This is a genomic window from Novosphingobium huizhouense, from assembly GCF_020179475.1.
In the GTDB taxonomy this organism is placed as follows: Bacteria; Pseudomonadota; Alphaproteobacteria; order Sphingomonadales; family Sphingomonadaceae; genus Novosphingobium; species Novosphingobium huizhouense.
In genome coordinates, this window is record NZ_JAILXZ010000004.1 from 1 (window position 1) to 55684 (window position 55684).

Annotated in this window: 55 protein-coding genes (1 of these 55 cut by a window edge); 35 read left to right on the forward strand and 20 right to left on the reverse strand. The window is 70.0% G+C overall.

Translation table 11 applies throughout. The features are described from left to right. Positions 1–173: 173 nt before the first annotated feature. From purH to rpe, 3 genes are read right to left on the reverse strand one after another with little or no spacing between them, the layout of a single operon-like run. Entirely contained in the window at positions 174–1763 is a 1590-nt protein-coding gene (purH, locus tag K3A85_RS15175; RefSeq protein ID WP_225207378.1) for a bifunctional phosphoribosylaminoimidazolecarboxamide formyltransferase/IMP cyclohydrolase, read from the reverse strand. A gap of 10 nt (positions 1764–1773) precedes the next feature. Next, entirely contained in the window at positions 1774–3663 is a 1890-nt protein-coding gene (locus tag K3A85_RS15180) for a heparinase II/III family protein (protein ID WP_225207379.1), read from the reverse strand. Positions 3664–3667: 4 nt separating this feature from the next. Further along, the gene (rpe, locus tag K3A85_RS15185; protein ID WP_225207380.1) at positions 3668–4330 is read right to left on the reverse strand and encodes a ribulose-phosphate 3-epimerase; all 663 of its coding nucleotides are present in this window, start codon (positions 4328–4330) and stop codon (positions 3668–3670) included. A gap of 205 nt (positions 4331–4535) precedes the next feature. Between rpe and K3A85_RS15190 the strand changes: the two genes are divergently transcribed. Further along, positions 4536–5009, forward strand: a complete 474-nt coding sequence (locus K3A85_RS15190) for a DUF2141 domain-containing protein (RefSeq protein WP_225207381.1) — start codon at positions 4536–4538, stop codon at positions 5007–5009. A gap of 21 nt (positions 5010–5030) precedes the next feature. On the opposite strand, the gene hemE is transcribed toward K3A85_RS15190, so the two are convergent. After that, positions 5031–6059, reverse strand: a complete 1029-nt coding sequence (hemE, locus tag K3A85_RS15195) for a uroporphyrinogen decarboxylase (protein ID WP_225207382.1) — start codon at positions 6057–6059, stop codon at positions 5031–5033. Between the two features lie 335 nt (positions 6060–6394). On the opposite strand from hemE, the gene K3A85_RS15200 reads away from it, so the two are divergent. From K3A85_RS15200 to K3A85_RS15245, 10 genes are all read left to right on the forward strand, one after another. Continuing rightward, positions 6395–7240: a pyruvate, water dikinase regulatory protein gene (locus tag K3A85_RS15200; RefSeq protein ID WP_225207383.1), complete on the forward strand. Its 846-nt coding sequence runs from the start codon at positions 6395–6397 to the stop codon at positions 7238–7240. Then, on the forward strand, positions 7237–7824 hold the full coding sequence (locus K3A85_RS15205) for a nucleoside triphosphate pyrophosphatase (RefSeq protein ID WP_225207384.1): 588 nt from the start codon (positions 7237–7239) through the stop codon (positions 7822–7824). The genes K3A85_RS15200 and K3A85_RS15205 overlap by 4 nt, the downstream gene beginning before the upstream one ends. After that, positions 7821–8678, forward strand: coding sequence for a shikimate dehydrogenase (gene aroE / locus K3A85_RS15210; RefSeq protein WP_225207385.1), 858 nt, complete (start codon positions 7821–7823; stop codon positions 8676–8678). Before K3A85_RS15205 ends, aroE begins: the two co-directional genes overlap by 4 nt. Then, positions 8675–9286, forward strand: coding sequence for a dephospho-CoA kinase (gene coaE / locus K3A85_RS15215; RefSeq protein ID WP_225207386.1), 612 nt, complete (start codon positions 8675–8677; stop codon positions 9284–9286). The genes aroE and coaE overlap by 4 nt, the downstream gene beginning before the upstream one ends. Before the next feature lie 42 nt (positions 9287–9328). Then, a complete protein-coding gene (dnaQ, locus tag K3A85_RS15220) occupies positions 9329–10033 on the forward strand; it encodes a DNA polymerase III subunit epsilon (protein ID WP_225207387.1) in 705 nt (234 codons plus the stop codon). 37 nt (positions 10034–10070) lie between these two features. Next, positions 10071–10655: a ribosome hibernation-promoting factor, HPF/YfiA family gene (gene hpf / locus K3A85_RS15225; protein ID WP_225207388.1), complete on the forward strand. Its 585-nt coding sequence runs from the start codon at positions 10071–10073 to the stop codon at positions 10653–10655. 155 nt (positions 10656–10810) lie between these two features. Then, complete coding sequence (locus K3A85_RS15230) at positions 10811–11272, forward strand: PTS sugar transporter subunit IIA (RefSeq protein ID WP_225207389.1); 462 nt, start codon at positions 10811–10813, stop codon at positions 11270–11272. Continuing rightward, the gene (locus K3A85_RS15235; RefSeq protein WP_225207390.1) at positions 11262–11804 is read left to right on the forward strand and encodes a PaaI family thioesterase; all 543 of its coding nucleotides are present in this window, start codon (positions 11262–11264) and stop codon (positions 11802–11804) included. The genes K3A85_RS15230 and K3A85_RS15235 overlap by 11 nt, the downstream gene beginning before the upstream one ends. Positions 11805–11809: 5 nt before the next feature. Continuing rightward, entirely contained in the window at positions 11810–12145 is a 336-nt protein-coding gene (locus K3A85_RS15240) for a DUF1491 family protein (RefSeq protein WP_225207391.1), read from the forward strand. Between the two features lie 227 nt (positions 12146–12372). Beyond that, positions 12373–13071 (forward strand): cell wall hydrolase, encoded by a 699-nt coding sequence (locus K3A85_RS15245; RefSeq protein WP_225207392.1) that lies wholly within the window; start codon positions 12373–12375, stop codon positions 13069–13071. A gap of 46 nt (positions 13072–13117) precedes the next feature. Here K3A85_RS15245 and K3A85_RS15250 read toward each other — a convergent pair whose 3' ends face one another. Next, complete coding sequence (locus tag K3A85_RS15250) at positions 13118–13315, reverse strand: YdcH family protein (protein ID WP_225207393.1); 198 nt, start codon at positions 13313–13315, stop codon at positions 13118–13120. A gap of 227 nt (positions 13316–13542) precedes the next feature. Here K3A85_RS15250 and K3A85_RS15255 point away from each other — a divergent pair, with 227 nt between their 5' ends. The 7 genes from K3A85_RS15255 (at position 13543) to K3A85_RS15285 (ending at position 22562) form a co-directional block, all read left to right on the forward strand. Next, entirely contained in the window at positions 13543–13701 is a 159-nt protein-coding gene (locus K3A85_RS15255; RefSeq protein WP_225207394.1) for a YdcH family protein, read from the forward strand. A gap of 298 nt (positions 13702–13999) precedes the next feature. Next, entirely contained in the window at positions 14000–16279 is a 2280-nt protein-coding gene (gene ptsP / locus K3A85_RS15260; RefSeq protein WP_225207395.1) for a phosphoenolpyruvate--protein phosphotransferase, read from the forward strand. Positions 16280–16411: 132 nt separating this feature from the next. Then, positions 16412–17296, forward strand: a complete 885-nt coding sequence (locus tag K3A85_RS15265; RefSeq protein ID WP_225207396.1) for a helix-turn-helix domain-containing protein — start codon at positions 16412–16414, stop codon at positions 17294–17296. Positions 17297–17403: 107 nt separating this feature from the next. Further along, positions 17404–18483: a tetratricopeptide repeat protein gene (locus tag K3A85_RS15270; RefSeq protein WP_225207397.1), complete on the forward strand. Its 1080-nt coding sequence runs from the start codon at positions 17404–17406 to the stop codon at positions 18481–18483. A gap of 70 nt (positions 18484–18553) precedes the next feature. Further along, positions 18554–19462 (forward strand): tRNA lysidine(34) synthetase TilS, encoded by a 909-nt coding sequence (tilS, locus tag K3A85_RS15275; protein WP_225207398.1) that lies wholly within the window; start codon positions 18554–18556, stop codon positions 19460–19462. A gap of 130 nt (positions 19463–19592) precedes the next feature. Further along, a complete protein-coding gene (gene ftsH, locus K3A85_RS15280; RefSeq protein WP_225207399.1) occupies positions 19593–21536 on the forward strand; it encodes an ATP-dependent zinc metalloprotease FtsH in 1944 nt (647 codons plus the stop codon). 45 nt (positions 21537–21581) lie between these two features. Further along, complete coding sequence (locus K3A85_RS15285; RefSeq protein ID WP_225207400.1) at positions 21582–22562, forward strand: quinone oxidoreductase family protein; 981 nt, start codon at positions 21582–21584, stop codon at positions 22560–22562. A gap of 4 nt (positions 22563–22566) precedes the next feature. Here the strand turns inward: K3A85_RS15285 and K3A85_RS15290 are convergent, their stop codons facing one another. Further along, positions 22567–23622: a DUF3667 domain-containing protein gene (locus K3A85_RS15290; RefSeq protein ID WP_225207401.1), complete on the reverse strand. Its 1056-nt coding sequence runs from the start codon at positions 23620–23622 to the stop codon at positions 22567–22569. 122 nt (positions 23623–23744) lie between these two features. Between K3A85_RS15290 and K3A85_RS15295 the strand changes: the two genes are divergently transcribed. The 5 genes from K3A85_RS15295 (at position 23745) to K3A85_RS15315 (ending at position 27729) form a co-directional block, all read left to right on the forward strand. Then, positions 23745–24101, forward strand: a complete 357-nt coding sequence (locus K3A85_RS15295; RefSeq protein WP_225207402.1) for a hypothetical protein — start codon at positions 23745–23747, stop codon at positions 24099–24101. Positions 24102–24206: 105 nt separating this feature from the next. Beyond that, positions 24207–25823: a M23 family metallopeptidase gene (locus tag K3A85_RS15300; RefSeq protein WP_225207403.1), complete on the forward strand. Its 1617-nt coding sequence runs from the start codon at positions 24207–24209 to the stop codon at positions 25821–25823. 103 nt (positions 25824–25926) lie between these two features. Continuing rightward, complete coding sequence (hemB, locus tag K3A85_RS15305) at positions 25927–26919, forward strand: porphobilinogen synthase (RefSeq protein ID WP_225207404.1); 993 nt, start codon at positions 25927–25929, stop codon at positions 26917–26919. Next, complete coding sequence (locus K3A85_RS15310; protein WP_225207405.1) at positions 26916–27470, forward strand: GNAT family N-acetyltransferase; 555 nt, start codon at positions 26916–26918, stop codon at positions 27468–27470. The genes hemB and K3A85_RS15310 overlap by 4 nt, the downstream gene beginning before the upstream one ends. Next, positions 27451–27729, forward strand: coding sequence for a DUF167 domain-containing protein (locus K3A85_RS15315; RefSeq protein WP_225207406.1), 279 nt, complete (start codon positions 27451–27453; stop codon positions 27727–27729). Before K3A85_RS15310 ends, K3A85_RS15315 begins: the two co-directional genes overlap by 20 nt. 9 nt (positions 27730–27738) lie before the next feature. On the opposite strand, the gene K3A85_RS15320 is transcribed toward K3A85_RS15315, so the two are convergent. From K3A85_RS15320 to K3A85_RS15335, 4 genes are all read right to left on the reverse strand, one after another. Beyond that, a complete protein-coding gene (locus K3A85_RS15320; RefSeq protein ID WP_225207407.1) occupies positions 27739–28380 on the reverse strand; it encodes a YoaK family protein in 642 nt (213 codons plus the stop codon). A 115-nt stretch (positions 28381–28495) separates the two neighbouring features. Beyond that, on the reverse strand, positions 28496–28915 hold the full coding sequence (locus tag K3A85_RS15325) for a group II truncated hemoglobin (protein ID WP_225207408.1): 420 nt from the start codon (positions 28913–28915) through the stop codon (positions 28496–28498). A gap of 87 nt (positions 28916–29002) precedes the next feature. Beyond that, complete coding sequence (locus tag K3A85_RS15330) at positions 29003–30619, reverse strand: cisplatin damage response ATP-dependent DNA ligase (protein WP_225207409.1); 1617 nt, start codon at positions 30617–30619, stop codon at positions 29003–29005. Continuing rightward, positions 30619–31635, reverse strand: coding sequence for a ligase-associated DNA damage response exonuclease (locus K3A85_RS15335; RefSeq protein WP_225207410.1), 1017 nt, complete (start codon positions 31633–31635; stop codon positions 30619–30621). The genes K3A85_RS15330 and K3A85_RS15335 overlap by 1 nt, the downstream gene beginning before the upstream one ends. A gap of 162 nt (positions 31636–31797) precedes the next feature. Between K3A85_RS15335 and K3A85_RS15340 the strand changes: the two genes are divergently transcribed. Then, on the forward strand, positions 31798–32313 hold the full coding sequence (locus K3A85_RS15340) for an EF-hand domain-containing protein (RefSeq protein WP_225207411.1): 516 nt from the start codon (positions 31798–31800) through the stop codon (positions 32311–32313). Between the two features lie 61 nt (positions 32314–32374). On the opposite strand, the gene clpA is transcribed toward K3A85_RS15340, so the two are convergent. Continuing rightward, positions 32375–34738: an ATP-dependent Clp protease ATP-binding subunit ClpA gene (gene clpA, locus K3A85_RS15345; protein ID WP_225207412.1), complete on the reverse strand. Its 2364-nt coding sequence runs from the start codon at positions 34736–34738 to the stop codon at positions 32375–32377. Positions 34739–34921: 183 nt separating this feature from the next. Continuing rightward, positions 34922–35137, reverse strand: a complete 216-nt coding sequence (locus K3A85_RS15350; protein WP_225207413.1) for a DUF1192 family protein — start codon at positions 35135–35137, stop codon at positions 34922–34924. Positions 35138–35240: 103 nt separating this feature from the next. Here K3A85_RS15350 and K3A85_RS15355 point away from each other — a divergent pair, with 103 nt between their 5' ends. After that, on the forward strand, positions 35241–36251 hold the full coding sequence (locus tag K3A85_RS15355; protein ID WP_225207414.1) for an NAD(P)H-quinone oxidoreductase: 1011 nt from the start codon (positions 35241–35243) through the stop codon (positions 36249–36251). A 163-nt stretch (positions 36252–36414) separates the two neighbouring features. Further along, on the forward strand, positions 36415–37122 hold the full coding sequence (locus tag K3A85_RS15360) for a DUF1013 domain-containing protein (protein WP_225207415.1): 708 nt from the start codon (positions 36415–36417) through the stop codon (positions 37120–37122). Between the two features lie 73 nt (positions 37123–37195). Here the strand turns inward: K3A85_RS15360 and fabI are convergent, their stop codons facing one another. From fabI to K3A85_RS15375, 3 genes are read right to left on the reverse strand one after another with little or no spacing between them, the layout of a single operon-like run. Continuing rightward, positions 37196–37999 carry an enoyl-ACP reductase FabI gene (gene fabI, locus K3A85_RS15365; RefSeq protein ID WP_225207416.1) on the reverse strand — a complete coding sequence of 268 codons (804 nt, stop codon included), beginning with the start codon at positions 37997–37999 and terminating at the stop codon, positions 37196–37198. Continuing rightward, complete coding sequence (locus tag K3A85_RS15370; protein WP_404822965.1) at positions 37996–39054, reverse strand: YihY/virulence factor BrkB family protein; 1059 nt, start codon at positions 39052–39054, stop codon at positions 37996–37998. The genes fabI and K3A85_RS15370 overlap by 4 nt, the downstream gene beginning before the upstream one ends. Before the next feature lie 54 nt (positions 39055–39108). Next, positions 39109–40074 carry a DnaJ C-terminal domain-containing protein gene (locus tag K3A85_RS15375; protein ID WP_225207417.1) on the reverse strand — a complete coding sequence of 322 codons (966 nt, stop codon included), beginning with the start codon at positions 40072–40074 and terminating at the stop codon, positions 39109–39111. Between the two features lie 190 nt (positions 40075–40264). Between K3A85_RS15375 and pdxH the strand changes: the two genes are divergently transcribed. Together pdxH and K3A85_RS15385 are read left to right on the forward strand one after the other, a co-directional pair. Further along, entirely contained in the window at positions 40265–40873 is a 609-nt protein-coding gene (pdxH, locus tag K3A85_RS15380; protein WP_225207418.1) for a pyridoxamine 5'-phosphate oxidase, read from the forward strand. A 13-nt stretch (positions 40874–40886) separates the two neighbouring features. After that, positions 40887–41876 (forward strand): cation diffusion facilitator family transporter, encoded by a 990-nt coding sequence (locus tag K3A85_RS15385; RefSeq protein WP_225207419.1) that lies wholly within the window; start codon positions 40887–40889, stop codon positions 41874–41876. Here K3A85_RS15385 and K3A85_RS15390 read toward each other — a convergent pair. Beyond that, positions 41861–42985 (reverse strand): serine hydrolase domain-containing protein, encoded by a 1125-nt coding sequence (locus tag K3A85_RS15390; RefSeq protein ID WP_225207420.1) that lies wholly within the window; start codon positions 42983–42985, stop codon positions 41861–41863. The genes K3A85_RS15385 and K3A85_RS15390 overlap by 16 nt on opposite strands. On the opposite strand from K3A85_RS15390, the gene K3A85_RS15395 reads away from it, so the two are divergent. Then, positions 42984–43424: a hypothetical protein gene (locus K3A85_RS15395; protein WP_225207421.1), complete on the forward strand. Its 441-nt coding sequence runs from the start codon at positions 42984–42986 to the stop codon at positions 43422–43424. The genes K3A85_RS15390 and K3A85_RS15395 overlap by 2 nt on opposite strands. Before the next feature lies 1 nt (position 43425). Here K3A85_RS15395 and mnmA read toward each other — a convergent pair whose 3' ends face one another. Then, a complete protein-coding gene (gene mnmA / locus K3A85_RS15400; RefSeq protein ID WP_225207422.1) occupies positions 43426–44589 on the reverse strand; it encodes a tRNA 2-thiouridine(34) synthase MnmA in 1164 nt (387 codons plus the stop codon). A 143-nt stretch (positions 44590–44732) separates the two neighbouring features. On the opposite strand from mnmA, the gene K3A85_RS15405 reads away from it, so the two are divergent. From K3A85_RS15405 to K3A85_RS15430, 6 genes are all read left to right on the forward strand, one after another. Next, positions 44733–45092 (forward strand): hypothetical protein, encoded by a 360-nt coding sequence (locus tag K3A85_RS15405; RefSeq protein ID WP_225207423.1) that lies wholly within the window; start codon positions 44733–44735, stop codon positions 45090–45092. Further along, the gene (gene sciP, locus K3A85_RS15410) at positions 45089–45388 is read left to right on the forward strand and encodes a CtrA inhibitor SciP (RefSeq protein WP_169493941.1); all 300 of its coding nucleotides are present in this window, start codon (positions 45089–45091) and stop codon (positions 45386–45388) included. The genes K3A85_RS15405 and sciP overlap by 4 nt, the downstream gene beginning before the upstream one ends. 333 nt (positions 45389–45721) lie before the next feature. Continuing rightward, positions 45722–46906: an efflux RND transporter periplasmic adaptor subunit gene (locus tag K3A85_RS15415; protein WP_225207568.1), complete on the forward strand. Its 1185-nt coding sequence runs from the start codon at positions 45722–45724 to the stop codon at positions 46904–46906. A 19-nt stretch (positions 46907–46925) separates the two neighbouring features. Continuing rightward, a complete protein-coding gene (locus K3A85_RS15420; RefSeq protein ID WP_225207424.1) occupies positions 46926–50123 on the forward strand; it encodes an efflux RND transporter permease subunit in 3198 nt (1065 codons plus the stop codon). A gap of 77 nt (positions 50124–50200) precedes the next feature. Beyond that, positions 50201–51406: a DUF445 domain-containing protein gene (locus K3A85_RS15425; RefSeq protein ID WP_225207425.1), complete on the forward strand. Its 1206-nt coding sequence runs from the start codon at positions 50201–50203 to the stop codon at positions 51404–51406. Then, entirely contained in the window at positions 51403–51933 is a 531-nt protein-coding gene (locus K3A85_RS15430) for a GNAT family N-acetyltransferase (protein ID WP_225207426.1), read from the forward strand. The genes K3A85_RS15425 and K3A85_RS15430 overlap by 4 nt, the downstream gene beginning before the upstream one ends. A 3-nt stretch (positions 51934–51936) precedes the next feature. Here the strand turns inward: K3A85_RS15430 and K3A85_RS15435 are convergent, their stop codons facing one another. The 3 genes from K3A85_RS15435 to groL all read right to left on the reverse strand — a co-directional run. After that, positions 51937–53124 carry a serine hydrolase domain-containing protein gene (locus K3A85_RS15435; protein ID WP_225207427.1) on the reverse strand — a complete coding sequence of 396 codons (1188 nt, stop codon included), beginning with the start codon at positions 53122–53124 and terminating at the stop codon, positions 51937–51939. A gap of 89 nt (positions 53125–53213) precedes the next feature. Then, positions 53214–54872, reverse strand: a complete 1659-nt coding sequence (locus K3A85_RS15440; protein ID WP_225207428.1) for an ATP-binding protein — start codon at positions 54870–54872, stop codon at positions 53214–53216. A 107-nt stretch (positions 54873–54979) separates the two neighbouring features. Beyond that, positions 54980–55684 carry the 3' end of a chaperonin GroEL gene (gene groL / locus K3A85_RS15445; RefSeq protein WP_225207429.1) on the reverse strand. 939 nt of this gene lie beyond the right edge of the window, so the window shows 705 of its 1644 coding nt (coding positions 940–1644); its start codon lies off the right edge, out of view; its stop codon occupies positions 54980–54982.

Consider the following 55684-nt stretch of genomic DNA (forward strand, 5'->3'; position numbering starts at 1 on the left):
ACTCGCCAGAGCGTTCACCGCCCTCCTTCGCGCAGCGCCAGGCAATGGCGCCCGCGCCGGTCGCGCAGGTCCGTATGGTTTCCCCAAGGCGCAAAGGTCCGGGTTCGCCGCCGGATGCTTTCGTGTGCAGCGCAGCCGCGCCCCCTCCCGGGTGGGAAAGGGCGCTGCGCGCGTCAGTGGCGGAAGTGGCGCATCCCGGTGAAGACCATGGCAAGGCCGGCCTCGTCGGCCGCCTTGATCACCTCATCGTCGCGGATCGAGCCGCCGGGCTGGATCACGCAGGTCGCGCCCGCCTCGACGGCGGCGAGGAGGCCGTCGGCGAAGGGGAAGAACGCGTCCGAAGCGACTGCCGACCCGTTGGTGCGGGGCTCGGCCCAGCCGTGCGTCTCGGCGGCTTCGCGCGCCTTGGCGGCGGCGATGCGCGAGGAATCGCGGCGGTTCATCTGGCCTGCGCCGATGCCGGCGGTGACCCCGTCCTTGGCATAGACGATGGCGTTCGACTTGACGTGCTTGGCCACGGTCCAGGCGAACAGCGCGTCGGCCAGTTCCTGTTCCGTCGGTTCGCGCCTCGTCACCACTTTCAGGTCGTCGCGGCCGATCCTGCCGGTATCGCGATCCTGCACCAGCAGCCCGCCCGCGATCGGCACGGTGTTGAGGCCCGCCCGGTTCGCATCGGGCAGCGCATCGACCAGCAGCAGGCGCAGGTTCTTCTTGCGCGCGAAAGCCTGCTTGGCAGCATCGTCCGCGCCGGGCGCGACAACCACTTCGGTGAAGATCTCGCAGATCGCGTTGGCGGTCGGGCCATCGAGGGCCACGTTGGTGGCGACGATGCCGCCGAAGGCCGAAACCGAATCGCAGGCGAGCGCCGCGGTCCATGCCTCGAGCAGCGTGTCCGCGCTCGCGACGCCGCAGGGATTGGCGTGCTTGACGATCACCACCGTGGGCTTGTCCGCGCCGAATTCGGCGACGAGTTCGAGCGCCGCGTTGGCATCGTTGTAGTTGTTGTAGGACAGCTCCTTGCCCTGCACCTGCGCCGCCTGCGGCAGGCCCGGCGTATCGGGATTGCGCGGCACGTAGAGCGCGGCCGACTGATGCGGGTTCTCGCCATAGCGCAGCGTCGTTACCAGCTTGTGCGCCGAGGCGAGCACCGGCGGGAAGTGGTGCTGCTGGTCGACGCGGGCGAACCACTGCGAGATCGCGGCGTCATAAGCGGCCGTCGCGGCATAGGCCTTGGCCGCCATGGCGCGGCGGAAGGCGAGCGTGCTCTTGCCGCCGGTCTGCTCCAGCTCGGCAAGGAAGGCGTCGTAATCGGCCGCATCGGTCAGGATGGTCACGTACTGGTGATTCTTGGCCGCCGAACGCACCATCGACGGGCCGCCGATGTCGATGTTCTCGATCACCTCGTCACGCTCGGCGCCCTTGGCGACGGTCGCCTCGAACGGATAGAGATTGACGACGACGAGGTCGATCGCGCCGATTTCGTGGGTCTCCATCGCCGCCGCGTGCTCGGCATTGTCGCGCACCGCGAGCAGCCCGCCGTGGACCTTGGGGTGCAGCGTCTTCACCCGGCCGTCCATCATCTCGGGAAAGCCGGTGAGGTCGGACACGTCCTTCACCTCAAGCCCCGCCTCGCGCAGCGCCCCGGCGGTGCCGCCGGTCGAGACCAGCTCCACGCCGCGGGCGGCAAGCGCCTTGCCCAGGTCGACCAAGCCGGTCTTGTCGGACACCGAAAGCAGCGCCCGCTTGATGGTCACGTCAGTCACGTCGAAAATCCTATCGCATCTTCTTGAGCAGCCAGGAGAACGTCTCTCCGCTGCGGGGAATCTTGGCCTGGACGACCAGCTGGCGGGTGCCGACCGGGCGCCCCTGCCCGTCGGCCCAGAGGCTGTCCTCGATCGTCACCGGATCGCGGCCCGAACGGAACTGCCACAGGCTGCCGTCGGGCAGCGCCAGCGTCACGCCGAGGCCGTCCGCACCTTCGGCGAGCTCGATATGCGGGCCGAGGTGAAAGCGCAAGGCAACCCCCACGGTGCCGCGCTTGCCCTTGCGCCCGGTGGCGACGAGCAGGTCCTCGCCGCGCAGCTCGGTGCCGTCGTCGCGCAGGATCAGGATGCGGCGGTGGGTCAGGCCATAGCGCGCGACATAGCCGTCGTGGCTCGCCTCGAGCCGGGTGGCGCCGGCGCCGTTGTCGGCGGTCAGCGTGCGCCGGTCGACCTCGACCGTTCCCACGCCCGCGCCCAGCGTGCCGTTGATCAGCACCGCGGTCGAGTTGCAGTCGTCGAGCACCAGCGTCGAATGCGCGGCGGTCGCGCGCAGGCCCTGCGCCAGCCGCAGCGGGATCTGCCCGCCCGCCATCGCGCCGCCGCCGCAATTGACGATCAGCCGCTCCCCGGCGTGGCTGAATTCGAACGCGAGAGTCGAGGCGCAACCGTCGCGGGCATGGCGCGCGAGCGGCGGCGGCGCGGCGTCGAACTGGAGCAGCGACTTCATCGCCGCGATGCGCTGGTAGCCCCATTGCCGGGCGTCGCGCAGCGGCCGGGTGCGCACGCCGCTCGCGCGCACCAGGGCTTCGATCCGCGCTGCGGGAATCGCGCCCGCGCCCTGCCAGGAGCCGAGCGCGCCGTCGGTGTGGACCATCGCCAGCAACGGCGGCACCAGCAGCGTGAGGATGGTGTCGAGCTGCGCGGGCGGATCGGCCCGCACCGCAGCGTAGCAGGCGCGCAGCAGCACGATCCGCTCGATCGCCTCGATCTGCCCGAGCGGGCTGCGCGAGAGCACCCCGCCATCGTCGCCGACGAGATCGCCGAGCGCGCGGATCAGCCCGGCCTCGCCGAACAGGCGGCGGGCGTGACCGTCCTCGAGCAGCAAGCCGGCGGCGGTGATCGCCGCCCAGCCGCAGACCTCGTCGCGCTTGTCGGCCGCCTTGTGGACGTTGCGGTCAAGCCAGCGCGCGGTCTCGGCGATCGCCAGCAGCACGCGGGCGCGGAACTTGCGGTCATTGCCCGAAAGGATCAGCGGCGCATGGACCAGCCAGGCGAGCAGGCGCTGGCCGACGTGGCCGACGTTCCAGGCAGGGCCGGGCGACGGCGCGGGATTGGCCGCGAGCCAGCCGGCGAGCACGCGCTCGGCGACCGCGGTCGATTGCGCGCGCGGGCCTGCGGCATCGAGATCGGCGAGCCAGGTGAAACCGTGGACCAGCCGCTCCATCGGCGGCGAGAGGTGCGCGCCGGTGAACTCGATGTCGGCGATCGGCGAGCGCACCCCCAGCAGCAGGACGTGCCCGGCGCGCAGCGCCTTGCCCGCCGCGGGATCGCCCGGCAGCGGGTTGGCGACGGTTGCGGTCAGCCGGGTGCGGCCGCGCTTGCGAAACGGATTGAGTGCGCCGGGCGGCAATCCCAGGCGATAGGCGAAGCGCGCGATGCGGTCGGCCGCGCCGAGCGTGGGCGCGGTGAAGTCGGCCAGCGCCAGCGCCCTGCCCGGTTCGATGACGCCGACCTCGAATTCGCCTTCCCGCTCGTCGTCGCGGCCTTCACCACGGGCCGCATCACGCCCTCTGTCAGCCCGCGGCGCAGGCTCGCCGCCCACAGCAGCGGCCGCAACCCCGACCCCGTCATCGAAGGCAGCGGGCGAACCGCCATCCCCGGGGAGGTCGGTCCGGTCCATCGCGTCAGCCCAGGCCCTTCAGCGCGGCGATGTTGGCGGCGTATTGTCCCGCTCCGCCCCTGAAGCTCGCGGTGCCGGCAACGAGCACGTCGGCGCCCGCGTCGGTGCACAGCTTCGCGGTGGTCACGTCGACCCCGCCGTCGACCTCGAGGTGGATCGCGCGGCCGGTCTTGTCGATCATCTTGCGCACCGCCTCGATCTTGCGCAGCTGGCTTGCAATGAAGCTCTGCCCGCCGAAGCCGGGGTTGACGCTCATCACCAGCACGAGGTCGATCTCGTCGATCAGGTAGTCGAGCATCTTGGCGGGCGTCGCCGGATTGAGCGAGATGCCGGCCTTCTTGCCGAGCGCCTTGATCGCCTGGACGGTGCGGTGGACGTGCGGGCCCGCTTCGGGATGGACGGTGATGATGTCGGCGCCCGCGTTCGCGAAGGCCTCGAGATAGCCGTCGACCGGGGAGATCATCAGGTGCACGTCGAAGGGCTTTGCCGTGTGCGGGCGCAGCGCCTTGACCACGCCCGGGCCGATGGTGATGTTGGGCACGAAATGGCCGTCCATCACGTCGACGTGGATCCAGTCCGCGCCGGCGGCGTCGATCGCGCGCACTTCCTCGCCCAGCCGGGCGAAGTCGGCGGAAAGGATCGAGGGCGAGATCAGCGGCACGGTCATGGGGCGCGGGTCCAGTGGCACGGGAGGCCTTCGGCGTTACCGGCGCGGCCGGGCGGGGACAAGCGCGAACTGGCGGTTTTTCCACACGGGTTCACCCAAGGTTCAACGCCTGCGCCCCATGGCGGCCGGTACGGAGACCGATGACGGTCCAAGGCCCGACAGCTTCGGGTCGACACAGCACTGCGGGACTGCAATATTGCCGGCCATGTCGAAGTTTCTCCTCTCGCTGACCGCCGGGCTTGCCGCCGCCGCGGCGCTGGCCGTGCCGGCGCGCGCGGCGCCCAATTGCGCGGGGCCGGCAAGCGACACCTGGATCAACGTGACCGTCAGCGGCGTGCGCAATGCCCACGGCCTGATCGCGGTCACGCTCTACGCCGACGATTCCCGGCGCTTCCTCGTCAAGAACGGCTCGCTCTACGTAGGGCGCGTGCCCGCCGCGGCGCCCGAGACGCGGATGTGCCTGTTCGTGCCCGGGCCCGGGGTCTATGCGCTCGCGGTCTATCACGACGAAGACGCCTCGCAGACGATCAACCGCGGCGGCGTGCTCGGCATCCCGACCGAAGGCTTCGGCTTTTCGAACGATCCGCCGACGATCGCGAGCCTGCCCGCGTTCCGTTCGGTGCGGCTGCACATCGGCAAGACCAACCTCGCCACGCGCATCACGCTCAAGTATCCCTGATCCCCCGCGCGGGGACTGGCGTCAGCCGCGCGACCAGCCCCTGACCAGCGCGAGCAGCGCCTCGACATGTTCGATCGGGGTGTGCTGGCCGATGCCGTGGCCGAGGTTGAACACGTGCGGCCGGTCGGCGAAGGCTTCCAGCACGCGGATCGTCTGCCTTTCCAGCTCCGCCCCGCCCGCCAGCAGCAGCAGCGGATCGAGATTGCCCTGCACCGGCAGCCCTGCGGGAAGTTTGCGCGCGGCCCACAGCGGATCGATCGTTTCATCGACGCCCACCGCGTTGACTCCGGTCTCGCGGGCATAGGCGGCCAGCTTCTCGCCCGCGCCCTTGGGGAAGCCGATCACCGGCACGTGCGGGTAACGGCGCTGCATCTCGGCGGCGATCTTCGCGTTGGGGGCGATGACCCAGCGTTCGAATTCGGCAGGGGCCAGGCTGCCCGACCAGGAATCGAACAGCTGCAACCCTTCGGCGCCGGCTTCGACCTGCCCGGAGAGATATTCGATGGTCACATCGGTGATCGCATCGATAATCGCCTGGAACGCCGACGGATCGCGATAGGCGAGCGCGCGGGTATCGTGATGGTCGCGGCTGCCCTCGCCCGCCACCATGTAGGTCGCGACCGTCCACGGGCTGCCGGCAAAGCCCAGCAGCGTCGTTGCAGGGTCGATCAGGGCCTTCACCCGGGCGACGGTCGCATAGATCGGCGACAGGCGCTCAGGGACCGCGACAAGGCTCTCCAGCGCCGCATCGAGCAGGCGCGGGGACAGGTGCGGCCCTTCGCCGACGAGGAACTGCAGGTCCTGGCCCATCGCATAGGGCACGATCAGGATGTCGGAGAACAGGATCGCGCCGTCGAACCCGAACCGGCGCAGCGGCTGGACGGTGATCTCCGCCGCAGCTTCGGAATCATAGACGAGCGCCAGGAATCCGCCCTTTTCCGCCCGCAACGCGCGATATTCGGGAAGGTAGCGCCCGGCCTGCCGCATCAGCCAGATCGGGCGCCGGGCAAGGTTTGCACCCTTCAGCGTGTCGAGCAGGGGACCGGGCATGCGTTCGTCCAATCTTCAAAAATAGATTCTTTTGAATCTGGTTGATGGAGTCTGTTGGGCTGTGGATAGCGGGGACGGCGCGCCTCTGCCCGAATTGTGCCCGGCTCTCCACAAAAACTTCGGTGCGGCGACTCTGCACGGGATCACGGGGCAAGCAGAAGTTCTCCGGGATTCCCACAGGCTGTGGGTAACGCTTTCGACATGTCCACAAACCGTCATGAAAGGGACTCGTCGCGGGGGCGGATCGGCGCTGGAATCTTGTCCCCGTCCTTGTCCCGTGGTTTATCGGCTCCCTGTCCACAGCCCTGTCCCGGGGCCGGCCGAACGGGGGACGCGTGAAGCGGCTGCACCTGCATCTTCTGTCGGATTCCACCGGCGAAACGCTCGAAATGATCGCCAAGGCGGCGCTGGCGCAGTTCGACGACGCCGACGTGGTGCGGCACTTCTGGCCGATGGTCCGCTCGATGCAGCACCTCGACCGGATCATGGGCGAAATCGCCAACAATCCCGGCCTGGTGCTGTTCACGCTCGTCAACACCGAGACGCGCGACCGGCTCGAACAGCGCTGCGCCGCGCTCGGCCTGCCCAGCGTCGCCGCGCTCGATGCGGTGACCGACGCGCTCGAACAGCAGCTCGGACAGGAAGCCAAGGGTCGGCCCGGGCGCCAGCACATCATGGACGAGGCCTACTTCCGCCGGGTCGACGCGATCCAGTTCACCATTGCCCACGACGACGGGGTGGGCTGGGAAAACTGGGAGGAGGCCGACATCGTGCTCGCCGGCGTCTCGCGCAGTTCCAAGACGCCGACCTCGATCTACCTCGCCAATCGCGGGTACAAGGTGGCGAACATCCCGATCGTGGTCGAAAGCCCGCCGCCCTCGATGCTGTTCTCGCTGCGCCGGCCGATGGTCGTCGGCCTCACCACCAGCCCGGAACGGCTGATCCAGGTGCGCCGCAACCGCCTGCTGTCCTTGAACCAGGCCCCCGAGACCGCCTATGTCGACAGCGAGCACGTGGCGCGCGAGGTCCAGTTCGCGCGGCGCATGTTCGCCGACAACGGCTGGCCGGTGATCGACGTGTCGCGCCGCTCGATCGAGGAGACCGCCGCCGCCGTGATCAATCTCTACAACGAACGCCGCGCCGCGGGCGGCGACGCCGCGCCCGGAGCAAGGCCGATATGACCGTGATCCTCGCCAGCCAGAGCGCCTCGCGCAAGGCCATGCTCGAAGCCGCCGGCGTGCCGTTCGAGGCGATCGCCGCCGATGTCGACGAAAGCGCGATCAAGCGCGAGTTGATCGGGGTGGGCGGCTGCGAGATCGCCGGCATCCTGGCCGAGGCCAAGGCGCTCGGCGTTTCGCTCGGCGCGCCCGGCCGTCTGGTGCTCGGCGGGGATTCACTGGTCGAATGCTGCGGAAGGCAGTTCGACAAGCCAAAAAGCCGCGACCAGGCGGTCGAACATCTCGAATTCTTCTCGGGCAAGGAGATGCACCTCCATTCCGCCGCCGTGCTGATGCGCGACGGCGCCACCGTGTGGAAAACCTGCGAGCTCGCGAAACTGCGGGTCCGCACGCTTTCTCCCCAGTTTATCGACAGCTATCTCGACAGGGAGTGGCCTGCCGTTTCCGGCTGCGTCGGGGTGTTCCGGATGGAGGCGCTTGGGGTGCAGCTGTTCGAGAGCGTCGAGGGCAACCACTTCACCATCCTCGGCATGCCGCTGCTCGCGGTGCTGGGCGCTTTGCGCGAACAAGGCGAGCTCGCCGCGTGACGAAGCCCTATGCCGAAGTGATCGGCGATCCGATCGCGCACTCGAAGTCGCCCGCAATCCACGGTTTCTGGCTCGAACGGCTGGGGATCGATGCCGAGTATCGCGCCACCCACGTGACCGCCGACGGCCTCGCGGATTTCATCGCCAGCCGCCGCAGCGATCCCTACTGGCGCGGCTGCAACGTGACGATGCCGCACAAGCAGGCGGTGATCCCCTTGCTCGACCGGCTCGACCCGCTCGCCGCGAAAGTGGGCGCGGTCAACACGATCGTGCCCGAAGAGGGCCAGCTCGTCGGCTACAACACCGACGTGCCGGGATTCCTCGAACCCTTGCAGCCGCTGCTGGACCAGACGCACTATTTCCGCATGGCGCGCGTGCTCGGCACCGGCGGCGCGGCGCGAGCCATCATTGTCGGCCTTGCCGCCGAAAAGCTGGTGCTGGTGCTCGCCGGGCGCAACCCGGACAAGGCGCGCGCGCTGCTCGACGAGCTCGATCCCGGGGGCGAACATCACGTCGCCCCGCTCGATCATTTCGCCGATCCGACCGACTTCGCCTTCGACGATCGCGAAGGCTGCCTCGACCTGGTGGTCAATGCCTCGGCGCTGGGCATGACCGGGCAGCCGCCGTTGAACTTCGACCTGAGCCATGCGCCGCCGGGGTCGATTTTCTACGACATCGTGACCAGCCCGCTCGACACCGATTTCCTGAAAGCCGCGCGTGCGGCAGGGTTTCGCACCGTCGATGGCCTGTCGATGCTGATCGGGCAGGCGGACCACGCCTTCCGCCGCTTCTTCGGCGCGCAGCCGCCGCGCGGGGAGGCGGATATCGAACTGCGGGAGAGACTGACCCAATGAGCCGTCCTTACATCCTGGGTCTGACCGGCTCGATCGGCATGGGCAAGTCGGCGGTGGCGCTGATGCTGCGCGAACAGGGCGTGCCGGTGTTCGATGCCGATGCCGCCGTGCATCAGCTGCAGGGACCGGGCGGCCCGCTGTTGCCGGCGATCGAGGCGGCCTTTCCCGGCACCACCGGGCCGGAAGGGGTCAAGCGCGCGGAACTGGGCGCGCAGGTCTTCGGCAACCCGGAAGCGCTCAAGCGGCTCGAGGCCATCGTCCATCCGGCGGTGGCGCGGATGCGCGAGGCGTTCATGATCGAGCACGCCGGGCAGCCGCTGGTCGTGTTCGACATCCCGCTGCTCTACGAAAAGGGCCACGGCGAAGGGCTGGATGCGGTGGCGGTGGTCTCCGCCCCGGCCGAAATGCAGCGCGAGCGCGTGCTCGCCCGACCCGGCATGACGCCCGAGAAGTTCGCCCAGATCCTCGCCCTCCAGGTGCCCGATGCGGACAAGCGCGCGCGCGCCGACTTCGTCATCGACACCGGCGTGTCGCTCGCCGAGACCGCCAACGAAGTTAAGAAACTTGTGACCGAGATACGGCAAAAAAACCCGCAGAACCGGGGCTGACTCCCCTTGCCAGCCCTTCGGCGCGGGTCCAGATTGACTCCAATGCGTGAGATCGTTTTCGATACCGAAACGACCGGGCTCGACCCGCAGGGCGGCGACCGGCTCGTCGAAATTGGCTGCATCGAGATGGTCAACCGCGTGCCCACCGGCGCGGTCTATCATTGCTACTTCAACCCCGAGCGCGACATGCCGGCCGAGGCCGAGGCGGTCCACGGCCTTTCGGCAACGTTCCTGTCGGACAAGCCGCTGTTTGCGGCCAAGGCGGCCGAGCTGATCGCGTTCCTCGGGGATGCGCCGCTGGTCGCCCACAATGCGGGGTTCGACTTCGGCTTCCTCAATGCCGAGCTGGCGAAGATCGGGATGGCCCCGGTCGACCGCGAGCGGATGGTCGACACCGTCGCGATCGCGCGGCGCAAGCATCCCGGCGCCAAGCTCAGCCTCGATGCGCTGTGCACCCGCTACGGCATCGACCGCAGCCATCGCACCAAGCACGGCGCGCTGCTCGATGCCGAACTGCTGGCGCAGCTCTACGTCGAGCTGATGGGCGGCCGCCAGATCGGGCTCGAGCTTGCCGCGCACGCGCAGGCCGTGGCCGTCGGCAGCGATGCCGGCGTGCTCGTCGCCTCCACCCTGACCGTTTCCGCCAAGCCGTTCCGCGCGCCCCGGCCCCACGCCGCGAGCGCCGCCGAACTCGCCCGCCATGCCGAGTTCATGGCGGGCTTCAGCGAGGCGATCTGGTCGCGCTGAGCGCGGCCGGCTCCGCCCAGTCGAAGGAGAAGACACGATGGACATTCGCGTTTCGGGCCACCAGGTCGACACCGGCGCCGCGTTCGAGGCACACGCCACCGAACGCCTCTCGGCCATCGTCGACAAGTATTTCTCCCGCGCCCTGTCCAGCCAGGTCACGCTCGGCAAGGCGCCCCACGGCGGCTTCCGCTGCGACATCGTCACCCACGTCACCCACGGCATGATCCTCAAGGGCAGCGCCGTCGCGCAGGAGGCGCACGTCGCGCTCGACCAGTCGGCGGAGAAGATCGACAAGCAGCTGCGCCGCTACAAGCGCCGGATCAAGGCGCGCGCCGACGGCGCCGACCACGCCCGCAAGACCGAGGACGCCGCTTTCGCGCAGGACGCCTCCTACACCGTGTTCGTCGTGGAGGAGCACGAGGACGAGCCCGCCGATGCGCCGCTGGTGATCGCCGAGACCCGCGTCGACGTGCCCGAGGCGACCGTGTCCGACGCGGTGATGATGCTCGACTTGCGCAACACCAACGCGCTGCTGTTCAAGAACGCCGGGACCGGCGTGCACAACATGGTCTATCGCCGCGGCGACGGCTCGATCGGCTGGGTCGAACCGGCGCGGACCTGACCCCAAGCTGAAACAACCTATTTGCCGCCCGCCCCGCCGAATCGCCGGGGCGGGGGTGATTAGGAGCTTGCACCAAGGGTCAATCGGGCGCATGGCGCGCCCAACCTGAGCGGCAGCGCGCTTGCGCTTGCGCCCCATTCGGCATTTCGTTTCCCATGACGGCACTCTTCTCGATCGATCCCCTGGCAGTGCGCATCGTCCGCGCCGAAACCAAGCCGCAGATTCTCGGCGCGCTCGCGGCGTGCTTCGGCTCGGTCTATGCGCTCGACACCGACCACGTGCTCGAACGGATCGAGGAGCGCGAAAAGCTCGGCAGCACCGGCTTCGGTCGTGGCGTCGCCATCCCGCACGCGCGGATCGACCGGCTGGTGCGCCCGGTCGCGGCGTTCTTCCGGCTCGAGCAGCCGGTGGCGTTCGACGCCGCCGACGGCATGCCGGTCGACGTGGTGTTCGGCCTGCTCTCGCCCGAACAGGCCGGGGCGACGCATCTCCAGGCGCTCGCCGCGATCTCGCGGATGATGCGCGATGAACGGATGCACGAGCGCCTCGTCGCCGCGCCCGACGCCGATGCGCTCTATGCGCTGCTGGTCAACGTCATCGATCGCGATGCCGCCTGAAGCACCCGCTGCGCCGGCGGCGAGCAGCGACGGCGCCGCCTTCCACTGGCGCGCGCTCGAAGGGCTCTACGCCACCGCCCCGGTCAACCAGCTGTTCGACAGCCGGCTCGAAGTGCTCGGCGAAGGCCAGGCGCGAATCCTGTTCGACGTCGGTCCGCAGGTGTTCCACGCCGCCGGCGCGGCGCACGGCACGATCTACTTCAAGATGCTCGACGACGCGGCGTTCTACGCCGCCAACACGCTGGTCACCGACCGCTTCCTGCTGACCACCTCGTTCAACCTCCACTTCAGCCGGCCGATCCGCGGCGGGCGCGTGATCGCCGAAGGACGCTGGCTCTCGGGCCGCCGCCGCGTGCTCGTCGCCGAAGCGCGGCTGCTCGACGAGGACGGCGAGGAAGTGGGGCGCGGCACCGGCACCTTCCAGCGCTCGCGCATCGCGCTGTCCTCGCTGCCCGGCTACGCCGTGCGTGACGAGGCGGGGGGCGAGGCCGGGGGTGGGGCCGGGGCCAGCCTGGCCGCGACGGGGCGCTAGGCGCGGTGGACGGCGCGCGCCTGCCTGCGCAGGTCGAAGTCTCGGCGATGCTGCGCGCCACCGAATCGCTCGGCGGGTTCGCCACGGTGCTGCACAAGGGCGACGTCGACTCCGGCACGATCCTTGTCGTCATCGAACAAAAACAGGGACTTGGCGTAGTCTACGAACGCATGCCGCAGCCCGACGGCGCGCGCAAATGGATCGCTGCCAAGGTGCAAGATCCTGATAATAAAACAGAATTTCAGGACTATCTGGATCGTCGAAAACGCCAGGACAGCGACACCTGGATCATCGAACTGATCGTCGACGATGGCGCACGTCTCATCCTGAACGCGGTATGACTGACGGCGCTGCAGGTTGACTCTGCCGCATTGCAAAATAAAGGCAACCGACCACGGACGCGCAGGCGGCGGGGCCCGGCACGAAGCCGGACCGGCTGGCACGCAGACGGGGGGCAGTCGCCACGGCCTTTGGGATGCCCGGTCGATGCGCGAGCGCAAGCTCGCGTGACGCGGACCGGATCGTGCCACGTCGTGGACCGATGTCCACCGCACAGTCATGACGTTGGATGAGCAAGCAATTTCGTATCGCCTCGGCAATCAGCATCGCGGCGACCCTGTTTACAACCCTGTTCGGCGCCGCAGGTTCCGGCGCCGCGGCGCAGAATCCGGCGCCCTCGGCAGCAGCCACCATCGCCAGCGGCGAGGTCCTGCTCCCCGCACGCGAAGCCCCCGGCGCTTCGCCCATCACCCAGAATTCGCAGGATGCGCGCATGCCCGCGGTCGAGCGCGCGCTGCCCCAGCCCGAGGCCAGCGATGCCGCCGACGCACCGGTCGGCGCCGCCGTCCTCCCGGCCGCCTCGCTCGCCGCGCTGGTCGAACAGACCGCGGTTCCCGCCAAGCTTTCCGACGAGCTGCGCTGCCTTGCGGGCGCCATCTACTTCGAAGCCAAGAGCGAGACGCTCGCCGGCCAGCTCGCGGTCGGCCGGGTGATCGTCGCCCGCGCCCATTCCGGCCGCTTCCCCGCTTCGTACTGCGGCGTGGTCTACCAGCCCTCGCAGTTCTCGTTCGTACGCGGCCACGCCATGCCGAGCGTCGACACCGACAGCCGCGACTGGATCGAAGCGACCAAGATCGCGCTGATCGCGCACACCGGCGCCTGGAAGAGCCCGGTCGAGGGCGCGATGTTCTTCCACGCCGCGCGCGTCGCGCCGAGCTGGGGCAAGACCCGCATGGCGCGGGTCGACAACCATATCTTCTACCGCTGACGCACCGATCGGGCCGCGCGCCGCCGAGGCGGCGCCGGCCCGCCGGTCAGGCAATGATGTCGGGGATCAGGTAGTCCTCGAGCATCGTGATCTGGTCCTTGAGGCGCAGCTTGCGCTTCTTCAGTCGGGCGATCTGCAACTGGTCGGTCGCGCCCGCCCCGCTCAGCGCGTCGATCGCTGCGTCGAGGTCGCGGTGCTCGAGGCGGAGCGCCTCGAGCCGCTTGCGCATTTCGTCTTCGGTCACACGGTTACTCCCAGGCGGCACAACCGATTGCTGCACCACCTACGGTACATCCCTCAGCCGCCGCGCCCCGACGCGGTTCGGCTTGCAAGATACGGCGAATGTGGGAGCATGACAACGCGCCCGCACCGGACCGATCCGAGTCGGGGCGGACGCGACGGTACCCTTGCGCAAAGGGCGTCGCATCTTGCGCAAGGCACGACCGGAACACCCCAGCAGGAGGTATCCGTATGGACACATCACACGTCACTGCACTGCAGACGAAGCACGCCGGCCTCGAACGCCGCATTGCCGAGGAAATGGCCCGGCCCTTTCCCGACGGCGTGCTCGTGATGGAGCTCAAGAAGCGCAAGCTTCGCATCAAGGAAGAACTCTCGCTGCGACATTGACGCGCAGGCCTTGCGGATTCGACCGGTCTTGCCTGGGACCGGTCCATCCCGCCCCTCCCCCCGCCCGCACGGCGCCCGCCGCCGTTCTCCTTCGAACCACCGATCCGCCGGGCGACGGCAGCCCCAAGCCGCAGTCCACCTCGGACCGCCGCAGGGGCGCCGGATCGTCCGCCGCCGCGATCGGCGCCGCCGCGCCAGCCCGCCACATACGAATTAACGCGCCGCTCGGGCGCGGCCGACGATTGCCACGCAAACGGCGGCGCTTGCCGTTTGCACCGTGCGCTCGCTAGGCTAGGCCATGGCCATGTTCTCTGCCGTCGCATCCGCCCGCGCGATCCTCACTTCGCTGCACGAGGTCATGGCCTCGCGCGCCGGCGCCCAGGCCAAGCTCAACCAGATCGTCGAGGTCATCGGCGGCAAGCTCGACAGCGAAGTCTGCTCGATCTACCTGCTGCGCGAGGGCATGCTCGAACTGTTCGCCACCCGCGGGCTCAACCAGGCGGCGGTCCACGTCACCCGGCTGGCGGTGGGCGAAGGTCTCGTCGGCACGATCGCCGACAAGATCGAGACGTTGAACCTCGCCGAGGCGGCGGCCCATCCCGACTTCGCCTTCCGCCCCGAAACGGGCGAGGAGCGCTTCCATTCCTTCGCCGGGGTGCCGATCGTGCGGCGCGAGCGCGCGGTGGGCGTGGTCGCGGTCCAGCATGTCGAGCCGCGGCGCTACGAGGAAGTCGAGATCGAGGCGCTGCAGACCGTGGCGATGGTCCTGTCCGAGCTGATCGCCAATGCCGAGCTGATCGACGACGAGGACGTGCTCGGCGTGCCCGCGCACCTCACCGGGCCGGAACGGCTCAAGGGCCTGACCCTGGTCAAGGGCCTCGCCAGCGGGGTTGCCGTGTTCCACCAGCCGCGGGTGATGATCGAACACGTCGTCGCCGAGGATACCGAGGCCGAGCGCCAGCGCGTCTACCTCGCCTTCGACAAGATGCGCGAGCAGATCGACCGCATGGCCGGCCAGGCCGAGTTCGGCGTCGGCGGCGAGCACGAGGAAGTGCTCGAGACCTACCGCATGTTCGCCTACGACGAAGGCTGGTCGCGGCGGATCAACGAGGCGATCGATTCCGGGCTTACCGCGGAGGCGGCGATCGAGCGGGTCCAGCAGCGCACCCGCATGCGCATGCGCCAGATCGACGATCCGTTGCTCGCCGACCGGATGCACGATCTCGAGGACCTGTCGAACCGCCTGCTGCGGATCGTCTCGGGCCAGCTCGGCACCGCGGCCTCGATGGGGCTGAAGGGCGACGCCATCCTCGTCGCGCGCAACCTCGGCCCGGCCGAACTGCTGGAATACGACCGTCGCCGGCTCAAGGGCGTGATCCTCGAGGAAGGCTCGCTCACCGCGCACGTGGTGATCGTGGCGCGGGCGATGGGGATTCCGGTGGTCGGCCGGGTCAAGAGCCTGCGCGGCAAGGTGCGCGACGGCGACCTGCTGATGATCGACGGCGACCAGGGCGTGGTCGACGTGCGTCCCGCGCCTTCGCTGGTCGAGGCGTTCGAGGCGCGCTTCGCCAAGAACCGCGAGCGCCAGGCGCATTACGCCACGCTGCGCGAGGTCGAGCCGGTGACGCGCGACGGCACCCGCATCGCGGTGCTGATGAACGCGGGGCTACGCGACGACATGCCCGCGCTGGCGATGACCGGCGCCGACGGCATCGGCCTGTTCCGCACCGAGTTCCAGTTCCTCGTCTCGGCCACGCTGCCCGCGCGCGAGCGGCAGACGCGGCTCTACCGCGACGTGCTCGAGGCCGCGGGCGACAAGCCGGTGGTGTTCCGCACCGTCGACATCGGCGGCGACAAGGTCCTGCCCTACCTGCGCCACAACGATGGCGAGACCGAGGAGAACCCGGCAATGGGCTGGCGCGCGCTGCGCGTCGCGCTCGAGCGCGACGGGCTGCTCAAGGTCCAGGCGCGCGCGCTGCTCGAGGCGGCGGGCGGGCGCACGCTCAACGTGATGTTTCCGATGGTCACCGAGCCGTGGGAGTTCGACGCGGCCAAGGCGGTGTTCGACAGCCAGCTCGCCTTCCTCAAGCAGCAGAAGAAGCTGCTGCCCGAAGCGATCCGGTTCGGTGCGATGCTCGAGGTGCCCGCGCTCGCCGAATGCCTCGACGTGCTCGCCCCGCGGCTGTCGTTCCTCTCGGTCGGGACCAACGACCTCACCCAGTTCCTGTTCGCCGCCGATCGCGCCAACCCCAAGCTCGCCGAACGCTACGACTGGCTCAGCCCGGCGATCCTGCGCTTCCTGCGGCGGGTGGTGCAGACGGTCGCGCCGCACGGCACCGACGTCACCGTCTGCGGCGAGATGGGCGGCCGCCGGCTCGAGGCGCTGGCGCTGCTCGGGCTCGGCATCACGCGCCTGTCGATCACCCCGGCCGCGGTCGGCCCGGTCAAGGAGCTGGTGCGCAAGATCGACCTTGCCGAGATTCGCGCGGCGATGGACGGCTGGCTGGCCGATCCGCCGCGCGACTTGCGCTCGGCGATCGCGGAGTGGGCCTTCTTCCGCGGAATCGAGTGCGATTGACACCGCTCGGCGTCATTCCGGACCCGTTTTGTCGCCTTTGATGGGGAAGTGATGGCATAAGGCGTTGACATAAGCCTGCTTGACGCGATCGTTCGGGCAGGGGCGTCAGCTTCAAGGGTTGCCAAGAAGATCATGACAAACGGGAGTCGCGCCGTGGCGGAAGGCGGCGAAAACGAAAGCCATGCCGAAGGTGGCGAACTGGTCCCCGGCCCGTTCGCCTCGACCGGAACCCGGCTGCGCGCCGCGCGCGAGGCGCGGGGCCTGTCGATCGCCGACCTGGCGACGCGGACGCGGATCACCGCGCGGCACATCGCCGCGATCGAGGCGGGCGATTTCGCCTCGCTTCCGGGCCGGCCCTACGTGCTCGGCTTCGCGCGGAGCTATGCGCGCGAGGTGGGGATCGACGATCGCGCCATCGCCGATGCCGTCCGGCGCGAGCTCGATGCCGCCGCGCCCCAGCCCGAACCGCGCAAGATCAACCAGTTCGAAGTGGGCGATCCGGTCAAGACGCCCTCGTTCGTGCTGACCTGGCTCGCCGTCGCGCTCGGCCTCGGCATCGTCGTCACCGGCTTCGTGCTGTGGCGCAGCTATTACTGGCCGGCCGCCGAGCTGCCCTCGCTGGTGGCGCCTGCAGGCGCGCCGGCGCGCCCGGGGCCGCGGCCCGCTCCGGCCGCGCCCCCTGCACCGGCCCAGCCCGCCGGCGGCCCGGTGGTGTTCACCGCGCGCGAGCCGGGCATCTGGGTCAAGTTCAGCGACGCCGACGGCCGCCAGCTGATGCAGAAGCAGATGGCGATGGGCGAAAGCTACACCGTGCCCGGCGAGGCGAAGGGACCGGTGGTGTGGACCGGTCGGCCCGACGCGCTGGCGATCACCATCGGCGGCCGCCCGGTCGCGCCGCTGGCCGAGCGCGAAGGCGTGGTCAAGAACGTGCCGGTCGACGCGGCCGCGCTGCTTGCGCGCGCCAGCGCCGCGCCCACGGTCCCGCCGCTCGCCGCGCCATCCACCGCGCAGCGCTAGGCGCAATCTCGACAAGCCGTGCGGGCTGCGGCAAGGAAGCGCCTAGGCAGGCGCGATGGGATGGCGCACGTCGGATCGCGTGCGCGCAAGCCCCTGCGGGAGTGACGATGAAATTTACCTTCCACGGTCGCGCCACGGGTGCGACGCTGGCCCTCGCGCTGCTCGCCGCGACCGGTCCCCTTCTGGCGCCGCTGCCGGCGGTGGCGCAGGCCCAGGTTCCCGACACCACCGAAGCGCGCCTGCGCAAGCTCGAGAGCGAGCTGCGCGCGGTACAGCGCAAGGTCTTCCCCGAAGGCGCCGGCCGGACCTTCGCGCCCGAGATCGCCGCGCCGCAGGCCGCTGCGGTCCCCGTCGGCGCGCCGGCGAGCACGCCGGTCGCCGACTTGCTCGCGCGGATGGACGCGGTCGAAGCGCAACTCCAGCGGCTGACCGCCGCGAGCGAGGAAAGCCAGGATCGCATGGGCAAGCTCGAGGCGCGGCTGGCGGCGCTCGAACCCGCGCCGGCTCCGGCCGAGGGCGCGCCTGCCGCCGCGTCCGCAGCGCCCGCGCCCGCGCCGGCCGCCGCGGCGCAGGCCGCCGGCCCGGTCCGCACCACCCCGGCGGCGACGACGGCGGCGGCATCGCCGTCGGCCCCCGGCGCCGCACCCGCCAGGGCGCCGGCCGCTCCGGCTGCGAAGGCGCCTGCCCCGGCGGGCGGCACGGCCAAGGCGACGGCGACGGCAGGCAACGCATCGGGAGCCAAGGCGTCGGCCGAACGCATCGCTGCGGTCGAGGCGATCGAGAAGCCCGCCACCGGCGATGCCGCCGAAGACGATTATGCCTATGGCTACCGGCTGTGGGAGGCGAAGTTCTTCCCCGAGGCGCAGCAGCAGCTGACCCGCTTCGTCCAGCAGTATCCGAAGTCGAAGCGCATCAGCTTCGCGCGCAACCTGCTCGGCCGCGCCTATCTCGACGACGACAAGCCGGGCACCGCCGCGCAGTGGTTCCTGCAGAATTACCAGGCCGACAAGAAGGGCGAGCGCGCCGCCGACAGCCTGCTCTACCTCGGCGTGGCGATGGCGCGGCTCAAGGAAACCAAGCGCGCCTGCGTCGCCTACGCCGAATTCGGCAACGTCTATCCGACCGAGGCGGCGGGCCGCCTGAAGGCGCAGTACGAGGCGGCGACCAGGGCGGTGACCTGCAATTGATCCGCTGACCGCCCGCTTCGCGCGCGATTTCGCGGCGCTCGGCGCGGGCAAGGGCCCGGTCGGGCTCGCCGTGTCGGGAGGCCCGGACAGCCTTGCCCTGCTGCTGCTGATGCAGGCGGCGGCGCCCGCGCCGTTCAGGGTGGCGACGGTCGACCACGGCTTGCGCGCGCAAAGCGCCGATGAGGCGGCCTTCGTCGCGCAGGTCTGCGCCGGCAGGGCGATCGCCCACGATACGCTCCGCCTCGCGCTCGCGCGCGGGAGCGCCGTGCAGGAGCGCGCCCGCGCCGCGCGCTATGCCGCGCTGGCGCAGTGGGCGCGCGGGCACGGGCTCGCCGCGCTGGTCGTCGCGCACCATGCCGACGACCAGGCCGAGACGCTGCTGATGCGGCTCAACCGCGGCGCAGGGGTGCGCGGACTCGCCGCGATGCGGGCGCGCGCGCCGACTCCCGGCGCCGCCGACCTGCCGCTGCTGCGGCCGCTGCTCGGCTGGCGCAGGGCCGAGCTCGCCGCGGTGGTGGCGCAGGCCGGCCTCGTCGCGCTGGCCGACCCTTCGAACGCCGATCCGCGTCACGAGCGTGCGCGGCTGCGCGCCGCGCTCGCCGCCGCGCCCTGGCTCGACCCCGCCGCGCTGGCGACGAGCGCGGCGCATCTCGCGCAAGCCGACGACGCGCTCGCCTGGGTCGCGGCGCAGAGCATCGCCCGGCTGCGGCGCGACGGAGACAGGCTGGTGTGGCAGCCCGACGTGCCGCGGGTCATCGCGCTTCGCGTGCTCGAGGAGGTCGTCGCCCGGCTCGGCCGTTCAACCCCGCGCGGCAGCGCGCTGGGCGACTGGTACGACCGGCTCGCGGCGGGCCGGACGGCGACGCTGGCGGGCGTGCGCGGGCGGCCGCAGGGCGAGGTCTGGAGCTTCGCCGCGGCGCCGCCCCACCGCCCCCCGGCCGCCGCCCCCGCCGCCACCCCCGCCGCGCCCGCGCCGTGATCGCAGGTCCCGCGCTATTCGCCGGAGAAACGCGGGAAAATCGCACCTTCGGTTATATTGCGATTCATCGGGCGGTCCCTACATTGCGGAAAACGGGCGACGAGTCCGGCCTCCAGCAAAGAGCACAGCGATGAATGACGACCAGCCGCAGGGCAATCCGTGGATCAAGAGCCTCCTCGTCTGGGGCGGCATCTTCCTCGCCCTGCTGCTGGTGGTCTCGATGTTCGGCGCGCGGACCGACAGCACCGGCACGATGATCCGCTACTCCGACTTCCGCAGCCGCGTCGCCGAAGGCGCGGTCAAGGAAGTGCAGATCGGCCCCGATCGCATCACCGGCACGCTGAAGAACGAGCAGACCTTCTCGACCGTCCCGGTCCAGGGCGACGCCGACCTCGCCAAGCTGCTGCAGGACAATGGCGTCCAGTATTCGGGCAAGGCGCAGGAGGAACCCAACCTGCTGCTCTACATCCTCGCGCAGTCGCTGCCGTTCCTGCTGATCCTGGGCGTCGCCTTCTTCGCGCTGCGCCAGGTGCAGAAGGGCGGCGGTTCGGGCGCGATGGGCTTCGGCAAGTCCAAGGCCAAGCTGCTGACCGAACGGTCCGGCCGGGTCACCTTCGACGACGTCGCCGGCATCGACGAAGCGCGCGAGGAACTGCAGGAAATCGTGGAATTCCTGCGCGATCCCAGCCGCTTCTCCAAGCTCGGCGGGCAAATCCCCAAGGGCGCGCTGCTGGTCGGCTCGCCCGGCACCGGCAAGACCCTGCTGGCGCGCGCGATCGCGGGCGAGGCGGGCGTGCCGTTCTTCACCATTTCCGGCTCGGACTTCGTAGAGATGTTCGTCGGCGTCGGCGCGAGCCGCGTGCGCGACATGTTCGAGCAGGCCAAGAAGAACGCGCCGTGCATCGTCTTCATCGACGAAATCGACGCGGTCGGCCGCCACCGCGGCCATGGCCTCGGCAATTCGAACGACGAGCGCGAACAGACGCTCAACCAGCTGCTGGTCGAGATGGACGGCTTCGAGGCCAACGAAGGCATCATCATCATCGCCGCGACCAACCGTCCCGATGTGCTCGATCCCGCGCTGCTGCGCCCGGGCCGCTTCGACCGCCAGGTGGTCGTGCCGATCCCCGACATCGAGGGCCGCGAGAAGATCCTTTCGGTGCACATGAAGAAGGTGCCGCTGGCCCCCGACGTCAACCCGCGCACCATTGCGCGCGGCACCCCCGGCTTCTCGGGCGCCGACCTCGCCAACCTCGTCAACGAAGCCGCGCTGCTCGCCGCGCGCCGCAACAAGCGCCTCGTCGCGATGCAGGAGTTCGAGGACGCCAAGGACAAGGTGATGATGGGCGCCGAGCGCCGCAGCATGGTGATGACCGAAGACGAGAAGAAGATGACCGCCTACCACGAAGCGGGCCATGCGATCGTCTCGATCAACGAGCCGGCATCCGACCCCATCCACAAGGCGACGATCATCCCGCGCGGCCGCGCGCTCGGCATGGTCATGCGCCTGCCCGAACGCGACAGCTATTCCTATCACCGCGACAAGATGCACGCGAACCTGTCGGTCTCGATGGGCGGCCGCGTGGCGGAAGAAATCATCTTCGGCCACGACAAGGTCTCGTCGGGCGCTTCCTCGGACATCCAGTACGCCACCAGCCTGGCGCGCAGCATGGTCACCAAGTGGGGCATGTCGGACAAGCTCGGGCCGCTGATGTACGAGGAGAGCCAGGAAGGCTACCTCGGCATGGGCAGCACCAACCGCACGATGATGTCGGACGAGACCAACAAGCTGATCGACAGCGAGATTCGCGGGCTGGTCGATGGCGCGCATGCGCGTGCGACCGACATCCTGCGCACGCAGGAGGACAAGCTCCACCTGCTCGCCCAGGCGCTGCTCGAATACGAGACGCTGACCGGCGAGGAGATCAAGACTTTGGTCGAGGAGGGCCGGATCGACCGGCCCGATGCGCCGCGCGGCACCCCGCGCCCGGTGGCCTCGCAAGGGTCGGCGGTGCCGCGCGCCGGGCGTCGTTTCGCCGGCTCGACCGGCGGCACGCAGCCGCTCGGCGCCTGAGCCGCAGACCGACCGAGGCCCGAATCAACAGCGCCGGGGGGACGCGTGGCCAAGACCAGTGAAGCGATCGTGATCCGGGCCCACGGCGGCCCGGAGGTTCTGCGGCTCGAGACCGTGTCGGTCGGCGATCCGGGGCCGGGCCAGGTCCTGCTCCGCCAGGAAGCGGTCTCGGTCAACTTCCACGACGTCTATGTCCGCTCCGGCGCCTACCGCACGCTGGCGCTGCCCGGCACGCCAGGGCTCGAGGCGGTCGGCGTTATCGAGGCGCTGGGCGAGGGCGTGAGCGACCTCGCGGTGGGCCAGCGGGTCGCCTATATCGACAAGGGCTATGGCGCCTATGCCGCCGCCCGGGTGCTCGACGCCGCGCTCGCCGCGCCGGTGCCCGATGGCGTCGAACCCGGCGTGGCGACGGCGTGGTTCCTCAAGGGCCTGACCGCGCAGGCGCTGGTCGACGAAGTCGAGCCGGTGCGCGCAGGGATGACCGTGCTGGCCCAGGCCGCGGCGGGCGGGGTCGGCCAACTCGTCGCGCGCATGGCGAAGTTGCGCGGCGCAACTGTCATCGGCACCGTCGGCTCGCCCGAAAAGGTCGCGGTGGCGAAGGCCGCGGGTTGCGACCACGTGATCCTCTACCGCGAGGAAGACGTCGCGGCGCGGGTCGCCGAGCTCACCGGCGGCGGCGGAGTCGACGTGGCGTTCGACGCGGTGGGCAAGGACAGCTTCGAAGGCTCGCTGGCGAGCCTCGCCACCCTCGGCCATCTGGTCCACTACGGGCAGGCCTCGGGGCCGATCCCGCCGTTCGACCTGTCGCGGCTCGGCGCAAGGTCGGCCAAGGTCTCGCGCCCGTTCCTGTGGCCCTATATCCAGCCGCGCTCGAAGCTGCTGTCGGCGTCGGAGCGCCTGTTTTCGGCAATGGCGCGCGGCGACCTGCCGCTCTCGCTCGGCGGGCGCTTTGCGCTGGCGCAGGCGGCCGACGCCCATGCCGCGCTCGAAGCGCGCGCGGCCGGGCCCTTCGTGCTCGACTGCTGAGCGCTCAGGCGCCGGATTCGGCGGCGATCAGGATCACGAACAGCATCAGCGCGATGCACGCGAAGACCGACAGCGCGAAGGTCCGCACGATCCCGCCGAAGCGCGAGGTGCCGTAGGCGCCGCGCAGCTGGCGGTACATGTGGAACGGCGGCACGAACACGAGCACCGCGATCGCCCCTTCGAGCGGAGTCACGCTCAGCAGCATGATCGTCACCCCGAGCAGCGTCATGAAGCCCAGCGAATACGTGACGAACACGGTGTGGTCGTAGAGGTGGAAGCGGCGGCTGAACGGGAATAGCAGCCACAGGAACGGCACCGAGATCGGGATCAGCGCCCAGCTGTACTTGTAGGCATAGTTCTGCGCCTTGTAGGCGACCAGCGCGGGGTTCGCCTTGAACTTCTTGATCGCCGCGTTGACCGCGCCGATGTCGCTCTGCAGGTTGCTATCGATTTCCGGGCCCGAGGAGTTGGAGCGCACCTCGCGCACGATTTCGAGCCCGGTCTGCTGCGCGTCGATCTGCTGGTCGATGGCGTCGGTGTCGGCGCCCTTGCTCTGCAGGCGGTCGCGCTCGGCCTCGAGCGCGGCGATCTTCTGCTCGATCTTGCGTTCGGCCTTCGCCGCATCGGCGGCGTTCGTCGGCACGCCGGCGAAGTTCGTTTCGCCAGCGGTCTGGTGATAGACGGCAAAGGCGAGGAACACGCTGAACAGGAACAGCGCCAGCGGCGAGACGAAGCGCGCGCGCTGCCCGTCGATGTAGCGGCGGGTCAGCTCGCCCGGACGCCACACCAGCATCGGCAGGGTGCGCCAGATCTTGCCCTCGAAGTGGAAAACTCCGTGGAGAAGGTCGTGGAAAAACGCGCCGAGCGTGCGATGCACGTGCGCCGCCTGGCCGCAGGCGTGGCAGTAGCTGCCCACCAGCGGCGTCGCGCAATTGAGGCAGGCGGTCTCGTGCGTGTGGCCCGGGTCCTGCGCCGAAGCGTGTTCCCCGGCGTGCGGCTCGACCGTGCGGGCCTTGAGCGCGCCTTCCACCACGTCGCCGATTGCCTGTGCGTCGCTCATGCCCATTCCCCAACGGTCCTGCTTGCGGCATAGCCAAGCTTGCTGCGCGGGACTACCGCCTGCGCGACGATGGGGAGATAAAAAGGATGCGGTCGAAACGAGCTGCCCTGGTTGCCGCAGCGGTGCTTGCAGGATTTGGGCCCGGCGTTGCCGCCGCGCAGACCGGCGCGATGTCGGTGGCGACGTTCCTCGCCAAGGCCGATGCGCTGCGCGCGCGCGGGCCGTTCGCGCTGATGAGCGCGGACTACAAGCTGCTCAAGGCCGAGGTGACCGGCGCGGCGCAGGCCTATCGCGCCCGGCTCAAGGGCGAGCAGGCCGCGGGCCGGCCCAGCTCCTGCCCGCCGCCCAAGGCGCCGTTCAACAGCGATGACGTCATGGCGCAGATGCGCAGCTATCCGCCGGCGAGCCGCGGGCAGACCAGCGTCGCCACCGCGGTCGCCGACCTGTTCCTCGCGCGCTATCCCTGCAAAGGGCGCTGAGGGGGCGCTGACGGGACGCCCAGGGGCGCCGTGTGGGGGCGCGCTTTACGGTGAATTAACCTTGTCCGGGCAGGGATGGGGCCGGGCCATGAGGAGGGCGCGCGGGTGTTCGGGCGAGTTGACCAGTCGGGCGCTGCCGCCGCCGTGGCGACGTTCGGCCGCGCGCGCCCGGGCCCGGGCGGCGCGCCTTCGCACCCGGTGCGCCAGCGCCTGCCGCTCGCCGTGGTCGAGCCGGAATCGGAAACGCCTCCTGCCGCGCCCCAGCCCCGTCTTGCGTCGCGCCTTGCCGGCCATCCGCTCGTCCTTCGCTGGGACGCGCTGCGGCGTTCGATGGAGGCGCGCGCGAGCCGGCTCGATCTCGCCCCCGATCTTGCCGAGGACGTCGGCAGCGCGCGGTGGTTTCGCGGGCTTGCGACGTTCCTGTCGCTGACCCTGCTCGCCGCGGCGTTCTGGCCCGATTTCGCTCCGCTCGAAGCCGCGCCGTTGGTCCGCCTCGACGACGGCGCGCGCGCCGAATTCGCGGCGCAGGCGCTGACGCCAGCGCGGCGCGGCGCAACCGGCGGCCGTCACTTCGCCGCCGCGCCCGAGCTGGTGCTGCGGCTCGATGCGGCGGTGGAGCGCCCGGAAATCCGCCTTGCCGCGATGCTGGGCGAAAACGACACCGTGCTGCGCATGCTGCAGCGCGCCGGGATCGGGCAGGGCGATGCGGCGCAGGCCGCCGCGCTGATCGGCGGCGCGGTGCCGCTCGATTCGATCGCGCCCGGCACCCGCTTCGACCTCGTCCTCGGCGCACGGTCGAGCCCGGTGCAGCCGCGCCCGCTCGAGGCGATCAAGGTGCGCCCGCGCTTCGATCTCGCGCTGGCGGTGGAGCGGGCAGGGGGCGTGCTCGGCCTGAAGCGCGCGCCGATCGCGGTCGATACGCGGCCGCTGCGGGTCCAGGGCCTGGTCGGGGCGAGCCTCTACCGCTCCGCCCGCGCCGCGGGCGCGCCGCCCGAAACGGTGCAGGACTACCTCCGCGCGGTGGACGAAGTGCTGCCGTTCGAGGAGATTCTGCCCAGCGACGAGTTCGATTTCGTGGTCAGCTACAAGCGCGCGGCCGATGGCGAGGGCCAGGCCGGCGACCTCCAGTATGCGGCGATCCTGCGCGATGGACGCCCGCGGCTGCAACTGCTGCGCTGGGGCAACGACGGCGCGTTCCAGTCGCTCGACGCGCTGACCGGCGCGCAGGGCGCGAACGACGACGGTGCGCTGCTGACGCCAGTCGCGGGGCACGTCACCTCGGGCTTCGGGCTGCGCCGCCACCCCATCCTCGGCTTCGTGCGGATGCACGCCGGGATCGACTTCGCCGCCGCGTGGGGCTCGCCGATCTACGCCGCGACCGACGGGCGGGTGAGCTTCGCCGGCTGGCACGGCGGGCACGGCAACTACGTCCGGCTCGACCACGGCGGCGGCATCGGCACCGGCTATGGCCACATGAGCCGCATCGCGGTGGTGCCGGGCATGACTGTGCGGCGCGGACAGGTGATCGGCTATGTCGGCTCGACCGGCCTGTCGACCGGCCCGCACCTCCACTACGAGCTCTATCGCGGCGGGCAGGTGGTCGATCCCGCCTCGGTGCGCTTCCTCGCGCGGCGGCAGGCGGCCGACCCCGGCCAGATCGCAGCGTTCAAGGCGCGGCTGGCGCAGATGACCGCGCTGCGCGCCAACGTCGCGCTGCGCTGATCGCGGTGCGGTTGCAGCAGGTGCAACCGGCGATCGCAAATCGCAAGGCGACCGGGTAGCGGCCCGGTTGCGGGGTGGGGCCGAGCCGCCTAGACAGGCGCGCATGAGCTCCTATCCGATGATCCGCCTTCGCCGTACCCGCGCCAGCGCCTGGAGCCGGGCGCTCCATCGCGAAGTGCAGGTGACGCCAGCCGACCTGATTTGGCCGCTGTTCGTGACCGAAGGCACCGGCGTCGAGGACCCGATCGCCTCGCTGCCCGGCGTCTCGCGCTGGTCGGTCGACGGCATCGTCGCGCGGGCGAAGGATGCGGTCGCGGCAGGCATTCCCTGCCTCGCGCTGTTCCCGAACACCCAGCCCGAGCGGCGCAGCGAGGACGGGCGCGAGGCACTCAATCCCGACAACCTGATGTGCCGCGCGATCCGCGCGATCAAGGACGCCTGCGGCGACGAGATCGGCGTGCTGACCGACGTCGCGCTCGATCCCTATACCAGCCACGGCCAGGACGGGCTGATCGACGCGGCGGGCTATGTGCTCAACGACGCCACGGTCGAGGTGCTGGTCGGGCAGAGCCTCAACCAGGCGGCCGCCGGGGCTGACGTCATCGCGCCGTCGGACATGATGGACGGCCGCATCGCGGCGATCCGCGCGGCCCTCGAAGGCGAGGGCCACCACAACGTCCAGATCATGTCCTATGCCGCCAAGTACGCCTCTGCCTTCTATGGCCCGTTCCGCGATGCGGTGGGCTCGCGCGGGCTGCTCAAGGGCGACAAGAAGACCTACCAGATGGACCCGGGCAATGCCGAGGAAGCGCTGCGCGAGGTCGAGCTCGACCTTGCCGAAGGCGCCGACAGCGTGATGGTCAAGCCGGGGCTGCCCTATCTCGACATCGTGGCCCGCGTGAAGCAGGCCTTCGGCGTGCCGGTCTTCGCCTACCAGGTGAGCGGCGAATACGCGATGATCGAGGCGGCGGTGGCGGCGGGCGCGGCGGATCGCGACGCGATGGTGCTGGAAACGCTGCTCGCCTTCAAGCGCGCCGGCTGCTCGGGCGTGCTCACCTACCACGCGCTCCATGCGGCGCGGCTGCTGGGCGCGTGATCGAAACGCCGCGCCTGCGCCTGCGGCCCTGGCGCGAGGCTGACGTCACGCCCTTTGCCGCGATCTGCGCCGACCCGGTGGTCATGGCGACGCTCGGTCCGGTGATGTCGCTGGCCGAAACGCAGGCGCTGGTCGAGCGCTGCATGGCGATGCAGGCGCGCGACGGGCACTGCTTCTGGGCGCTGGAGCGGCGCGAGGACGACCGGCTGATCGGGTGGTGCGGCGTCATCCGCGGCACGGTCGGGCCGATCGAGGGCCGGGCCGAGATCGGCTGGCGGCTCGCCTCGGACTGCTGGGGTCACGGCTATGCGAGCGAGGCCGCGCGCGCCACCGTCGACTGGGTCTTCGCCCATCTGCCGGACCCCGACGTCTGGGCGATCACCCATGCCGGCAACCGGCGCAGCCGCGCGGTGATGGAGCGGCTCGGCATGGCCTACCGGGCGGGGCTCGATTTCGACCACCCCCGGCTCGCCGCAGACGACCCGCTGCTGCGCCACGTGACCTATGCCCTTGGGCGCGAGGACTGGCCTGTTGGCGCGGCCGAAGGTTGAGCTGCCCCGGGCCGAGGTCCTGCGCGCGCTGATCGACGCAGAGGGACGGCTGGCGGTGCGGGTCACGCCGAGGGCCAGAAGCGAAGGCATCGCCATCGAGGGCGCGCGCGTCGCGGTGAAAGTGCGCGCCAAGCCCGAGGACGGCAAGGCGACCGCGGCGGTCTGCGCACTGGTCGCGCAAGCGCTGGAAGTTGCGCCGTCGAATGTCGAGTTGTTGCGCGGCGCAACTTCGCGCGAAAAGTTGTTGCGGATACGCTGAGGGGCGGCGCTAGCCCTCGTCGGCGGGCAGGACGAGGGCGACCGGCACCAGCGCCAGCGCCCAGGCGGTCGCGATCCACAGGCAGGCGGCGGGCACCCGGTCCTGCGCGAAGGCTCCGGAGACGGCGCCGGCCATCAGTCCCGCCCACAGCAGCGCCCAGTTCCACCACCCCGGGCGCGCCTGCCTGGCGATGCGTTGCGCCAGGCCCTGGCCCAGCTTGACCAGCGCGCCGGTCATGTAGGTGAGACCGATCGAGACTTCGCCGTCGCGCTGGAACATGTTGTTGATCGCCCCCATGGCAAGGACCGTCGCCAGCAGCATCGGCCCCGGCGTGGCTGCCATGCGGGCAAGCGCGGCGAGGGCGAGGAGCAGCGTTACCGCCAGCAGCAGCACGGCGCGGCGGCGGCGCCCGGCGCGCAGCGAGAGCAGCGCGCCGCCGGCGACGCCGAGCACGAAGCCGGCGATCAGCAGCGCGGGCAGCAGCGCGTGCGCCGGATCGACCGCCAGCGACACCGCCAATCGCGTGGTGTTGCCCGACATGAACGAGAGGAAGTAGCCGCCCGCCGACAGGAACCCGACCGCATCGACGAACCCTGCCAGCGCGGCAAGCGCGATGGCGAAGCGGCGGCGGGCGCGGTCACGGGGCAGCATGACGCCAGCCTTATCGCGCGCACCCCCTGGCGTCATCCCCGGACCGATCCGGTTCCGCAGGTGTTCGCCCGCAGTGGCGCCGCGTCGCGCCGAGGTTCCCGCCCGCCCCGGGCGCCTAGCCCCGTTCGGTGCCCCGGCCCATGCCGTGCGCCATCCGGGCGAGGACATCGGCCATCGCCTCGGCGACGTCGCGGTCGGCGACCGGAGCCTGCGCGATCGCGCGGCGCATCGCGTCGGCCCACTGGCCGGCGGTGCGGTGGTCGATCGGGAAGGGCGCATGCATCGAGACCATGCACTTGCCCGGATTGGCCTCGAACCAGTCGCGCGGGCCGCCCGCCCATCCGGCGAGGAACGAGGGCAGCGCCGCGCGCATCGGCGCGAGGTCCGCGGCATGTATCGCGCGCAATTCGGCATAGGCCGGGTCGGCCTCCATCAGGTCGTAGAACCGGTCGGCGATCGCCTGCATCGCGGGCCTGCCGCCGATCCGCTCGAACGGGCTGGGCAAGGGGGCGGGCGTCGCTTCGGTCTCGCTCAAGGTCGTGGCTTTCGAGTGGGGAAGGTCGCGACGATCTAGGCGCTCGCGGCGGCGGCCGACTTGATCGCGATCAACGACGACGGGCGCTCACGCCGGGTCGGCGATCATCGCCTTCAACGTCTCGAGGCGATCCGCCTCGCGCGCGGGCTTGTCGATGCGGATGCGGTTGATCCGGGGAAAGCGCATGGCGACGCCCGACTTGTGCCGCTTGCTCGCGTGGACCGAATCGAACGCGACTTCGAAGACCAGCGACTTGTCGGTCTCGCGCACCGGGCCGAAGCGCGCGACGGTGTGGTTGCGGACGTAGGAATCGAGCCATTTCAGCTCGGCGTCGGTGAAGCCGAAATAGGCCTTGCCCACCGGCAGCAGCTCGGCGCCGCCCGATCCGTCGGCGTCGGCCTCGCCGGCCCAGCAGCCGAAGGTGAAGTCCGAATAGAACGACGAGCGCTTGCCCGAGCCGCGCTGCGCATACATCAGCACGCAATCGACCAGCAGCGGATCGCGCTTCCACTTGTACCACAGCCCGGTGCGGCGGCCGGCGACGTAGGGCGAATCGCGCCGCTTGAGCATGACGCCTTCGATCGCGGCGTCGCGGGCGCCGGCGCGGATTTCGGCGAGGTCGTCCATGTCGCTGGCGGCAATCACCTGCGACAGGTCGAAGCGTTCGGGATCGAGCCTGGGCACCAGCGCCTCGAGCCGCGCGCGGCGCTGCTCCCAGGCCCACTCGCGCAAGTCCTCGCCCTCGTCGATCAGCAGGTCGTAGAGGCGGACGAAGGCGGGATAGTCGCCCTGCATCTTCGCCGACGGCGCCTTGCGGCCGAGGCGCTGCTGCAACGCGTTGAAGCTCGCCGCGCCGCCTTCCTCGCCCCCCTGGTGGGTTCCGCGCACCAGCAGTTCGCCATCGAGGACGGCGGGGATCGTCAGCGCAGCGGCAATCTCCGGGAAGCTGCCCGATATGTCGTCGCCGCCGCGCGAATAGACCCGCGTTTCGCCGTTCACGTGGACGAGCTGGACGCGGATCCCGTCCCATTTCCATTCGGCGGCATAGTCGGACAGGCTGACCTGCGCGCCGTCCTCGAGCGGATGGGCCAGCATGAACGGGCGGAACAGCGGGAGCAGGTCGGTGCGCGGCGGGGGCGCGTCGCCGGCGCCCCAGGCGAACAGCGGCAGGTAGGGCGCGACCTGGCCGTGCCAGTATTCCTCGACCTCGTCGACGCTGACGTCAAAGGCCTGGGCAAAGGCGACTTTGGCAAGTCGCGCGGAAATGCCGATGCGCATCGCGCCGGTCGCCAGCTTGAGCAGGGCGTAGCGGCCATTGGCGTCAAGCCGGTCGAGCAGGCCGGCGAGCAGCGCGGGCGCGGTGGCGCGGGTGGCGTGGTGGAGCGTCTCGACCACTTCGGCGACGCTCGGCGGCGGCGCGGGGCGGCCGGGGGGCTCGGGCCAGAGCAGGCTGGCGGTTTCGGCCGTGTCCCCCACGTAGTCGCGCGAAAGCGCCCAGAGCACTTCGTCGACCCGCTCCGCCATCAGCGCGCGAACCGTACCCGCCTTGACCGCGGGGAAGTTCAGCCCGTCGGTCATCGCCGCCAGCGCCCAGCCGCGGTCGGGATCGGGCGTCTCGCGCAAGTAGCGCGCGATCAGCGCCAGCTTGCCGTTGCGGCTGCGGGTATAGACGAGCGCGTCGATCAGGGCGGCAAAGCGCTCCATCAGTCTTCCTCATCCTCGTAGCCGACCAGCGCCAGCGCGCGGGCGCGGCGCTGATTGAGCTGGCACCAGCGCAGCAGGGCTTCCTCGCGGCCGTGGGTGATCCAGGTCTCGGCGGGGTTCACTTCCGCGATCGTCGCGGTCAGCTCGTCCCAGTCGGCATGGTCGGAGATGACCAGCGGCAGCTCGACATTACGCTGCCGCGCGCGCTGGCGCACGCGCATCCAGCCCGATGCCATGGCCGTGATCGGATCGGGCAGGCGGCGGCTCCAGCGGTCGTTCAGGGCCGAGGGCGGGCAGACCACGATCTGCCCTTCGAGCGCGCCCTTGGGCACGCCCGCCACGGCGCGCAGCTCGCCGAGGTCGACCCCATGCTCCTCGTAAAGCCGGCACATCCGCTCCATCGCGCCGTGGAGGTAGATCGGCGGGGTGTAGCCATGTGCGCGCAGCTCGGCGATCAGGCGCTGCGCCTTGCCCAGCGCATAGGCGCCGACGAGCACGCAACGCTCCGGATTCGTCGCCAGCGCGTCGGTCAACCGGGCGATCTCGCCCGCGACCGGAGGGTGACGGAACACCGGCAGGCCGAAGGTCGCCTCGGTGATGAACACGTCGCACGGCACCGGCTCGAACGGCGGGCAGGTCGGGTCGGGCCGCCGCTTGTAGTCGCCGGTCACGACGACCCGCTCGCCGACGTGCTCGAGCAGGATCTGCGCCGAGCCGAGCACGTGGCCGGCGGGCACGAATGTCGCAGTCACGCCTCCGGCAAGGCGCAAGGTCTCGCCATAGGCAACCGGCGCCGCGCGCACCTCGTTGGCGGCTTCCACGCCGTAGCGCAATTGCATGATGGCCAGCGTTTCCGGGGTGGCGACGGTGCGGCCGTGGCCGCCGCGGGCATGGTCGGCATGGCCGTGGGTGACGAGCGCGGTGGCGACGGGGCGCGCGGGGTCGATCCAGGCATCGGCCGGCACCACGTGGATGCCGTGCGGCTCGGGCCTGATCCACGCGAAGTCTGCTGCCATGGTCCCAGCAATGGCTGCGCGCGGCGATTCGTTCCAGAGGTCCCTCGGGGCCGGTCGCGCCGGATCGGACCGGTTGGGTGCGGACCCGTTCGGGACAGGACGCGTTCAGGAAGCACGACTATCGTGCGTTCCGCTGATCCGCCTGCCCCGGAGACGACGACCATGTCCTCATCGCGCGCCGCCGCGCTGCTCGCCATCGCGCTTTGCGCCCTGTCGCTCGGCGGCTGCAAGCAGAAGCAGACCGGACCCGACGTCGCCGCGAGCGAGACCGCGCCGGTGGTTGCGCCGGCCATGCCCCCCGTCACCGCAGTGCCGCGCAGCGCGCATCCGATGGCGGACTTCGCCGCCCTCGACCGCGACCACGACGGCCGCATCGCTTCGGCCGAGCATGCGCAGGCCGCGCAGGCGCTGTTCGAGATGGTCGACATGCAGCACGACGGCAACCTCGGGCTCGACGAGCTCAAGGCCGGCGCCGCGGCGCTCGCCGACATCGATGGCGTCACCCCCGAACGGCTGCTGGCGATCGCCGATGCCGATCACGACGGCAAGCTGACCCTGTCCGAATGGATGGCCTTCGCCAATGCCCGTTTCGGCCTGCTCGACCGCAACGGCGACAACTTCGTCGACCGCGCCGAGTGGGACGCGCCGCACCCGCCGCTGCCGCCGGTCGGCGGATAGCCAACGAAAAAGGGCGGTGCCGACGACACCGCCCCTGTTCGATGACTTCAGGTCGTGAAGCTCACGCCTCGTCGGCGTTGGGCTCCTCGGCCGCAGCGTCGCCGCCCTTGCCGCGCTTCGCCTTCTTCTTGACCAGCTTGGGCGCGGCTGGCGTCAGTTCGAAGGAAAGGCCCTCGTCCTCGCCCTTGAGGCTGACGTGGACTTCGCCGCCATTGGCGAGCTTGCCGAACAGCAGCTCCTCGGCGAGCGGCTTCTTGACCCGCTCCTGGATCACGCGGGCCATCGGCCGCGCGCCGTAGAGCTTGTCGTAGCCGCGCTTGGCGAGCCAGGCGCGCGCATCGCTGTCGAACTGAATGTGGACGTTCTGTTCGGCCAGCTGCAGTTCCAGCTGGAGGATGAACTTGTCCACGACCCGGCTGACGACTTCGGGCGGCAGGTAGCCGAACGGCACGATCGCATCGAGCCGGTTGCGGAATTCGGGGGTGAACATCTTCTTCACCGCCTCGTCGCCCGCGTCGGCCTTCGACACGTCGCCAAACCCGATGCCCTGGCGGGCCATGTCCGAAGCGCCTGCATTGGTGGTCATGATCAGGACCACGTTGCGGAAATCGACGGTCTTGCCGTGGTGGTCGGTCAGGCGGCCGTTGTCCATCACCTGCAGCAGGATGTTGAACAGATCGGGGTGCGCCTTTTCGATTTCATCGAGAAGCAGCACGCAGTGCGGCTGCTGGTCGATGGCATCGGTGAGCAGGCCGCCCTGGTCGAAGCCGACATAGCCCGGAGGCGCACCGATCAGGCGGCTGACCGAGTGGCGCTCCATGTATTCGGACATGTCGAAGCGCTGCAGCGGGATGCCCATGATCTGGGCGAGGCTGCGCGCGACTTCGGTCTTGCCGACGCCGGTGGGGCCGGAAAACAGGAACGAGCCGATCGGCTTGTCCGGATCGCGCAGTCCTGCGCGGCTCAGCTTCATTGCCGAAGACAGCACCTCGATCGCCTTGTCCTGCCCGAACACGAGGCGCTTGAGGTCGCGCTCGAGGTGTTCGAGCACCTTCTTGTCGTCGGAGCTGACCGACTTGGGCGGGATGCGCGCCATCGTCGCGATCACGGCCTCGATCTCGCGCGCGGTGATGGTCTTCTTGCGCTTGGAAGGCGGCACCAGCATCTGCATCGCGCCGACTTCGTCGATGACGTCGATCGCCTTGTCGGGCAGCTTGCGGTCGTTGATGTAGCGCGCCGAAAGCTCGACCGCGGTCTTGATCGCCTCGGGCGTGTACTTGACCTTGTGGTGCTCCTCGAACGCGGTGCGCAGACCTTTGAGGATCTTGATCGTGTCCTCGATCGTCGGTTCGTTGACGTCGATCTTCTGGAAGCGGCGCAGCAGCGCGCGGTCCTTCTCGAAGTGGTTGCGGAACTCCTTGTAGGTGGTCGAGCCGATGCAGCGGATCGTGCCGCCCGACAGCGCGGGCTTGAGCAGGTTCGAGGCGTCCATCGCCCCGCCGCTGGTGGCGCCCGCGCCGATCACGGTGTGGATCTCGTCGATGAACAGGATCGCGTGCGGCATCTTTTCGAGTTCCGAGACGACCTGCTTGAGCCGTTCCTCGAAGTCGCCGCGATAGCGCGTGCCGGCGAGCAGGCTGCCCATGTCGAGCGAGTAGATCACCGCCTCGCTCAGCACCTCGGGTACCTCGCCCTCGACGATCTTGCGCGCGAGCCCTTCCGCGATGGCGGTCTTGCCGACGCCCGGATCGCCCACGTAGAGCGGGTTGTTCTTCGAGCGGCGGCACAGGATCTGGATCGTGCGGTCGACTTCGGGGCCGCGGCCGATCAGCGGGTCGACCTTGCCGTTCAGCGCCTTCTCGTTGAGGTTGACGCAGAACTGGTCGAGCGCGGAGTCCTTCTTGGAACCCTTGGGCTCGGCCTTCTCCTCCTGCTTGGGCGCCTCTTCCTCGGCGCCCTTGGGATTGCGGCTGTCGACCTGGCGGCCGCCCTTGCCGATGCCGTGGCTGATATAGCTGACCGCGTCGAGCCGGCTCATGTCCTGCTGCTGCAGGAAGTAGACGGCGTAGCTGTCGCGCTCGGAGAACAGCGCGACGAGCACGTTGGCGCCGGTCACGGTGTCCTTGCCGCTCGACTGCACGTGGAGGATCGCGCGCTGGATCACCCGCTGGAAGCCGGCGGTGGGCTGCGGGTCGGCCTTGTCCTGCGTCTTGAGCGACTGGTACTCCTGGTCGAGGTACTGGCGCACCACGTCGCCCAGGTCGCCGAGATCCACGCCGCAGGCCTGCATGACCTGCGCTGCGTCCGAATCGTCGATCAGCGCGAGAAGGAGATGCTCGAGAGTCGCGTATTCGTGGCTGCGCTCGGAAGCGTTACCGAGCGCGGCGTGGAGCGTCTTCTCAAGGCTCTGGGCGAAACTTGGCATAGACCTACTTTCTGGGAACGCCGGCGCGGCCGGCCTCCGGGGGGACCCCTTGCGGGAGATGAACATGCGCGTGCTTAACCGCGGCTAAACCGAGGACCTGTTCGGCAACCGATGCCGGGCAGGCAAAAGGTGTAACGGTCCGGATATGGGGATGCCGCCCGCGAAGGTGAAGGGCGGCATCCGTCATCGCGGCGATCCGTCGGGCGGCGATCGGAACAGCGCGTCCGCCGCCGCGCGATGCGCGCTTGCCCGGTCGCGATGGGCGACGGTGCGCATGATCTCGAGCTCGAGCAGCCTGATTCGTTCACCGAGTTCGTCTTGGCTCAACGGGTCGAGCGATTCGCTCGCCAGCTGGCTGGCCAGGTTCCCCGTGGGTCGCGGGCGCTCGTCGAGGTCCATTGCGGTCACAATGTGGCGCCATCCGGCTTGCTGTCAACCGGGTGCGTGGGTAGGGCGAACAAAGGGGCAGACGCAGGTCGTGACAAGGGGGTCCAGGGGTACGATGCAGCCGGTTCCGTCGACGATGACCGCCATTGGCTTCGATGCGCCCGGCGGGCCCGAAGTGCTCGTCCCCGTCACGGCCGCGGTGCCGCAGCCGGGACCGGGGCAGGTGCTGGTCAAGGTCGCCTTCGCCGGAGTCAACCGGCCCGATGTGGTCCAGCGCCAGGGCTTCTATCCGCCGCCGCCGGGCGCCTCGCCGATTCCTGGGCTTGAGATCGCGGGCCAGGTCGTCGCGCTCGGCGCCGGCGTCACCGAAGTGCTGCCCGGGCAGGCGGTCTGCGCGCTGGTCTCGGGCGGCGGCTATGCCGAGTATTGCCTGGCCGAGGCGGCGCACTGCCTGCCGGTGCCCGGCCACCTGTCGCTCGACCAGGCCGCCGCGCTGCCCGAGACGCTGTTCACCGTCTGGCACAACGTGTTCGAGCGCGGCTTTGCCCGCGAAGGGGAGACCATCCTCGTCCATGGCGGCACCAGCGGCATCGGCTCGATGGCGATCCTGCTCGGCAAGGCCTTCGGGCTGACCGTCATCGTGACCTGCGGCGGAGCCGAAAAGTGCGCCCGCGCGCTGGAGATCGGCGCGGCCCACGCGATCGACTACAAGGCGACCGATTTCGTCGAGGAAGTCGCGCGGCTGACCGGCGGGCGCGGGGTCGAGCTGGTGCTCGACATGGTCGCCGGCCACTACGTCGCGCGCAATCTCAAGTGCCTCGCCGACGACGGCCGCCACGTGACGATCGCGGTGCAGGGCGGCGTCAAGGCCGAGCTCAACATGGCCGAGGTCATGCGCCGGCGACTGACGCTGACCGGCTCGACGCTGCGCCCGCGCTCGAACGCGTTCAAGGCGCTGCTCGCGCAGGAGATCCTCGCCCACGCCTGGCCGCTGGTCGAGGAGGGCGAGCTGCGTCCGGTCATGGACCGCACCTTCCCGCTGGCCGAGGCCGCCGCGGCGCATGCGCGGATGGAAGCGGGCGACCACGTCGGCAAGATCGTCCTCGACGCAGCCGCCGGCGCCTGAAGGCGTCCTGCGCCGCCGGCGCACGGGACGCAAGAACACGGTGCAATCGCGGGTAATGCGCGGTTTTGCCTTGCCGTTGGGCCCTGCCTCGCCTACATCGTCGGTTTGACGGCCGCTCCGCGAGGGGCGGCCCTTATTGTTTCCGCTTTCCGGAGAATGCCCCGTGAGCACCCAGCCCACGCATCCGCTGATGCCGCACGCGACGGCGTCCTGGCTCGTCGACAACACCGCGCTGACCTTCGAGCAGATCGCGGAGTTCTGCGGCCTGCACATCCTCGAGGTCCAGGCCATGGCCGACGATCTCGCCGGGCAGAAGTACACCGGTCGCGACCCCGTCCACTCGGGTGAGCTGACCCAGGCCGAAATCGACCGCGGCCAGGCGAATCCGAACTACAAGCTGCGCATGCAGAAGGCGCCGCTGTCGGTCAGCCGCACCAAGGGCCCGCGCTACACGCCCGTGTCCAAGCGCCAGGACAAGCCCGACGGCATCGCCTGGATCCTGCGCAACCACCCCGAGATCTCGGACGCGCAGATCGGCAAGCTGATCGGCACCACGCGCAACACGATCGCGGCGATCCGCGATCGCAGCCACTGGAACATCGCCAACATCAACCCCAAGGATCCGGTCACGCTCGGCCTGTGCTCGCAGCGCGAACTCGATTCGCTGGTCGCCAAGGCGGCCAAGCGCGCCGGCATCGAGGAAGACGAGGCCGTCGCCGACAGCCGCCTCGGTTCGGATCGCGACGCGCTGATCGAGGAACTGCGCGCCGAGCGCGAGGCCCAGGCCCGCGCCGCTTCCGAAGCCGCCCAGGAAGCCGAGGCGCAGGCCTGGCTCGAGGCGCGCCGCGCCGAAGGCCTCTCCGACAGCTGAGCGCCGGCTCCGTCGCCCACAAGAAAGGCCGCCCCGAAAGGCGGCCTTTTTTGTTTGGCGCGGCGCGCCGGGCTCAGCCCAGCGCGATGTCGGGTGCGTCTTCCTGCTTCATGCCGACGGTGTGGTAGCCGGCATCGACATGGTGGACCTCGCCGGTCACGCCCGAGGACAGGTCCGACAGGAAGTAGAGCCCCGCCCCGCCGACATCCTCGATCGTGACGTTCCGGCGCAGCGGGCTGTTGAGCTCGTTCCACTTGAGGATGTAGCGGAAATCGCCGATCCCGCTCGCCGCCAGGGTCTTGATCGGCCCGGCCGAGATCGCGTTGACGCGCACCCCTTGCGGCCCGCAGTCGTTGGCGAGGTACTTGACGCTGGTTTCGAGCGCGGCCTTGGCGACGCCCATGACGTTGTAGTGCGGCACGACCTTTTCCGCGCCGTAGTAGGTCAGCGTCAGGATCGACCCGCCTTGCGGCATCATCGGCACCGCGCGCTGGGTGACCGCGACCAGCGAATAGGCGCTGATGTTCATCGTCATCAGGAAGTTGTCGAGCGTGGTGTCGTAGAAACGACCGCGCAGCTGGTTCTTGTCCGAATAGCCGATCGCGTGGACGATGAAGTCGATCGTCGGCCAGCGTCCTTTCAGCGTTTCGAACGCGGCATCGAGCGCGGCCATGTCCGAGACGTCGCAGTCGATCAGGAAATCGCTGCCGAGGCTCGCCGCCAGCGGACGCACGCGCTTCTCGAGCGCTTCGCCCTGGTAGGAGAAGGCGAGTTCGGCGCCTTGCTCGCTGAGCCGCTTGGCGATCCCCCAGGCCAGCGACTTGTCGTTGGCGAGGCCCATGATCAGGCCGCGCTTACCCTGCATCAATCCGGTCATGCGCTTCCTTGCGCTCCTTGTTCGTGTCCTTGCGCGCCCGCCCGGTCCGCGCGTGCGCGCGCCGCCCTCGTGCGGTCGTCGGCCTGGCCCAGCATGTCCTGCTCTTCCGGCGTTTCGGCGAGCGCGGCATTGAGTTCGGCTCCTACCACCATCCCTAAGCCGACCAGCCAGAAAAAGAAAAGCGCGATCATCACCCCGGCCAGACTTCCATAGGTCAGATCGTAGCTGAAAAGGTGGCGCAGCGCCTTGGGCAGCATCGTCGTGACGAACAGCCACCAGGCAGTGACGAACAGCGCGCCGGGCCACTTGGGATATTCCTTGCCGCGATAGGCGCCGGGCGTGAGCGAGATGAACAGCAGCCACAGCGCGCCGTAGAGCACCAGCGCGGGGGCAAAGCGCGAAAGTGCCAGCCCGCCGACCAGGTCGCCGAACTGCGGCATCCACGCGGTGATCGCCTCCTCCACCGCGCCGATCAGCACTTGCGCGGTGATCGACAGCAGGATCAGCACGACCGAGGCGATGATCAGGCCGGTCGACATCAGGCGATAGCGCCAGAAGGCGTGCGCCCAGCGCGTGCCGTAGGCGCGGCGCAGGATGTCGCGGATCGTCTCGACCAGGCTGCCCACGGTCCACAGCCCGACGAGCCCGCCGAGCCAGAGCAGCCCGCCGCTGCGCGCGTCGATCACCCCGCGCGCCACCGGATCGAGCGCATTGGCGACGACCGGCGGCAGCGCGATCAGCACGGTATTGATCGCCGCCGCGCGCTGTCCCGCCTCGCCCACCAGCGAGAACAGCGCCGCGCCGGTGATGAAGAACGGAAACAGCGCGATCAGCACCATGTAGGCGAAGTTGCCGGCGTGGATGAAGCCGTCGTTGATGACGCCGGCCCAGACCCGCTTGAGGATCTCGAACGCCCGGCTGCCCGGTCCCAGCCGCTCGCGCGCAGCGGCGAGGCCCGAATGCCGGCGCAGCGCCTCGCGCCGGCGGGCTTCGGGCGAGAGGTCGGGCACCTGGACCAGCGGCTGGGCATCGGGCGGGACGTCGACGTCCGGCACGATGGGCGCGAAGTCAGCCGGATGCGTTCCGGGGCCGGGCGCGTCGCGCAATGATCATCCTCCAAGTCGGCTGCGCGGATTGCGCCCGTCGCTCCAACCCGCGAGCCTCGCCTTGAGGTCCGCATCGTCTGCAGGAATATCGATCTGCAAAGTCACCAGCTGGTCGCCGCGCTCGCCGTCCTTGCGCGTGAAGCCCTTGCCCTTGAGCCGGAGCGTCTTGCCGCTCGAGCTGCCCGGGGCGAGCGTCAGCATGACCGCGCCGTCGACGGTCGGGACCTTGACCTTGGCCCCGCCCACCGCCTCGTCGAGCGTGATCGGCAGGTCGAGGCGGATGTTGTCGCCGTCGCGCTCGAAGAACGGGTGGCGCTGGACCTCGATCGTGACGATCGCATCGCCCGACCCGCCGGGCCCCGCCTCGCCCTTGCCGCCGAGCCGCATCTGCTGGCCGTCCTCGACCCCGGCGGGGAGCTTGAGGTCGATCGGCTTGCCGTCGGCGAGCGTGATCCGCTGCGGCGTGCGCAGCGCGGCATCGACGAAGGGAACCTGCAGGCGATAGGTCACGTTGGCGCCGCGCGGGGCGGGACCACGGCGGCCGCTGGAGAAGCCGCCGGCGCCGAAGCCGCCGCTCGCGCCGCGACCGCCGCCGAACAGGCCCTCGAAGATGTCGCCGAGGTCGATCCCTTCGGCGCCTGCCGCCTCGAACCCGCCGTCGTGGCGGAAGCCGCCCTGGTGGCCGAAGCCGCCCGCGCCGAAGCCGCCGCCCGCCCCGCCGCCGCCGAAGCCGAAGGGCGAGGTCGGATTGCCCTCGGCATCGATCTCGCCGCGGTCGAAGCGGGCGCGCTTGTCCTTGTCCGACAGCAGGTCGTAGGCGCGGGTCACTTCGGCGAAGCGCTCGGCCGCCTTGGGGTTGTCCTGGTTGCGGTCGGGGTGAAGCTCCTTGGCGAGCTTGCGATAGGCGGACTTGATGTCCTTCTCGCCCGCGTTGCGGGCCACGCCGAGAGTGGAGTAGGGGTCTGCCATGGCTTCCTAGCTAGGATTGTGGCGGGAACCCCGCAAGCCTCGGCGCCGCGCGCGCCGCGCAAAATCCGCGCCGTGCACGCAGGTGCCGGTGGCGCCCGGGGCCGGGGCCTGCCATTGACCCAGGTCACGGCGCGGCCGCACCGGCGCGCTATCGATCCGATGCCCCCCTTGCTTTCCGGGACCGCCAGCCATGACCGACCACGCCGCCGACGCCATCGCCCACGACGATCCCTTCGCCATCTTCGAGACGTGGTTCGCGCTGGCCAAGGCGCACGAGCCCAACGATCCCAACGCGATGGCGCTGGCCACCGCCACGCGCGATGCTTTGCCTTCGGTGCGGATGGTGCTGCTCAAGGGCCACGGCCCCGACGGCTTCGTATTCTACACCAACTTCCACAGCCGCAAGGGCGGGGAACTGGCCGCCAACCCGCATGTCGCGCTGCTGTTCCACTGGAAGTCGCTGCGCCGCCAAGTGCGGATCGAAGGTCCCATTGCCGAAGTCACCCCGGCCGAAGCCGATGCCTATTTCGCCAGCCGCCATCCCGAATCGCGGCTCGGCTCGGCGGCGTCGGACCAGTCGCGTCCGCTCGACGACCGGCAGACCTATCTCGACCGGGTGGCGGCGCTGCGCGCGCAGTACCCCGACGGGAACGTTCCGCGCCCGGCGCACTGGTCGGGCTATCGCGTCAGCCCCACCGCGATCGAGTTCTGGCAGGACCGCGATTTCCGCCTGCACGAGCGGCGCCGCTTCCTGTCCGACGGCAACGGCGGCTGGACCTCGAGCCTGTTGTACCCCTAAGGTCGGCGCCATCATGGACATGACCGCTCCTGCCGACCACGGCGACCTCAACCGCAAGGCCGCGCTCGCCTCGATCTCGGTGGCGACGCTGCTCGCCGCGATGAAGGTCTGGGCGGTGGTTTCGACCGGATCGTCGGCCATGCTCGGCAGCCTTGCCGACACCGCGCTCGATCTCGTCGCCAGCCTCGCGACGCTGCTCGGGGTGTGGATCGCGGCGATGCCCGACGATCACAACCACCGCTTCGGCCACGGCAAGGCCGAGGCGCTGGCGGCCATGTTCCAGGTGGTGCTGATCTCGATCTCGGCGATCGGCCTCGCGGTCCGCTCGGTCAACCAGTTCGTCGCCGGCAGCCGCGTCGCCGAGGCCGAGAGCGGGGTGATCGTCTCGGCCATCGCGATGGCGGCCACGGTCGCGCTGCTGCTCTACCAGCGGCACGTTATCGCGCGCACCGGCAGCCTCGCGATCAGCACCGACAACGTCCACTACAAGTCGGACCTGTTCCTCAACCTCGCGGTCATCGCCGCGCTGCTGCTCGACAAGGGGCTGGGCATCGCCGGCGCCGACGCGGCCTTCGCGCTGGGCATCGCGCTGTGGCTGGCGTGGGGCGCCTGGGGGGCGTCGCAGGCGGCGATCGAGCAGTTGATGGACCACGAATGGCCGATCGAGAAGCGCGAGCGCTTCCTCGCCGTCGTCGCCCAGCATCCCGAGCTCAAGGGCCTGCACGACCTGCGCACGCGCACCAGCGGCAATCGCGATTTCGTCCAGTTCCACGTCTGGGTCGACGGGCGGATGACGGTGACCGAGGCGCACCGCGTGATGGACGAGATCGAGGACAAGCTGATGGCCGAGTTCCCCGGGCTCGAGGTGCTGATCCACCCCGATCCCGAAGGTCTCGTCGACGAACAGCCGCTGGGCGCGCACGACCTGCTCGCGCCCGGGCCCAACGGCGAAAGCCCGGCCGAGCTGGTGCAGGGCGCGCCCGGCGTTCAGCCGGCGGGATAGAGCGCGACGAGGTCGGCCAGCCGGTCGACCACGCCGCGCAGGGCGGCGTCGTCGGTCTTGCCGAGCCGGACCACCACCAGCTTGCGGCTGGGCGAGACGAGCACGTACTGGCCGAGATGCCCTTCGCAGGCAAACAGGTCGCGCGGGCCCCGCTCGGGGAACAGCGGCTCGGTTCCGGCGGTCGGCGTGCGGTTGAGCCAGATCTGCGCGCCATAGGCCTTTTCGCGCGGGGATGGCGTGGTCATGAACTCGATCCACTGGCGCGGGATGATCTGGCTGCCGCGCACCGCGCCCTTGTTGCGCAGGAATTCCCCGAATCGGGCCCAGTCGCGCGCGGTGCCGTGGATCAGGCTGCCGCCGATCAGCGTGCCCGCGGCGTCGAATTCGGGCAGCATCGAGCGCATGCCGACGGGCTCGAACAGCCGCGTGCGCAGATAGTCGGCGACCGCGTGGCGGCGCGCCTCGGGGGTCGGCTCGCTCGCCAACACCCGCGCGGCGAGGTCGGCGAGGATCACGCTGGTCGCGGTCGAATACTGGAACGTCGAGCCCGGCTCGTGCGCCAGCGGCTGGTCCTCGGCATAGCGCGCCATGTCGTCGCGCCCGTCGAGGAACAGCATGCGCACCTCGTCCGAGCGATAGGGCGGATCGCCCGCCTCGACGTGGCGGAGCCCCGAGCGCATCTGCAGCAGCTGCTTGAGCGTGATTTCGCCGCGCGGGTCGCCCGGGCGCTGCCACTGCGGCACCGGCGCGGATTCGGCAAGGCGCAGCCGTCCGTCGGACACCAGCATGCCGATCATCACGCCGGTGATCGACTTGGCCATCGACCACGACACGAAGCGCGTGTTCTCGTGATAGCCCGGTCCATAGCGTTCGGCGACGATGCGGCCTTCGTGCATCACGATCACCGCGCGGGTCTCGCCCGGGGACCCGTCCGCGAACAGCGCGTCGACGGCGCGGGCGAGCTTTTCGCGCGGAACCCCCGGCGCCTCGGCGACGGCGGCGAGCGCCTGTTCGGACAAGGGCGGCGGCCCCGGATCGGACCGGGCGCATCCCGCCAGGGCTGGCATCAGCGCGAGCGGGGCGATAAGGGCAAGGGGAAGGCGGGTCATGCCGCCGCCCTTCTTCCCCGATCGCACCGGCAAGGCAATGGTCGACCCTCGTTCTCCCACAAGCACGCCGCCGCCATCGGCGCCGGTTCTCGCGCCCGCAGGCCCCTATGCCCGGCCGCCGCGCCGCCGGTTGCGGCCACGACGGGTCGCGCTCCTCGCCCTCGTCGCGGCCGGCATCGGCATTGCGGTCGCGTGGGAGCCGCTCCACGGCTATGCCGTCACCGGCGCCGCCTATGGCGCGCGGGTCGGCTGTTCGTGCCGCTTCGTCGGCGGGCGCGCGCTGTCGGACTGCACCAAGGACTTCGAGCCGGGCATGGCGCTGATCACCTTGCGCGAGGACAGCGAGGCGCGCAGCGTCACCGCGCGCTTTCCCCTGCTCGCGCGCCAGACCGCGACTTACCGCAAGGGCTGGGGCTGCGTGCTCGAACCGTGGAAGTGAGTCAGTCGGACGGGGCGGCGGTGTCCCACGGCTCGGTCGCGTCGATCCAGCCGCCGCCGACGACCCGCTCGCCGGCATAGAGCACCGCCGCCTGTCCCGGCGCCACGCCGTATTCGGGCTGGAGGAAGCGCAGCGTGGTCGCGGCGCCCGCGCCGAACGGGCCTTCGAGCGCGACCGGCACGGGCTTTGCCAGCGAGCGCACCTTGGCGGTGAGCGGCCCGGCGGGCAGCGGGCCGATGCGGTTGGTCTCGACCACCGTCGCGCGCCCGACCGCGAGCATCGCCCGCGGCCCGACGAGCACGCGCCGCCCGGTCGCGTCGAGCGCGACGACATAGAGCGGCTCGGGCTGGCCGCCGATCTCGAGGCCGCGGCGCTGGCCGACGGTGTAGTGGATCACGCCGGCATGGTGGCCGAGCACCGCGCCGGTCGCGGCATGGACGATCTCGCCCCCCGCCACGCCCTCTGGGCGGACTTTCGCCACCACTTTGGCGTAATCGCCGTCGGGCACGAAGCAGATGTCCTGGCTGTCGGGCTTGGCGGCGACGGCAAGGCCGAGCGTCGAGGCGAGGCGCCGCACTTCGGGCTTGGGCAGGCCGCCCAGCGGAAAGCGCAGGAAGTCGAGCTGGGCTTCGGTGGTGCCGTAGAGGAAGTAGGACTGGTCGCGCGCCGGATCGAGCGCGCGGTGCAGCTCGGGCCCCTGGGGGCCCGGCACGCGGCGGACGTAGTGGCCGGTCGCGAGGCAGTCGGCGCCGAGGTCGCGGGCCATCGCCAGGAGGTCGGTGAACTTGGGCCCCATGTTGCAGCGGATGCACGGGATCGGCGTGCGCCCGGCGAGGTAGTCGTCGGCGAAGCGGTCGACGACGTCCTCGCGAAAGCTCGATTCATGGTCGAAGACGTAGTGCGCGATGCCGAGCCGGTCGGCGACCGCACGCGCGTCGCGGATGTCGTCGCCGGCGCAGCAGGCGCCCTTGCGGCCGGTGGCGGCGCCATGATCGTAGAGTTGCAGCGTGATGCCGATCACCTCGGCGCCGCTCGCCGCGGCAAGCCCTGCGACGACCGAGCTGTCGACTCCGCCGGACATCGCGACGACGATCCGGCGCGCGCCGGCAGGCGCGGCGAGATCGAACAGGGCTTCGGGAGTGACGGGCAGGTCTGAGCCGGACATGGCCCGCTCCATAGGCGCTCGCGCGCGCAAAATCAGGCGGAATCTTGGGGGCGACCGGTAAACGGGGGCTAAGGTGAAAACCTAACCGGCGGTAAATGACGGATTTACTCCGCCTTATCCGTCTTGCGGTTATGTGACTGCCCATGGATCTGGGATTCAACGATGTCTGGGGCGGGGAAGCCGCCGTCGATGCGCAACGGCTTCGGCCGCTCGCATGGGCGGACTTGTGCGCCCGGCTCGTGGCCGCGCAGGATCTGCGACGCGAGATGCAGCCCGAACGGGATCGGCCGGCGCTCGACGCCGCGGCGCCCGCGAGCTTCCATCGTCCTGCCGCACAACTGCTTCGCGATATCGCAATCCCTGCCGCAACCGCCATTCGTGAACGGAGTGTTAACCTTTCCCCTTCAGGGAATGGCAAAGACGACGGCGGCACACCGTGGAGCCATACAGTAACTGGTCGCACACCGCCCACTGACCGCCCGTCCCGACGAGAAAAGCCATGATCGAAAACCAGAAAATCAGGCCTTCGCAGGTGATCGGACCGCTCGGAGAGCCCTTGACGCTCGAGAGCCTGCCGCCGCCGAGCACGACCCGCTGGGTGGTGCGTCGCAAGGCCGAAGTCGTCGCCGCCGTGAACGGCGGCCTGCTGACCATCGACGAAGTCTGCCAGCGCTACGGGCTGACCCTCGAGGAGTTCGCCTCGTGGCAGCGCGCGGTCGATCGCTCGGGCATGCAGGGTCTGCGCGTGACGCGGATCCAGCACTACCGCGATCTCTACGAGCGCCAGCTCAAGTACTGACCCGCGTCCGTGCCGGTTCGGCACGCGCCGTGCCGGGGCCGCTTCCCGCAAGGGCAGCGGCCCCATGTCGTTTTGCCTTGCCGCTATTGCGCGCTCGGCCGCGATCGATTTCAGATGCAACCGGGCAACACTTGCGCGCAGCCGGCAAGTCCTTCGTCGAGCCGCAATTGCAACTGGTCGGTTCGAGGTCTATTGCAACCACGAAAAACGCCATCGGAGGCGGTGCGCCGGCGCTTGCGACCGGTGTATTGTTAAGATAGCACACCGTGGTGTCCGGATAGGCCGGACCCAGGTCGGGAGTGGCCCGCTTGGGGGCTAGGGCACGTGAGCGACATGAACTACGAGACGAGCATTGCATCCGCCGAGGCCGAGCCGCTGATCGTCGAGGCGGACGAGCCCGCGGCCCCTGCCGGCCGGCGCAACCTGATCGTCGCCGTGGTGATCGCGCTCGTCCTCGGGCTCGCCTACTACCTGATGCACCACAACGCGGGCGAAGCGGGCGACGCCAAGGCCGGCGCGCAGGCGCAGACCGTCACCGTCGTCGCGCCGGGCCGCACCACCGTGGAGGGCGTCATCAACGCCAGCGGCGCGATCGCCGCGCGACGCGACATGCCGGTCGGCATCGCCGGTGAAGGCGGCCGCGTCGTCAGCGTGCTGGTCGACGCAGGCGCCTGGGTGCGCAAGGGCCAGGTCCTCGCGGTGGTCGATCGCGCGGTCCAGGCGCAGCAGATCGCCGGGCAGTCGGCCAACATCGCGGTCCAGGCCGCCAACGCCCGCCTCGCCCAGGCCAACCTCGACCGTGCGCTCAAGCTGGTCGAGAAGGGCTTCATCTCGAAGGCCGACATCGACCGCCTCACCGCCACCCGCGATGCCGCGGTGGCGCAAGTCGGCGTCGCCCGCGCCTCGCTCGGCCAGCTCCAGGCGAGCACCGCGCGGCTCAACGTGATCGCGCCCGAATCCGGCCTCGTGCTGACCCGCAGCGTCGAGCCCGGGCAGATCGTCGGCCCCGCATCGGGCACGCTGTTCCGCATCGCCAAGGACGGCGAGCTCGAAATGCAGGCGCGCCTTGCCGAAAACGATCTGGCGCGCCTTTCGGTCGGCGTCGCCGCGCAGGTGACGCCGGTCGGCACCACGCGCGCGTTCGACGGCCGCGTCTGGCAGGTATCGCCGACGATCGACCCCACCACCCGCGAAGGCATCGCCCGCATCGCGCTGCCCTATGATCCCGCGCTGCGTCCCGGCGGCTTCGCCAGCGCCCAGATCCGGAGCGGCGAGGTCACCGCGCCGGTGCTGCCCGAATCCGCGATCCTGTCCGACCAGCGCGGCGCCTTCGTCTATGTCGTGGGCGGCAACAACAAGGTCGAGCGCCGTCCGGTCACGACCGGCGACGTCACCCCTCAGGGGATCGTCGTCCGCACGGGCCTTTCGGGCAACGAGCGCATCGTGCTGCGCGCCGGCGGGTTCCTCAACCCCGGCGACCAGGTTCATCCCGTGACGGCTTCGGCCGGCGCCAAGTGACGGCCAGGGGCGCGATCCCATGAACTTCAAGAACATCTCGGCCTGGTCGATCCGCAACCCGGTCGTGCCGATCGTGCTGTTCCTCGGGCTGACGCTCGCGGGGCTGGTCTCGTTCATGGGCATGAAGGTCCAGGACCAGCCGGACATCGAGTTCCCGATGGTGATCATCACCATCAGCCAGCCCGGCGCCGCGCCCACCGAGATCGAGAACCAGATCACGCAGCGCGTCGAATCCGCGGTGCGGACCATCCAGGGCATCGAGGCGATGAGCTCGACCGCCTCGGAAGGCACCAGCCAGACGATGGTCCAGTTCAAGATCGGCACCGACATCAATTCGGCGGTGAACGAGGTCAAGAACGCGATCGACCAGACCCGCGGCAACCTGCCCGACGGCATTCTCGAACCGCAGGTGATCAAGGCGCAGACCTCGTCCGACCCGATCGCCTACTTCGCGGTCGAAGCCGACGACATGACGCTCGAGCAGCTGTCCTGGTTCATCGACGACACCGTCGCCAAGCGCCTGCTGTCGGTCACCGGCATGGCCGAAGTGCTGCGCTCGGGCGGGGTCGACCGCGAGATCACGGTGACGCTCGATCCGATGCGGATGAAGGCGCAAGGGGTCACCGCGGTCCAGGTCAACGCAGCGCTGCGCCAGGTCAACCTCAACGCCGCGGGCGGCCGCGCCGAAGTCGCAGGCTCCCGCCAGGCGGTCCGCGTGCTGGGCAACGCGCTGTCGGCCTTCGACCTGTCGCAGACCCAGATCTCGCTCGCCAACGGCCGGACGATCCGCCTGTCGGACGTCGCCGACGTGCGCGACAGCTACAGCGAGATCACCTCGATCGCCAAGTTCAACGGCAAGCCCGTGGTGACCTTCTCGATCGCCCGCGCACGCGGTGAATCCGACGTCAGCGTGTTCGACGAAGCGGTCAAGGAGATGGACAAGATCGCCGCCGAGCAGGGCGGCAAGGTCAAGTTCCGCCAGCTGTTCAACTCGGTGCAGTACACCAAGGACCAGTACCGCAGCTCGATGTCCTCGATGGTCGAGGGCGCGGTGCTGGCGGTGATCGTGGTGTTCTTCTTCCTGCGCGACTGGCGCGCGACGATCGTTTCGGCGATCGCGATCCCGCTCTCGGCCATTCCCACCTTCTGGGTGATGGACCTGATGGGCTTCACGCTCAACCAGATGTCGCTGCTCGCGCTCGGCCTCGTCGCGGGCGTGCTGGTCGACGACGCGATCGTCGAGATCGAGAACATCGTGCGCCACATGCGGATGGGCAAGACGCCCTACCAGGCCTCGATCGACGCGGCCGACGAGATCGGCCTGGCGGTGGTGGCGACGACCTTCTCGATCGTCGCGGTGTTCTTCCCGGTGGGCCTGATGCCCGGCGTCTCGGGCCAGTTCTTCAAGAACTTCGGCCTCACCGTCGTCGTCGCGGTGCTGTTCTCGCTGCTCGTCGCGCGCATGATCACGCCGATGATCGCCGCCTATTTCCTCAAGGCCCACGGCCATGCCGAACATGGCGGCGGCCCGTGGATGGACCGCTACATGAAGGTCCTGCGCTGGTCGCTCGATACCCGCGCCGCGCAGGCCTATCGCGCCCGCTTCCCCAAGCGCCGGGTGCGCGCCCGGCTGCGCGACCACCGCCTGTGGATGATGGGCGTCGGCTTCGGCGCGCTGCTGCTGACCGGCGTGCTGTTCTTCGTCGTGCCGAGCCAGTTCTTCCCCGACACCGACGAGGACTTCAGCCGCATCGTCGTCGAGATGGTGCCCGGCACCACGATCGAGCAGACCGAGCGCAAGATCGACGAAGTCTACCGCATGGTGAAGGACGAACCGGAAGTCGAATCCGGGCTCGAGCGCGTCGAGGAATCGAAGGGCCGGGTCTTCCTCGTGCTCAAGAAGGGCTCCGGCCTGCGCGACAGCGTGCGCTTCGAGCGCGAGCTGACGCCGAAGCTGCAGACCATCGCCGATGCGCGCGTCTCGTTCATGAGCATGAACGGCGGGGGCCCCGGGGGCGGGTCGGGCCGTCCGATCTCGATCATGCTGTCGGGCTCGGACCCGGCGCTGCTGCAGCGCACCGCGCAGACCCTGGTCGACCAGATGAGCAAGCTCAAGACGGTCGTCGCCCCGCGCGTCAGCGCCGACATGCGCCGGCCCGAGATCGTGATCACCCCGCATCTCGATCTCGCCGCCAACCTCGGCGTGACCACCCAGGCGCTGAGCCAGGTGATCCGCATCGCGACGCAAGGCGAAATCGACCAGAACAGCGCCAAGTTCTCGCTGTCCGACCGCCAGGTGCCGATCCGCGTCAAGCTGCCGCCCGAATCGCGCCGCGACCTCTCGACCATCGAGAACCTGCCGGTGCCGACCACCGCGGGCACCACGGTCCCGCTTTCGCGCGTCGCCTCGATCGGCTTCGGCTCGGGCCCGACGACGATCCAGCGCTACAACCAGAACCGCCGCGTGTTCATCGGCGCCGACCTTCCCGCCGGCGTCGCCAAGGGCACGGCGATGGCCGAGATCAACAAGCTGCCGATTATGAAGAACATCCCGCAGGGCGTGTCGAACGCGCCGGCGGGCGAGGATCGCTGGCAGCAGGAGATGCTCAACAACTTCGTCGTCGCGGTCTGCGCGGGCGTGCTGCTGGTGTTCTCGGTGCTGGTGCTGCTCTACCACCGGTTCGTCTCGCCGCTGGTCAACATGGGCTCGCTGTTCCTCGCCCCGCTCGGCGGCATGCTGCTGCTCGGCCTCGTCGGGCAGCCGCTGTCGATGCCGGTGTTCATCGGCATCCTGATGCTGTTCGGCATCGTCGCGAAGAACTCGATCCTGCTGATCGACTTCGCGATCGAGGAAATGGCGACCGGCAAGACCAAGCTCGAGGCGATCATCGAGGCCGGGCACAAGCGCGCGCAGCCGATCATCATGACCACCGTCGCGATGGTCGCCGGCATGGTGCCGACCGCGATCTCGCTCGGTGGCGATGCGGGCTGGCGCGCGCCGATGGGGACGACCGTGATCGGCGGGCTGACGATGTCGACCCTGCTCACGCTGCTGATCGTGCCTGCCGGCTTCAGCCTGGCCGACGGCATCGAAAAGCGCGTCGGGCCCTGGCTCGGCCGCAAGGTGCTGAGCTACGATCCGAACGATCCGCGCAACAAGGCGGCTGACCACGCTGCGGGGAACCGGTCGCACGGCGAGGCATTCCCGGCGGAGTGAGCCAGCCGCCCGCCGCATCCATCGCAAGATCCGCGCGACGCCGGGACGGCGCCCTGCGGCCCGACCCCGTCCGGCGCATGCGGCTGATCGCCACCGGCCTGCTGGTGGCCATGGCCGCGCTGTTCCTCGTCTCGCGCGCACTGGTCCCGCTGCATCCCGGCTGGGGCTACCTGCGCGCCTTTGCCGAGGCGGCGATGGTCGGCGGGCTCGCCGACTGGTTCGCGGTGACCGCGCTGTTCCGCCGCCCGCTCGGCCTGCCGATCCCCCACACCGCGATCATCCCGGAGAACAAGGACCGCATCGCCGATTCGATGGCGGCGTTCCTGCGCGACAATTTCCTGACGCCCCAGGTCGTCGCGCGGCGGATGCAGGGCTTTGCCGCCGCGCGGCTCGCCGGGCAGTTCCTCGCCAACCCGCGCGGCTCCGAAAGCCGCCTGCGCGAAGGCGCGAGCAGCCTGCTTGCCGACGTGCTCGAATCGCTCGACCAGGAAAAGCTCGGCGGCCTCGCCAAGGGGGCGGTGCGCGCACAGGTCGAACGGCTCGACCTCGCGCCGCTGCTCGGCCAGATGCTCGGCGCGATGGTCGCCGACGGGCGGCACATGCCGCTGGTCGAAAGCGGCATCCGCAAGGCCGCGCACCTGCTCGAAGCCAACGAGGACATGATCCGGGCGATGATCCACGAGCGGGCCAACGCGCTGATGCGCTTCGCCCGGCTCGACGAGCGGCTCGCCAACACGATCCTCGACGGGCTCTACAAGCTCCTCGCCGAAACCGTGGTGATCCCCGACCATCCGCTGCGCCTGAAGATCGAGGAGGGCTTGCAGCAGCTCGCCCACGATCTCGTGCACGATGCCGCAATGCGCGCGCGGGTCGAGCGGATGAAGGCCGAAGTCCTTGCCAACCCGGCCTTCGCCGCCTGGCTCGATGCGCTGTGGGAGCGCGCGCGGGCGCGGTTGCTGCGCGCGGTGCGCGAACCGGGCGGCGCGCTGTCGGGCCAGCTCGGCTCGAGCCTCGGCGAGCTCGGCCGCGCGCTGCAGCACGATCCGCGGCTGCAGCACCTGGTCGACCGCTTCGCCCGCCGCACCCTGGTCGGCGTCGCCACCCGCTATGGCGACCAGATCGTGCGGCTGGTGTCCGAGACGGTGCGCCGCTGGGACGCGCGCACCGTGACCGATCGCATCGAAGGCGCGGTCGGGCGCGACCTCCAGTTCATCCGCATCAACGGCACGCTGGTCGGCGGGCTTGTCGGCGTGGCGATCCACGCTATCGACGTGCTGCTATGACCGAGACCGCCCCCTTCCTCGTCACCGACCGGCTCGAGCTGTGGATGCCGCAGGCGCACGATCATGCCGGGCTCGTCGCGCTGCTCGCCCCTGAAGCGGTGCGCGCCAACCTCGGCAACCGGCCGACCAGCGCGGTCGAGGAATTCAACCGCCTGCTGCGCAACGCCGGCAGCTGGATGCTCTACGGTTACGGCATCCTCACCTGCCGGCTGCGCGGAGAGGAGGAGATCGTCGGCATTTGCGGCGTGTTCCACTCCTGGCGCGGCTTCGGCCAGGGCATGGACGATACCGCCGAGATCGGGTGGATCTTCGCCGAACGCGCCTGGGGCAAGGGCATCGCGACCGAGGCCGCCCGGGCCGTGCTCGACTGGTTCGCGCTCGCGCATCCGGGCAAGCGGGTGGGCTGCATGATCAACGACACCAACCTCGCCTCGATCGCGGTGGCCGAAAAGCTCGGCTTCGCGCGCTACGACACGCACCTCGCCGAAGACGGCGCGAGGCTGGTCCTGCTCGAACGCGCCGCCTGAGCCCTACTTCCCCGCGTCGATCAACGCCTGGACCTCGCGATAGAACGCCTCGCGCGCGGCGCCTTCGGGCCCCTTGGTCGCCCGGGTCCAGTCGGCGTTCGAGGCGATCACCAGCCGCCGCGCCGGGTCGATGAAGATGCCCTGGCCGAAGATGCCCTGCGCCGCGACCGAGCCGTCGTCGTAGGTCCACCACTGGAAGCCGTAGCCCTTGCCCGGCTTGCCGATGTCCTTCTGCTTGTGCGTCGCCTGCGCGAACCAGTCGGCGGGCACGATCTGGCGCCCGCCGGCACGGCCGTTGTCGAGCACGAACAGGCCCATCCGCGCATAGTCGCGCGTCGCGGCCTGGAGGCAGCAGCCGGCGATCTCGTGCCCGGTCTTGCCGAGCAGCCAGGTCGCCTCGGCTTCCATCCCGGCCGGCTGCCAGATCTTTTCGTGAAGGTACTGCGCCAGCGGCTTCTTCACCGCCGATGAGACCAGCACGCCGATCAGGTTGGTCTCGCCGGTGTTGTAGTGCCAGACCTCGCCCGGCGGATGCGCGCGTGGCAGCTTGCGCAGGTAGCTGACCGTCGCATCGACGCCGGGCTCGGGCGTCGCCCGGTTGAACGCGGCGACGTCCGAGTTGGGGTCTTCGTAGTCCTCGTTCCAGCGCACCCCCGAGCTCATCGTCAGCAACTGCCGCACGCTGACGTCGTCATAGGCCGAACCGCGCAGGCCGGGGATGTAGGCGCTGACCTTGTCCTCCAGGCTGCGGATCGCGCCGTCCTGGATCGCCGCGCCGACCAGCGTCGAGGTGAACGACTTCGCCACCGAGAAGCTCGTCCAGCGGCCCTTCGCGTCGAATCCCAGGCCATAGCGTTCGAGCCGCACCTTGCCGTCCTGCAGCACGACCAGCCCGGCCAGCCGCTGCTCGCGCATCACCTTGTCGATGTCGGGCACCGCCAGCGGGCGCCCCTGCGGCAGCGGGCGCGGGTGCGAGGAAGGCACGATCCGGTTGGCCCGGGCGAGCAGCGGCAGGCGGTCCATCGCGCGGAATGCGGCATCGCGCTGCGCCAGCGACCAGCCGAGCACGTCGGCGTTGGTCGGCATGGCCGCCAGCAGCCCGCGGGTTTCCTTGTCGAGGCTTGCATACCAGCCGCCGCCCGCGACCAGCACCGCCGCCAGCACGGCCAGACCCCATCCACGCTTGCGCATCCCATCCCCACATGGCGATTGTCGTTGGCGCGAGCATACCGCCTGCGCGCGCCGGGGGAAGCGCCAACCTTGCCGCGCCGGCGCGCGCTTCAGGCGGCGACCAGCGTGGCGATGCGGCGGGCCAGTTCCTCGACCGTGAACGGCTTGGTCAGGATGTCCATCCCGGCGTCGATCGCGCTGCCGTCGACCACGCTGCTTTCGGCATAGCCGGTGACGAACAGGATCTTGAGCAGCGGGCGGGTGCGGCGCGCGGCATCGGCCACCTGCCGGCCGTTGAGCCCGTTGGGCAGGCCGACGTCGGTGACCAGCAGGTCGAGCGCCGGGGCGGCGTCCATCGCCGCGAGCGCCTGCGCCCCGTCCTCGGCCTCGAGGCAGGCATAGCCGAGCGCGGCGAGGGCATCGACCAGCAGCAGGCGCACGCTCGGCTCGTCGTCGACCACCAGCGCGGTGCCGGCGAGCGAAGGCGCCGGCAGCCGTTCGCCCGAGGAGGGAACCGGCGGCGCAGGATCGCCGCGGTAGCGCGGCAGGTAGATCCGCACGCGCGTGCCGACTCCCGGTTCCGAGCGGATCCGCACGAGACCGCGGCTCTGCCGGGCAAAGCCGTAGACCATCGACAGCCCCAGCCCGGTGCCGCGCCCGATCGGCTTGGTGGTGAAGAACGGGTCGAACACCCGCTCGAGGTCCTCGGCCGGGATACCCACGCCGGTATCGCCGACCATCACCGCCACGTAGTCGCCGGGCGGCAGACCCCGGTCGCTCGCCGCCGAACCCTCGAGCGTGAGGTTGTCGGTGGTGATGGTGATGCGGCCACCCTGCGGCATCGCGTCGCGCGCGTTGATGCACAAGTTGAGCAGCGCGTTCTCGAGCTGGTTGGGATCGACCGAGGTCGGCCAGAGACCCTCCTGCGGCGCGACCTCGACGCGGTAGGCAGGGCCGACCGTGCGCGCGACCAGATCGATGAACTCAGGCAGCAGGGCGTTGACGTCGATCGCGCGCGGCGACAGCGTCTGGCGGCGCGAAAAGGCGAGCAGGCGATGGGTCAGCGCCGCCGCGCGGCGCGTCGCGCCCAGGCCCGCGGCAAGGTAGCGCGAGATGTCGGCCGCCGGATCGGTCGCCCGGCGGCGCTCGATCAGCTCGAACGCGCCCTGGATGCCGGCGAGCAGGTTGTTGAAATCGTGGGCGAGGCCGCCGGTCAGCTGGCCCACCGCCTCCATCTTCTGCGCCTGGCGCAGCGCGGCCTCGGCCGCCTCGCGTTCGGCGAGCGCCTCGACCACGCGCGCCTCGAGCGTTTCGGCGAGGTTGCGCAGCGCCTCCTCGGCGCGGACCTGGTCGGTCACGTCCTTGAACAGCACCGCCACCAGCCGGTCCTCGAACGGCCCGATGCGGAACGAGGAGACCTCGAGGTGGCGCCCGGTGGCGACCAGCTCGTTGCGGAAGCGGATCGGCTCGCCGGTGTGGAGCACCCGGCCGTAGAACGCGACCCAGGCGTCGGCTTCGTCGGGCACCATTTCGCGCAGGCGCTGGCCGACCACGTCCGGAATGCCGGTGTTGCGCTCGTAGGCTGCGTTGGCGAGGATGTGGATGTAGTCGCTCAAGGGACCGTGCGGCCCGTCGAGGAAGCGGATCACGCAGTAGCCCTGGTCCATGCTCTCGAACAGGGTGCGGTAGAGCTCGGGCGGAATCGCGGGGAGGGCGTCGTCGGCAACGCCGCTGGCATCGTGCGGCTCGGAGCGCGACGGTAAGTCCATCGGGCCGCAAACGGAGAAAGGAGCGATCGGTTCCCGCCAAAGGAAACGGGGCCGGAAGTTTCCTTCCGGCCCCGCCCTTTTCGTCAGCGTGAGCTGCCCTGGACTGCTTAGAAGTCCATGCCGCCCATGCCGCCCATGCCACCGCCCATCGGCGGCATCGCGGGCTTGTCTTCCGGCTTCTCGCTGATCGCCGCTTCGGTGGTGATCAGCAGGCCCGAAACCGACGCGGCATCCTGGAGCGCGGTGCGCACGACCTTGGTCGGGTCGATGACGCCGGCGGCCTTCAGGTTCTCGTAGGTGTCGGTCGCGGCGTTGAAGCCCTGGTTCTCGTCGTTCTCGCGCAGCAGGTTGCCGGCGACGACAGCACCGTCATGACCGGCGTTCGAAGCGATCTGGCGCAGCGGCGCCTGGATCGCGCGACGCACGATGTCGATGCCCTTGGTCTGGTCGTCGTTGGCGCCCTTGAGCCCTTCGAGAGCCTTGGTCGCGTAGAGCAGCGCGGTGCCGCCACCGGGGACGATGCCTTCCTCGACCGCGGCGCGGGTCGCGTGCAGCGCGTCGTCGACGCGGTCCTTGCGCTCCTTCACCTCGACTTCGGTGGCGCCGCCGACCTTGATCACGGCCACGCCGCCGGCGAGCTTGGCGAGACGCTCCTGGAGCTTCTCGCGGTCGTAGTCGCTGGTGGTGACTTCGATCTGGGCGCGGATCTGCTCGACGCGGGCCTTGATCTCTTCAGCCGAACCGGCGCCATCGACGATCGTGGTGTTGTCCTTGTCGATGGTGACCTTCTTGGCCTGGCCGAGCATCGGGAG

Bases quoted from the DNA above. Each gene is read 5' to 3' on its own strand.
- K3A85_RS15415 (WP_225207568.1), top strand. From the start codon at position 45,722: ATGAACTACGAGACGAGCATTGCATCCGCCGAGGCCGAGCCGCTGATC.
- coaE (WP_225207386.1), top strand. From the start codon at position 8,675: ATGAGCCGTCCTTACATCCTGGGTCTGACCGGCTCGATCGGCATGGGC.
- hemB (WP_225207404.1), top strand. From the start codon at position 25,927: ATGAGCTCCTATCCGATGATCCGCCTTCGCCGTACCCGCGCCAGCGCC.
- K3A85_RS15355 (WP_225207414.1), top strand. From the start codon at position 35,241: ATGCAGCCGGTTCCGTCGACGATGACCGCCATTGGCTTCGATGCGCCC.
- K3A85_RS15385 (WP_225207419.1), top strand. From the start codon at position 40,887: ATGGACATGACCGCTCCTGCCGACCACGGCGACCTCAACCGCAAGGCC.
- hemE (WP_225207382.1), bottom strand. From the start codon at position 6,059: ATGCCCGGTCCCCTGCTCGACACGCTGAAGGGTGCAAACCTTGCCCGG.
- ptsP (WP_225207395.1), top strand. From the start codon at position 14,000: ATGGCCATGTTCTCTGCCGTCGCATCCGCCCGCGCGATCCTCACTTCG.
- dnaQ (WP_225207387.1), top strand. From the start codon at position 9,329: ATGCGTGAGATCGTTTTCGATACCGAAACGACCGGGCTCGACCCGCAG.
- K3A85_RS15435 (WP_225207427.1), bottom strand. From the start codon at position 53,124: ATGCGCAAGCGTGGATGGGGTCTGGCCGTGCTGGCGGCGGTGCTGGTC.
- K3A85_RS15395 (WP_225207421.1), top strand. From the start codon at position 42,984: ATGCCGCCGCCCTTCTTCCCCGATCGCACCGGCAAGGCAATGGTCGAC.
- K3A85_RS15405 (WP_225207423.1), top strand. From the start codon at position 44,733: ATGGATCTGGGATTCAACGATGTCTGGGGCGGGGAAGCCGCCGTCGAT.
- K3A85_RS15245 (WP_225207392.1), top strand. From the start codon at position 12,373: ATGAGCAAGCAATTTCGTATCGCCTCGGCAATCAGCATCGCGGCGACC.
- K3A85_RS15420 (WP_225207424.1), top strand. From the start codon at position 46,926: ATGAACTTCAAGAACATCTCGGCCTGGTCGATCCGCAACCCGGTCGTG.
- K3A85_RS15230 (WP_225207389.1), top strand. From the start codon at position 10,811: ATGACGGCACTCTTCTCGATCGATCCCCTGGCAGTGCGCATCGTCCGC.
- hpf (WP_225207388.1), top strand. From the start codon at position 10,071: ATGGACATTCGCGTTTCGGGCCACCAGGTCGACACCGGCGCCGCGTTC.
- sciP (WP_169493941.1), top strand. From the start codon at position 45,089: ATGATCGAAAACCAGAAAATCAGGCCTTCGCAGGTGATCGGACCGCTC.
- K3A85_RS15205 (WP_225207384.1), top strand. From the start codon at position 7,237: ATGACCGTGATCCTCGCCAGCCAGAGCGCCTCGCGCAAGGCCATGCTC.
- mnmA (WP_225207422.1), bottom strand. From the start codon at position 44,589: ATGTCCGGCTCAGACCTGCCCGTCACTCCCGAAGCCCTGTTCGATCTC.
- K3A85_RS15320 (WP_225207407.1), bottom strand. From the start codon at position 28,380: ATGCTGCCCCGTGACCGCGCCCGCCGCCGCTTCGCCATCGCGCTTGCC.
- K3A85_RS15335 (WP_225207410.1), bottom strand. From the start codon at position 31,635: ATGGCAGCAGACTTCGCGTGGATCAGGCCCGAGCCGCACGGCATCCAC.
- K3A85_RS15375 (WP_225207417.1), bottom strand. From the start codon at position 40,074: ATGGCAGACCCCTACTCCACTCTCGGCGTGGCCCGCAACGCGGGCGAG.
- ftsH (WP_225207399.1), top strand. From the start codon at position 19,593: ATGAATGACGACCAGCCGCAGGGCAATCCGTGGATCAAGAGCCTCCTC.
- K3A85_RS15290 (WP_225207401.1), bottom strand. From the start codon at position 23,622: ATGAGCGACGCACAGGCAATCGGCGACGTGGTGGAAGGCGCGCTCAAG.
- K3A85_RS15425 (WP_225207425.1), top strand. From the start codon at position 50,201: ATGCGGCTGATCGCCACCGGCCTGCTGGTGGCCATGGCCGCGCTGTTC.
- clpA (WP_225207412.1), bottom strand. From the start codon at position 34,738: ATGCCAAGTTTCGCCCAGAGCCTTGAGAAGACGCTCCACGCCGCGCTC.
- rpe (WP_225207380.1), bottom strand. From the start codon at position 4,330: ATGACCGTGCCGCTGATCTCGCCCTCGATCCTTTCCGCCGACTTCGCC.
- K3A85_RS15235 (WP_225207390.1), top strand. From the start codon at position 11,262: ATGCCGCCTGAAGCACCCGCTGCGCCGGCGGCGAGCAGCGACGGCGCC.
- K3A85_RS15180 (WP_225207379.1), bottom strand. From the start codon at position 3,663: ATGGACCGGACCGACCTCCCCGGGGATGGCGGTTCGCCCGCTGCCTTC.
- K3A85_RS15270 (WP_225207397.1), top strand. From the start codon at position 17,404: ATGAAATTTACCTTCCACGGTCGCGCCACGGGTGCGACGCTGGCCCTC.
- K3A85_RS15265 (WP_225207396.1), top strand. From the start codon at position 16,412: ATGACAAACGGGAGTCGCGCCGTGGCGGAAGGCGGCGAAAACGAAAGC.
- K3A85_RS15340 (WP_225207411.1), top strand. From the start codon at position 31,798: ATGTCCTCATCGCGCGCCGCCGCGCTGCTCGCCATCGCGCTTTGCGCC.
- pdxH (WP_225207418.1), top strand. From the start codon at position 40,265: ATGACCGACCACGCCGCCGACGCCATCGCCCACGACGATCCCTTCGCC.
- K3A85_RS15255 (WP_225207394.1), top strand. From the start codon at position 13,543: ATGGACACATCACACGTCACTGCACTGCAGACGAAGCACGCCGGCCTC.
- K3A85_RS15430 (WP_225207426.1), top strand. From the start codon at position 51,403: ATGACCGAGACCGCCCCCTTCCTCGTCACCGACCGGCTCGAGCTGTGG.
- K3A85_RS15390 (WP_225207420.1), bottom strand. From the start codon at position 42,985: ATGACCCGCCTTCCCCTTGCCCTTATCGCCCCGCTCGCGCTGATGCCA.
- K3A85_RS15330 (WP_225207409.1), bottom strand. From the start codon at position 30,619: ATGGAGCGCTTTGCCGCCCTGATCGACGCGCTCGTCTATACCCGCAGC.
- fabI (WP_225207416.1), bottom strand. From the start codon at position 37,999: ATGACCGGATTGATGCAGGGTAAGCGCGGCCTGATCATGGGCCTCGCC.
- K3A85_RS15440 (WP_225207428.1), bottom strand. From the start codon at position 54,872: ATGGACTTACCGTCGCGCTCCGAGCCGCACGATGCCAGCGGCGTTGCC.
- K3A85_RS15190 (WP_225207381.1), top strand. From the start codon at position 4,536: ATGTCGAAGTTTCTCCTCTCGCTGACCGCCGGGCTTGCCGCCGCCGCG.
- K3A85_RS15350 (WP_225207413.1), bottom strand. From the start codon at position 35,137: ATGGACCTCGACGAGCGCCCGCGACCCACGGGGAACCTGGCCAGCCAG.